This is a genomic window from Pseudomonas sp. RL_105y_Pfl2_101 (genome assembly GCF_963970585.1).
GTDB lineage: Bacteria > Pseudomonadota > Gammaproteobacteria > Pseudomonadales > Pseudomonadaceae > Aquipseudomonas.
The window spans coordinates 113,064-170,734 of sequence record NZ_CAXAPG010000008.1 but is presented as its reverse complement, the minus strand read 5'-3'; the positions used below and the strand labels follow the sequence as shown (position 1 = coordinate 170,734).

49 protein-coding genes (2 of these 49 cut by a window edge) are annotated in these 57,671 nt (G+C 61.1%); 33 read left to right on the top strand and 16 right to left on the bottom strand.

What is annotated here, in order from left to right:
• The 8 genes from ribH to AACY31_RS12245 all read left to right on the top strand — a co-directional run.
• Positions 1-362 carry the 3' portion of a 6,7-dimethyl-8-ribityllumazine synthase gene (gene ribH, locus AACY31_RS12280; RefSeq protein ID WP_003206025.1) on the top strand. 115 nt of this gene lie to the left of the window's left edge, so the window shows 362 of its 477 coding nt (coding positions 116-477); its start codon lies off the left edge, out of view; the stop codon is at positions 360-362.
• Positions 359-859, top strand: a complete 501-nt coding sequence (nusB, locus tag AACY31_RS12275) for a transcription antitermination factor NusB (protein ID WP_003185935.1) — start codon at positions 359-361, stop codon at positions 857-859. Before ribH ends, nusB begins: the two co-directional genes overlap by 4 nt.
• A 20-nt stretch (positions 860-879) precedes the next feature.
• On the top strand, positions 880-1,845 hold the full coding sequence (gene thiL / locus AACY31_RS12270) for a thiamine-phosphate kinase (RefSeq protein ID WP_339481528.1): 966 nt from the start codon (positions 880-882) through the stop codon (positions 1,843-1,845).
• Entirely contained in the window at positions 1,842-2,345 is a 504-nt protein-coding gene (locus AACY31_RS12265; protein ID WP_339491708.1) for a phosphatidylglycerophosphatase A family protein, read from the top strand. The genes thiL and AACY31_RS12265 overlap by 4 nt, the downstream gene beginning before the upstream one ends.
• A gap of 11 nt (positions 2,346-2,356) precedes the next feature.
• Complete coding sequence (locus tag AACY31_RS12260) at positions 2,357-3,115, top strand: substrate-binding periplasmic protein (RefSeq protein ID WP_339491707.1); 759 nt, start codon at positions 2,357-2,359, stop codon at positions 3,113-3,115.
• Positions 3,116-3,224: 109 nt separating this feature from the next.
• Positions 3,225-3,842, top strand: coding sequence for a GTP cyclohydrolase II (ribA, locus tag AACY31_RS12255; RefSeq protein WP_339491706.1), 618 nt, complete (start codon positions 3,225-3,227; stop codon positions 3,840-3,842).
• The gene (locus tag AACY31_RS12250) at positions 3,839-4,258 is read left to right on the top strand and encodes an MFS transporter (protein WP_339481534.1); all 420 of its coding nucleotides are present in this window, start codon (positions 3,839-3,841) and stop codon (positions 4,256-4,258) included. The genes ribA and AACY31_RS12250 overlap by 4 nt, the downstream gene beginning before the upstream one ends.
• Complete coding sequence (locus AACY31_RS12245) at positions 4,258-5,043, top strand: cobalamin-binding protein (protein ID WP_445261538.1); 786 nt, start codon at positions 4,258-4,260, stop codon at positions 5,041-5,043. Before AACY31_RS12250 ends, AACY31_RS12245 begins: the two co-directional genes overlap by 1 nt.
• 52 nt (positions 5,044-5,095) lie before the next feature.
• Here AACY31_RS12245 and AACY31_RS12240 read toward each other — a convergent pair whose 3' ends face one another.
• The 5 genes from AACY31_RS12240 to AACY31_RS12220 all read right to left on the bottom strand — a co-directional run bounded on the left by AACY31_RS12240 (position 5,096) and on the right by AACY31_RS12220 (position 11,640).
• On the bottom strand, positions 5,096-6,976 hold the full coding sequence (locus AACY31_RS12240) for a TonB-dependent receptor domain-containing protein (RefSeq protein WP_339504527.1): 1,881 nt from the start codon (positions 6,974-6,976) through the stop codon (positions 5,096-5,098).
• A gap of 138 nt (positions 6,977-7,114) precedes the next feature.
• Positions 7,115-9,013: a 1-deoxy-D-xylulose-5-phosphate synthase gene (gene dxs, locus AACY31_RS12235; protein ID WP_339504526.1), complete on the bottom strand. Its 1,899-nt coding sequence runs from the start codon at positions 9,011-9,013 to the stop codon at positions 7,115-7,117.
• A 115-nt stretch (positions 9,014-9,128) separates the two neighbouring features.
• A complete protein-coding gene (ispA, locus tag AACY31_RS12230) occupies positions 9,129-10,016 on the bottom strand; it encodes a (2E,6E)-farnesyl diphosphate synthase (RefSeq protein ID WP_339481539.1) in 888 nt (295 codons plus the stop codon).
• Positions 10,013-10,255 (bottom strand): exodeoxyribonuclease VII small subunit, encoded by a 243-nt coding sequence (locus tag AACY31_RS12225; protein WP_003185917.1) that lies wholly within the window; start codon positions 10,253-10,255, stop codon positions 10,013-10,015. Before AACY31_RS12225 ends, ispA begins: the two co-directional genes overlap by 4 nt.
• Positions 10,256-10,503: 248 nt before the next feature.
• Positions 10,504-11,640, bottom strand: coding sequence for a Fic family protein (locus tag AACY31_RS12220; RefSeq protein ID WP_024617555.1), 1,137 nt, complete (start codon positions 11,638-11,640; stop codon positions 10,504-10,506).
• A 300-nt stretch (positions 11,641-11,940) separates the two neighbouring features.
• Here AACY31_RS12220 and AACY31_RS12215 point away from each other — a divergent pair, with 300 nt between their 5' ends.
• From AACY31_RS12215 to AACY31_RS12155, 13 genes are all read left to right on the top strand, one after another.
• On the top strand, positions 11,941-12,699 hold the full coding sequence (locus AACY31_RS12215) for a YfaP family protein (protein ID WP_339491728.1): 759 nt from the start codon (positions 11,941-11,943) through the stop codon (positions 12,697-12,699).
• 30 nt (positions 12,700-12,729) lie between these two features.
• Complete coding sequence (locus AACY31_RS12210; protein ID WP_339481542.1) at positions 12,730-14,439, top strand: DUF2138 domain-containing protein; 1,710 nt, start codon at positions 12,730-12,732, stop codon at positions 14,437-14,439.
• A complete protein-coding gene (locus AACY31_RS12205; protein WP_445261537.1) occupies positions 14,424-15,083 on the top strand; it encodes a DUF1175 domain-containing protein in 660 nt (219 codons plus the stop codon). Before AACY31_RS12210 ends, AACY31_RS12205 begins: the two co-directional genes overlap by 16 nt.
• Positions 15,080-19,648 carry an alpha-2-macroglobulin family protein gene (locus tag AACY31_RS12200; RefSeq protein WP_339504536.1) on the top strand — a complete coding sequence of 1,523 codons (4,569 nt, stop codon included), beginning with the start codon at positions 15,080-15,082 and terminating at the stop codon, positions 19,646-19,648. The genes AACY31_RS12205 and AACY31_RS12200 overlap by 4 nt, the downstream gene beginning before the upstream one ends.
• Before the next feature lies 1 nt (position 19,649).
• Positions 19,650-21,269 carry a DUF2300 domain-containing protein gene (locus AACY31_RS12195; RefSeq protein WP_339481543.1) on the top strand — a complete coding sequence of 540 codons (1,620 nt, stop codon included), beginning with the start codon at positions 19,650-19,652 and terminating at the stop codon, positions 21,267-21,269.
• 3 nt (positions 21,270-21,272) lie between these two features.
• Positions 21,273-22,097 carry a YfaP family protein gene (locus AACY31_RS12190; RefSeq protein WP_339481545.1) on the top strand — a complete coding sequence of 275 codons (825 nt, stop codon included), beginning with the start codon at positions 21,273-21,275 and terminating at the stop codon, positions 22,095-22,097.
• Between the two features lie 345 nt (positions 22,098-22,442).
• Positions 22,443-23,021 carry a YjfI family protein gene (locus AACY31_RS12185; protein WP_339481547.1) on the top strand — a complete coding sequence of 193 codons (579 nt, stop codon included), beginning with the start codon at positions 22,443-22,445 and terminating at the stop codon, positions 23,019-23,021.
• 22 nt (positions 23,022-23,043) lie between these two features.
• On the top strand, positions 23,044-23,742 hold the full coding sequence (locus AACY31_RS12180) for a PspA/IM30 family protein (RefSeq protein WP_339481548.1): 699 nt from the start codon (positions 23,044-23,046) through the stop codon (positions 23,740-23,742).
• A 315-nt stretch (positions 23,743-24,057) separates the two neighbouring features.
• Entirely contained in the window at positions 24,058-25,092 is a 1,035-nt protein-coding gene (locus AACY31_RS12175; protein ID WP_339481549.1) for an ion channel, read from the top strand.
• Positions 25,079-25,738 (top strand): DUF2491 family protein, encoded by a 660-nt coding sequence (locus tag AACY31_RS12170; RefSeq protein ID WP_339481550.1) that lies wholly within the window; start codon positions 25,079-25,081, stop codon positions 25,736-25,738. The genes AACY31_RS12175 and AACY31_RS12170 overlap by 14 nt, the downstream gene beginning before the upstream one ends.
• A gap of 15 nt (positions 25,739-25,753) precedes the next feature.
• Positions 25,754-26,182, top strand: coding sequence for a DUF350 domain-containing protein (locus AACY31_RS12165; protein WP_339481552.1), 429 nt, complete (start codon positions 25,754-25,756; stop codon positions 26,180-26,182).
• A 19-nt stretch (positions 26,183-26,201) separates the two neighbouring features.
• Positions 26,202-26,903: a DUF1190 domain-containing protein gene (locus AACY31_RS12160; protein WP_339481554.1), complete on the top strand. Its 702-nt coding sequence runs from the start codon at positions 26,202-26,204 to the stop codon at positions 26,901-26,903.
• Between the two features lie 12 nt (positions 26,904-26,915).
• On the top strand, positions 26,916-28,073 hold the full coding sequence (locus AACY31_RS12155) for a glutathionylspermidine synthase family protein (protein ID WP_339481555.1): 1,158 nt from the start codon (positions 26,916-26,918) through the stop codon (positions 28,071-28,073).
• A 138-nt stretch (positions 28,074-28,211) separates the two neighbouring features.
• On the opposite strand, the gene AACY31_RS12150 is transcribed toward AACY31_RS12155, so the two are convergent.
• From AACY31_RS12150 to AACY31_RS12125, 6 genes are all read right to left on the bottom strand, one after another.
• Positions 28,212-29,144 (bottom strand): phosphatidate cytidylyltransferase, encoded by a 933-nt coding sequence (locus AACY31_RS12150; protein ID WP_339481557.1) that lies wholly within the window; start codon positions 29,142-29,144, stop codon positions 28,212-28,214.
• Between the two features lies 1 nt (position 29,145).
• Complete coding sequence (locus AACY31_RS12145; RefSeq protein ID WP_339481559.1) at positions 29,146-29,766, bottom strand: lysophospholipid acyltransferase family protein; 621 nt, start codon at positions 29,764-29,766, stop codon at positions 29,146-29,148.
• Positions 29,767-29,931: 165 nt separating this feature from the next.
• The gene (locus AACY31_RS12140) at positions 29,932-30,387 is read right to left on the bottom strand and encodes a hypothetical protein (RefSeq protein ID WP_339481560.1); all 456 of its coding nucleotides are present in this window, start codon (positions 30,385-30,387) and stop codon (positions 29,932-29,934) included.
• Positions 30,377-31,720: a phosphatase PAP2/dual specificity phosphatase family protein gene (locus AACY31_RS12135; protein ID WP_339481561.1), complete on the bottom strand. Its 1,344-nt coding sequence runs from the start codon at positions 31,718-31,720 to the stop codon at positions 30,377-30,379. Before AACY31_RS12135 ends, AACY31_RS12140 begins: the two co-directional genes overlap by 11 nt.
• Positions 31,720-33,477: a bifunctional alpha/beta hydrolase/class I SAM-dependent methyltransferase gene (locus AACY31_RS12130; protein ID WP_339504523.1), complete on the bottom strand. Its 1,758-nt coding sequence runs from the start codon at positions 33,475-33,477 to the stop codon at positions 31,720-31,722. The genes AACY31_RS12135 and AACY31_RS12130 overlap by 1 nt, the downstream gene beginning before the upstream one ends.
• An 11-nt stretch (positions 33,478-33,488) precedes the next feature.
• On the bottom strand, positions 33,489-34,112 hold the full coding sequence (locus tag AACY31_RS12125) for a CDP-alcohol phosphatidyltransferase family protein (protein ID WP_339481563.1): 624 nt from the start codon (positions 34,110-34,112) through the stop codon (positions 33,489-33,491).
• A 344-nt stretch (positions 34,113-34,456) separates the two neighbouring features.
• Here AACY31_RS12125 and AACY31_RS12120 point away from each other — a divergent pair, with 344 nt between their 5' ends.
• From AACY31_RS12120 to AACY31_RS12065, 12 genes are all read left to right on the top strand, one after another.
• Complete coding sequence (locus AACY31_RS12120; protein WP_339504522.1) at positions 34,457-34,915, top strand: GNAT family N-acetyltransferase; 459 nt, start codon at positions 34,457-34,459, stop codon at positions 34,913-34,915.
• A 280-nt stretch (positions 34,916-35,195) separates the two neighbouring features.
• A complete protein-coding gene (locus tag AACY31_RS12115; RefSeq protein ID WP_339481567.1) occupies positions 35,196-36,449 on the top strand; it encodes a cystathionine gamma-synthase family protein in 1,254 nt (417 codons plus the stop codon).
• A gap of 134 nt (positions 36,450-36,583) precedes the next feature.
• Complete coding sequence (locus AACY31_RS12110) at positions 36,584-38,014, top strand: amino acid permease (protein ID WP_339481569.1); 1,431 nt, start codon at positions 36,584-36,586, stop codon at positions 38,012-38,014.
• 56 nt (positions 38,015-38,070) lie between these two features.
• Positions 38,071-38,955 carry a LysR substrate-binding domain-containing protein gene (locus AACY31_RS12105; RefSeq protein WP_339481571.1) on the top strand — a complete coding sequence of 295 codons (885 nt, stop codon included), beginning with the start codon at positions 38,071-38,073 and terminating at the stop codon, positions 38,953-38,955.
• Positions 38,956-38,986: 31 nt separating this feature from the next.
• A complete protein-coding gene (gene thrC / locus AACY31_RS12100) occupies positions 38,987-40,351 on the top strand; it encodes a threonine synthase (RefSeq protein WP_339481573.1) in 1,365 nt (454 codons plus the stop codon).
• A gap of 11 nt (positions 40,352-40,362) precedes the next feature.
• Entirely contained in the window at positions 40,363-40,800 is a 438-nt protein-coding gene (locus AACY31_RS12095) for an Lrp/AsnC family transcriptional regulator (protein WP_212798796.1), read from the top strand.
• A 1,091-nt stretch (positions 40,801-41,891) separates the two neighbouring features.
• Positions 41,892-42,950 (top strand): homoserine dehydrogenase, encoded by a 1,059-nt coding sequence (locus AACY31_RS12090; protein WP_339481574.1) that lies wholly within the window; start codon positions 41,892-41,894, stop codon positions 42,948-42,950.
• A complete protein-coding gene (locus AACY31_RS12085) occupies positions 42,947-44,359 on the top strand; it encodes an aldehyde dehydrogenase family protein (protein ID WP_339481576.1) in 1,413 nt (470 codons plus the stop codon). The genes AACY31_RS12090 and AACY31_RS12085 overlap by 4 nt, the downstream gene beginning before the upstream one ends.
• 223 nt (positions 44,360-44,582) lie before the next feature.
• Positions 44,583-45,704 (top strand): protein adenylyltransferase Fic, encoded by a 1,122-nt coding sequence (fic, locus tag AACY31_RS12080; RefSeq protein ID WP_339491695.1) that lies wholly within the window; start codon positions 44,583-44,585, stop codon positions 45,702-45,704.
• Between the two features lie 600 nt (positions 45,705-46,304).
• The gene (locus AACY31_RS12075; protein WP_339481579.1) at positions 46,305-47,579 is read left to right on the top strand and encodes a glycoside hydrolase family 68 protein; all 1,275 of its coding nucleotides are present in this window, start codon (positions 46,305-46,307) and stop codon (positions 47,577-47,579) included.
• A gap of 733 nt (positions 47,580-48,312) precedes the next feature.
• Positions 48,313-48,672, top strand: coding sequence for a DUF6124 family protein (locus AACY31_RS12070; RefSeq protein ID WP_339504521.1), 360 nt, complete (start codon positions 48,313-48,315; stop codon positions 48,670-48,672).
• A 261-nt stretch (positions 48,673-48,933) separates the two neighbouring features.
• Complete coding sequence (locus tag AACY31_RS12065) at positions 48,934-49,452, top strand: GNAT family N-acetyltransferase (RefSeq protein WP_339504519.1); 519 nt, start codon at positions 48,934-48,936, stop codon at positions 49,450-49,452.
• A 226-nt stretch (positions 49,453-49,678) separates the two neighbouring features.
• Here the strand turns inward: AACY31_RS12065 and AACY31_RS12060 are convergent, their stop codons facing one another.
• The 5 genes from AACY31_RS12060 to AACY31_RS12040 all read right to left on the bottom strand — a co-directional run.
• A complete protein-coding gene (locus AACY31_RS12060; protein WP_339504517.1) occupies positions 49,679-50,590 on the bottom strand; it encodes a restriction endonuclease in 912 nt (303 codons plus the stop codon).
• 181 nt (positions 50,591-50,771) lie between these two features.
• Positions 50,772-51,473: a M48 family metallopeptidase gene (locus tag AACY31_RS12055; protein WP_339504516.1), complete on the bottom strand. Its 702-nt coding sequence runs from the start codon at positions 51,471-51,473 to the stop codon at positions 50,772-50,774.
• Positions 51,470-54,796, bottom strand: a complete 3,327-nt coding sequence (locus AACY31_RS12050) for a type I restriction endonuclease subunit R (RefSeq protein WP_339504515.1) — start codon at positions 54,794-54,796, stop codon at positions 51,470-51,472. The genes AACY31_RS12055 and AACY31_RS12050 overlap by 4 nt, the downstream gene beginning before the upstream one ends.
• Positions 54,797-54,882: 86 nt before the next feature.
• Positions 54,883-56,544, bottom strand: coding sequence for an ATP-binding protein (locus AACY31_RS12045; protein WP_339504514.1), 1,662 nt, complete (start codon positions 56,542-56,544; stop codon positions 54,883-54,885).
• A 1-nt stretch (position 56,545) separates the two neighbouring features.
• A protein-coding gene (locus AACY31_RS12040; protein ID WP_339504513.1) for a restriction endonuclease subunit S crosses the window boundary here: on the bottom strand, positions 56,546-57,671 show its 3' portion. 122 nt of this gene lie beyond the right edge of the window; only the last 1,126 of its 1,248 coding nucleotides appear in the window; its start codon lies off the right edge, out of view; it ends in the stop codon at positions 56,546-56,548.

Below are 57,671 nucleotides of genomic sequence, written 5' to 3'. Positions count from 1 at the left end.
CCCTGGTTCGCCATGGCGTGAGCGAAAGCGACATCACCATCATCCGTGCCCCTGGCGCCTTCGAAATTCCGCTGGTTGCGCAAAAAGTCGCTCAAAAGGGCGAATATGCGGCGATCATCGCCCTGGGCGCGGTCATTCGTGGCGGTACTCCGCACTTCGAATACGTGGCCGGCGAATGCACCAAGGGCCTGGCCCAAGTGTCCATGGAATTCGGCGTGCCAGTTGCTTTCGGCGTACTGACCGTTGACTCCATCGAGCAAGCCATCGAACGTTCCGGCACCAAGGCCGGTAACAAAGGTGCCGAAGCTGCCCTGTCCGCCCTGGAAATGGTAAGCCTGCTGGCGCAGTTGGAGGCCAAGTGATTAGCGACGAAAGCGATCGTTTCAACCCGCGCGATCCAAAGCCTGCGGATGCCGGCAAGCCGTCGAAAAGCGTCAAGCGCCGCGAAGCCCGTCAGCTCGCGACCCAGGCGCTGTACCAATGGCACATGGCCAAGCAATCGCTGAACGAGATCGAAGCACAGTTTCGGGTCGACAACGATTTCAGTGATGTGGACGGTGCTTACTTCCGCGAGATCCTGCACGGGGTCCCGCAGTTCAAGACTGAAATCGACACCGCACTCACGCCTTGCCTGGACCTGACCATCGAAGAGCTGGATCCGGTTGAACTGGCGGTGCTGCGCCTGTCCACCTGGGAGCTGCTCAAGCGCGTCGACGTGCCGTACCGCGTAGTGATCAACGAAGGGATCGAGCTGGCGAAAGTCTTCGGTTCCACCGATGGCCACAAGTTCGTCAACGGTGTGCTCGACAAGCTCGCCCCGCGTCTGCGTGAAGCGGAAGTGAAGGCGTTCAAGCGCTGATTGGTGAGACAGGACACTTAATGGGTGAGTTTGAGTTGATCCGTAACTACTTCGCCGCCGCGCCTTGCGCGCAGGGCCGCGAGGGCGTTGCGCTGGGGATCGGCGACGACTGCGCCTTGCTGGCCGTTCCTCCCGGGGAACAGCTGGCGGTGTCCACCGACACGCTTGTGGCCGGTGTGCATTTTCCAGACCCTTGCGACCCGTTCCTGCTCGGCCAGCGCTCGCTGGCCGTGGCGGTCAGTGACCTGGCCGCTATGGGCGCCAACCCTTTGGCCTTTACCCTTGCCCTGACCTTGCCGGCGGTGACCACCGATTGGCTGCAAGCCTATGCCTGCGGTTTGAACCAGATGGCCCAGGCCTGTGGCGTGGCGCTGGTGGGGGGGGACACCACGCGTGGCCCCCTGAGCCTGACCATGGCCGTGTTCGGCCGCGTGCCCTCCGGCCAGGCCCTGACCCGTGGCGGCGCACGCCCCGGCGACCTGCTGTGTGTCGGCGGTGAGCTGGGCAATGCCGCCGGCGCATTGCCGCTGGTGCTCGGCCAGCGCAGCGCCGAACCTGCGATTGCCGAACCGTTGCTGGCCCATTATTGGTCGCCACGTCCGCAGATCGATCTGGGCTTGGCGTTGCGGGGCAAGGCCAGCGCGGCGATGGATATTTCCGATGGCCTGCTGGCCGATTGCGGGCACATCGCCCTGGCGTCTGGGGTGGCTTTGCAGGTTGAACGGGACCGACTGCCATTGTCCAACACTCTGGTAGCGTTTCTTGGCGAGACGGATGCGGCGCAGGTCGCCCTGAGCGGCGGTGACGATTACGTGCTGTTGTTCGCCGTGCCACCGAGCCGACTGTCGGCGTTGCAGGTCGCAGGCTGGCCGATCCACGTGATCGGCAGCGTACTGGCCGGGCAAGGCGTCACGCTGGTCGACAGCGTCGGGCACAACATCACCCCGCCAGTGCGGGGCTATCAACATTTTCGGGAGACACCGTGACAGATCATCCCAACCAGGTTCCGGCAGAGTTCGTTCCACCTTCGGTCTGGCGCAATCCCTGGCATTTCCTGGCATTTGGCTTCGGTTCGGGGACTTTGCCTAAAGCCCCGGGCACCTGGGGCTCGCTGGTTGCGCTACCCTTCATACCGTTGTGGCAGATGTTGCCGGACTGGGGCTATTGGCTGATGCTGGGCATCACCATGCTGTTTGGCTTCTGGCTGTGTGGCAAAGTGGCGGACGACCTTCGGGTGCACGATCATGAAGGTATCGTCTGGGACGAAATGGTCGGCATGTGGATCACCCTGTGGCTGGTACCGGAAGGCTGGTATTGGTTGCTGGTGGGTTTTCTGGCGTTCCGTTTCTTCGATATCCTCAAGCCTTGGCCGATCCGCTGGATCGACCAGCATGTACATGGCGGTGTCGGTATCATGCTCGATGATGTGTTGGCCGGGGTTTTCGCCTGGCTGACAATGCAAGGATTGGTGTGGTGTTTCACCTGAGGGAGTCAGGCATGGGCGTAAGCCGCGCACTACTGCTGTTGCTGTGTTTAGGAGCCTGTGTGGGGGCAAGGGGGGGCGAGTCAACGCCGCTGCCTGACAAGATCCGTGCGGCCAGCGAAGAGTGGGTCGATTACACCCAGACCGATGGCCAGGGCATGGGCTGGGACATTTTGCGCGCGGTATTCGAGCCTGAAGGCGTCAAGCTGGAGATCCGCAGCGTGCCCTACACCCGCTCGATCGGGTTGGTGCAACGTGGGGAGGTGGACGCACAGGTCGGCGCCTATCGCGATGAAACCGAAGGGCTGCTTTACCCGCATTGGTACTACGATGTCGATCACATCTATGCCCTGGGGCTGGCCTCCAAGCCGTCACCGACGCTGGCGACGATTGGCAGCTATCGACTGGTGTGGATGCGCGGGTACGAATATAACAACTACCTGCCCAACATCCGGCGTTTCAATGAAATTCACCGCGCCGTGGGTATCTTGCCGATGCTGGCCCATGATCGTGCCGATTTTTATATCGATGCGTCGATGGAAATCCGGGATGTGCTCGCCAAGGCCGACGATCCCAAGCAATTCAAACTTTCGCCGCTGATCAATTTGCCGCTGTACCTGGGCTTCGCCAACAACGAAAATGGGCGTGTGTTGCGTGCGCTGTTCGACCGGCGCATGGAAGTACTGGTGAAGAGCGGCGCGTTGAAACCGATTTTCGAGCGCTGGAAGCAACCCTATCCTTTCGACGAGCACGGCAAGCCACCGAAGCCTTGATCAAACTTATCGATGATCATTAGCGCTAATTGAGCCTAAGCGTCTGTCGGGTCGTGCTGTTACAATGCCTGCCTCTGCGAAACTTCAGTACTAGATCAGGAGCACACCGGTGCCTGTCGTTTTTGTTGCCGCTTCCAAGCTGCCAACGCCCTTTGCGCAATTCACCATGCATGGTTTTCTCGATGAAGCCACCGGCCGTGAGCACGTCGTGCTGAGCCTGGGTGATTTCGCCGACGGTACGCCGGTACTGGGCCGCCTGCATTCCGAATGCCTGACGGGCGATGCCCTGTTCAGCCAACGCTGCGATTGCGGTTCGCAACTCGAGGCCGCGTTGCAGGCCATTGCCCGTGAAGGCCGTGGTGTGTTGCTGTACCTGCGCCAGGAAGGACGTGGCATCGGCTTGTTGAACAAGATCCGCGCCTATGAACTGCAAGATGGCGGCGCCGATACCGTAGAGGCCAACGAACGCCTGGGCTTTGCGGCCGACCTGCGTGACTACAGCATTTGCTTGCCGATGCTCGAACACCTGGGTATCAAGTCCCTGCGGCTGATGACCAATAATCCGCGCAAGGTCAAGGCATTGACCGACATGGGCATCGTGGTGGCCGAGCGTGTGCCGCTGCACACCGGTCACAACCCCCACAACAAACTCTACCTGGCGACCAAGGCCAGCAAGCTCGACCACATGATGGGTAACGAGCACCAAGGCGAGGTTGACCGGGCGTGACGCGCGGTCAAGTCCGGCGGCGGCTGTCCGTCAGTTGGTGGAAATACCTGGCCCTGGCCTTGCTGCCACTGTTTGTGATCAATGCGGTGTTCGGCGAGGGCGAAGCGATTCTCCCGGTGCTGGCGATGCCGTTGTTCATAGCCGGCGTGGCGTCGATGTTTGTCAGCCTGCGATTCTTCGGGTCGTATAAACAGGCCCTGATCGCCACTCAGAAAGCCCTCGATACACCCGAAGAACCCCAGGCCTGGATCGATCTGGCGGCCCGTCGCCGCGCCGCTTTCCTGGTGGCTGGGCTACCGGCCTGGGTCGGTGCCCTGGCGGTGTTCGTGGGCCTGGAAGCGGTGCCGTTGATGCTGCTGGCTTTGTCGACCGCCGTGTTGTTCTACCTGTACCGCATCCCGCGCCAACTCGGCTGATGAGCCGCTGGCTGGCGGTCTTGCTGCTGGCCGTCAGCGCCTCGACGATGGCGGCTTCGCGGGTTGTCAGCCTCGCGCCGTCGTTGTCGGAAATCGTCGTTGAACTGGGCTCTGCCGACCTCTTGGTGGGCGTGCTGGATGGCGGTGATCGTCCCCCAATCCTTAAAAACCTGCCTTCCGTAGGGCGTTACGGCCAACTGGACATGGAGCGCTTGCTCAGCCTCAAGCCCGACCTGCTCCTGCTCTGGCCGGGCAGTGTCGGCCCGGCCCAGCGCGAGCAGCTCAAGGGCTTGGGCATCCCCATTTATGCCGCTGAGCCCCGTAGCTTCGACCACCTCATCACACAAATTGAAAACATTGCCATGCAGCTCGGCCGTCCGGAACGGGGTGCCCAACAGGCGGCGCAGTTGCGTGTGCGACTTGAGGCGTTACGCCAGCGCTATCGACGGGACCCGCCGTTGCCGGTGTTCTACCAAGTCTGGGACCGGCCGCTGTACACCGTCGGGGGCGGGCAGATCATCAGTGATGCGCTGGCGGTGTGCGGGGCTTACAACGTCTTTGCCGACCTGAGCGTGCCAGCTCCGCAGGTGAGCGTGGAAGCGGTGTTGCAACGCAATCCGCAGGTCATCCTCGCCACGGAACAGGCGCAACTCGACGCCTGGAAAACCTGGCCGGTGGCACAGGGGCGATTGTTGCTGGTCAATGACAAGGGGTTGGAGCGGCCCAGTGGGCAGATGGTCGAGGCGACGGCCCGGTTGTGTGAGTTGATTGCGCCAGACCGGTAGACCGCGGTGCCTGATTCGCGAGCAGGCCAGTCCAGGCGCTACAGATTCTGGATCAGAGAGAGGGCGTCCAAGTCACCCCAAGCAACCACGCCCGACCTTCTTCCCGATACCCATACTGCTGACCCTCATGGCTATACAGTGCCCGGCTGTAAGCCTTGTCCAACAGGTTATCCACCTTCATCTCCAGCTTAACCTCCCGGGTCAGCGCCCAATTGCCGCGCAACCCGAGCAGGGCATAGCCGCCCAGGGGGTTGCGATTGTTTTCATCGTCGTAGCTGCCACACACCGCTTGCCAGGTGACGCCCAGGCCCAAGCGGTCGAATTGCCGGTCCAGGTCCAGGCTCAAGGTCCGCCGGGCGCGGCGCGCCAGGGTGTGGCCGCTGTCGCGGTCGCGTGGGTCGATGATGGCCAGGCCCAGGTTGCCCTGCCAGCCGAACACATCCTGCTGGTAGGCCGTCTCAAAACCGTTGATCCGCGCCGAGGCAACGTTCTGCGGGCGTGAGTTGCTGCCAAAGATGATCGCGTCTTCCAGGTCCGTTCGGTACAGCGAGGTCTCCAGGCGGGCGCTCTCGCTCAGTTGGCTGCGCCATTGCAGTTCGTAGCTTTTTGCCGTCTCGGGTTTCAGGTCGGGGTTGCTGAAGTCCGGGTAGTACAGGTCGTTGAAGGTCGGCGCGCGGAAGCTTTCGCTGTAGGTCAGCAACAGGTCGTTGTCCGGATTGATCGGCAGGGTGAGGGTGCCGCTCCAACTGTTCTGGCCGCCAAACTGCTGATTCTGGTCGCGACGCAGGCCCAGTTCGGTGGAGAACGTTTCGGCCTGGAAGCGGTGCTGGATGAACGCGGCACGATTCCAGCGGCTGTCTTCGTCGAACGGCGTACTGCTGTTGATCCGGTCCTGATACCCGTCGCCACCGACGATCAGACTGTTGCGCTCGTCCAGCGTCACGTCGTTCTGCCAGGTCACGGAATCGCGGTAGGTGTTAAACACGTCGCGGACGTCGCTGAGCTTGTCGAAGGTTTTTTCACGGTTCTCGCTGTGGCCAAGTTCCAGGCGTGACTTCCAGGCTTCGTTTATTCGCCCGTCCACATAGGCGCTGAAGCTACTCACCGCAAACTCGCTGTAGGGTTGCTGGGGCAAGGATTTGAAGGTGGCCGGGTCAAAGCGGCCGAACGGGTTGTCGTATTCGCTTTTGCCGCGGTTATCCAGCAGGTTCAGGCCGACTTCCAGGTCATCGCTGGCCGCATGGCTCAAGCTCAGGCTGAAAGACTGGTTGCGGTTGGCATCGTCGTCGCGGTCGCTGGCGTAGGACTCGTGGGTCCGATTGCTTGCGGCGCTTTCGTCGAGGCTGGCGCCGAGGTTGAAGCGGGTCTGGTCGTCGCCGCCGGACAGGCTCAGGCTGCGTTCCCGGGTCTGATGGCTGCCGACACCCACATGCAGGCGCGGTTGCAGGCCTTGCTCGTTGCCGCGACGGGTGAAAATCTGAATGATGCCACCCACCGCATCGGCACCGTAGATCACCGAGCGCGAACCGCGCAGTACTTCCACGCGCTCGATCTGGTTGATGTTCAGGCGCTGCAGGTTGCTGTCGCCGGAGCTGGCACTGGCGATGCGCTGGCCGTCCACCAGCACTAGGCTCTGGGCCGATTTAGTGCCGCGAATGTAAATCCCCGGCAGGCTGCCGCGCCCACCCAGCGGTGCCACCTGCACGCCTGGCACGCGGCTGAGCAAGTCAGTGACACTGGCCGCCTGCAAGCGATCGATGTCGTCGCGGGTGAACACGGTATTGGCGGCGCTGCTGTCGTTGCGGGCCTCGATCTGGCGGTTGGCGCTGATCACGATGTCGGGCAACTTCAGGGCCTGGTCGCGCTCGAAGGTGTCGGCCAGCAGGTCGGGGGCGGGTAGCAGGGAGAGGGCGAGGGCGAGGCGCAGTTTCATGGGGGTCCAATCATGCTTGATTCACACATAACCGGTGTGGGCGAGCTTGCTCGCGATAGCAGTGTGTCAGCCAATGGAATATTGACGGATCTACCGCTATCGCGAGCAAGCTCCCACAGGGGCTTGTGTTGGCTGAACTTACAGCCCCAACAGCTGCAACCGCTGGCGCACCGCCGCTTCGATCCCCACTTCGTCCAGCCCGCATTCGGCCAGCATCTGCGCCGGCTTGGCGTGTTCGACGTAGAGGTCCGGCAAGCCCTGGTGCAGCACGGACTTGAGTATGCTCTCTCGCGCCAGGAATTCGCTGACCGCCGCGCCGGCACCGCCCATGATGGCGTTTTCCTCAATGGTCACCAGCAGGTCATGACTGTTGGCCATTTCGCGCACCAAGGCTTCGTCCAGGGGTTTGACGAAACGCATGTCCACCACGGTGGCGTCCAGGGTATCGGCGACTTTCAAGGCCTCGGCCAGTTGCACGCCGAACACCAGCAGGGCGGTTTGTTTGCCCTGGCGGCGGATCACGCCCTTGCCGATCTCGATGGGTTCGAGGTCGGTCGAGATCGTCGCGTTCGGGCCGCTACCACGCGGGTAGCGCACCGCTGCCGGGCCATTGAACAGGTGGCCGGTGGTGAGCATCTTGCGCAGCTCGTTTTCATCACTCGGGGTCATCACCAGCATGCCGGGGATGCAGCGCAGGAAAGACAGGTCGAAGCTGCCGGCGTGGGTCGGGCCGTCTTCGCCCACCAGGCCGGCGCGGTCGATGGCGAACAGCACGTCGAGGTTCTGTACGGCCACGTCATGAATCAGTTGGTCGTAGGCCCGTTGCAAGAACGTCGAATAGATCGCCACCACCGGCTTGGCGCCTTCACAGGCCATACCGGCGGCGAGGGTCACAGCGTGCTGCTCGGCAATTGCCACGTCGAAATAGCGTTGCGGGTAGCGTTCGCTGAAGGCCACCAGGTCCGAGCCTTCCTTCATTGCCGGGGTGATGCCCACCAGGCGTGGGTCGGCGGCGGCCATGTCGCACAGCCATTGGCCGAAGACGCCGGAGTACTTCGGTCCACCGGCCTTTTTCGGTGCGGCCGCCGGAGCGTCCAGGGGTTCGAGCTTGGTGATGGCGTGGTAGCCGATCGGGTCGACTTCCGCCGGGGCGAAGCCTTTGCCTTTTTTGGTGACCACGTGCAGGAACTGCGGGCCCTTGAGATCGCGCATGTTGCGCAGGGTGGCGATCAGCGTGGGCAGGTCGTGGCCGTCGATCGGGCCGATGTAGTTCCAGCCCAGTTCTTCGAACAGCGTGCCAGGGACCAGCATGCCCTTGGCGTATTCTTCGGTGCGGCGGGCGATTTCCCAGGCCCCGGGCAGGCGCGACAGCACTTTCTTGCTGCCTTCGCGCATGCTGGCGTAGGTGCGGCTGGAGAGGATCTTTGCCAGGTAGTTGGACAACCCGCCGACATTGCGCGAGATCGACATGTCGTTGTCGTTGAGGATCACCAGCATGTTGGCGTCGACTTCCGGCGCGTGGTTCAGCGCCTCGAAGGCCATGCCCGCCGTCAGTGCGCCGTCGCCGATCACGGCAATGGCCTTGCGCTCGCTGTTTTGCAGGCGGGCGGCAATCGCCATGCCCAGGGCGGCGCTGATGGAGGTGCTGGAGTGGCCGACGCCAAAGGTGTCGTATTCGCTCTCGGAGCGACGCGGGAAGGCGGCGATACCGTCCTTCTGACGCAGCGTGCCCATGCGCTCGCGACGGCCGGTGAGGATCTTGTGCGGGTAGGCCTGGTGCCCAACGTCCCAGACCAGCCGGTCGTCCGGGGTGTCGAACACGTAATGCAACGCGATCGTCAGTTCGATGACGCCCAGGCCCGCGCCGAAGTGCCCACCGGTCTGGCCGACCGTGTAGAGCAACTCCAGGCGCAACTCATCGGCCAGGGTTTCCAGCTCGGCTTCACCCAGGCGACGCAGGCCGGCCGGCGTGTTGGCGCGGTCCAGCAGGGGCGTGGTCGGGCGCTTGCGGGGAATCTCTTGAAACGTCGTGGGCATCAGGCGAATCGTTATAGGTATAGAAAGAGGCGGCAGTTTACCTTATGGATCGCAAGCTGCCCACGCGTTGGCCGGAACTTGGCCGATACGCACTTATGAAAGGGGTGAGCTTGTATCAGTTGCGTCGTTCGACGATATATCGCGCCAAGTCGCGCAACGGTTCGGCCGCCGCGTCAAAGGGTCGCAGCGCGGCCAGGGCCTGGTCGCGCAACTCCAGTGCATAGGCCTTGGCGGCGTCGAGGCCGAGCAGGGCCGGGTAGGTCGGCTTGTCGCGGGCGATGTCGGCGCCCTGGCGTTTGCCCAGGGTCTGGGTATCGCTTTCGACGTCGAGGATGTCGTCCTGCACCTGGAACGCCAGGCCGATAGCCCGGGCGTAGGTCTGCAAGGCTTGCAACTGGGCGGGCGTGGCGCGGCCGCTGGCCAGGGCACCGAGCCGGACGCTGGCCTCGATCAAGGCGCCGGTCTTGTGCCGGTGCATGTATTCCAGGGCGCTCTGGTCCAGCTTCAGGCCCACTGAGCCCAAATCGATGGCCTGGCCGCCGACCATTCCGGCAGGGCCTGCCGCCAGCGCCAGGGCGCTGACCATGTCCAGGCGAACCTGGGCCGGGCAATCGCTCAGGGCCGGGTCCAGCAGGGCGCTGAAGGCCAGGCTCTGCAAGCCGTCGCCGGCCAGGATCGCGCAGGCTTCGTCGAATTGCTTGTGGGTGGTGGGCTGGCCGCGACGCAGGTCGTCGTCGTCCATGGCCGGTAAATCGTCGTGCACCAGCGAATACGCATGGATCAGTTCCACCGCACAGGCGGCGCCGTTGGCCTGCTCGGCCCGGCCGCCCAAGGCTTCGCACGCGGCGTAGGCCAACAGCGGCCGCACACGCTTGCCGCCGTTCATCACGCTGTAGCGCATGGCTTCGTACAGGCGCGCCAGTTCCGGGCTCGGGGCGCTGAACAAGCTATCCAATGCAGCGTTGACCCGGGCCTGGCTGCTGGCCTGATAGGCGCCGATCATTCAGGCTGTTCCGCGTCGAAAGGCTCTTCGGTCAGCTCACCGTCACGTTCGAGCAGCAATTGCACTTTCTGCTCGGCCTGGGCCAGCGCCGCCTGGCAATCGCGAGTCAAGCCGATACCCTGCTCGAAGGCGGTCAGCGAGTCTTCCAGCGACAGTTCGCCGTTCTCCAGGCGTTCGACCAGCGTTTGCAGGTCGGCCAGAGATTGTTCGAAATCCAGTGCAGCTTTTTTACGGGCCATGGCGGCTATTCCGGTTGACTGTTAAACCGGCGCGACACTAGCAGACATGGGGGGTTCGGGCAAATCAGGACCGCCGGGCGTCACCCCGATCAGCAAGGATGTCGGAACCTGTGGCGAGGGGATTTATCCCCGCTGGGTTGCGAAGCAGCCCTAAAAGCTGACACCTCGGAGTGTCAGCTGGATTGAGTCCTCAGCTTTGGGGTCGCTTCGCAACCCAGCGGGGATAAATCCCCTCGCCACAAATGATCTCAATCAGCGGGATAGTTGATTCGGTAACGGGTGCTGCGCCCGCCGCCGGGCATCCGCTCCAGGCAACCTTTCTCCAGCAGTTCCGCCAGGTGTCGCGTTGCTGTCGCCTTGGAGACCTTGGCCACGGCTTGATATTGAGCGGCGCTGATCCCCTGCCCGAAGCCTTTTTCGCCGCCATCGAGCAACCGGTTCAGCACTTTGGACTGTTCAGGCGTGAGTGCCGAAGCGCGATGGGCCTGCCAGAATCGGGTCTTGCCCAGCACGCTTTCGATCTGTGTCATCGCTTTATGCAGGCTGCGCAACAGTGTCTGCAGGAACCAAGTCAGCCAGCCGGTGATATCCAGCGTGGCTTTCTGGCTGTTTTCCAGGATTCGGTAATAACCGGCGCGGTCGTCCAGGATGCTCACGGACATGGCGTAGAAACGGATCGCCTGAGCCTCACCCTGGGCCAATGCCAAATCGGTCAGGGTGCGGGTCAGGCGACCATTGCCATCGTCGAATGGATGCAGGGTAACAAACCAGAAATGAGCAATGCCGGCACGCAGTAGCGGATCGAGGCTGGCCTGATGGCGACTGGCTTCGAACCAGTCGACGAACGTTTGCAATTGCTGTTCAAGGCCCTGGCGAGGCGGCGCCTCGAAGTGAACGATAGGTCGGTCCAGCCTGCCCGAAACCACTTGCATCGGTTCGTCACCGCGCAGCGCGCCTACGCGGATCTGTCGATAGGCAAGATCGCTTGTTTGATCAGGAAACAACCACTCGTGCCATTCCAGCAAGCGTTCGACCGTCAGGGGCTGGTTGAAGTGCCGGGTCGCGTCCAGCAACAGGTTCGCCAAGCCTTCGCTGCGTTGGCTGACCGGCGTGTCGTCGACGTGCTCGAGGCCCAGGCGGCGAGCGAGGGACGAGCGCACCGAGCCGACATTCAATTGTTCTCCTTCGATAGCCGAAGAGGTCACGATGTTTTGCAGCAAGGCATCCAGTTCGTTCTGGGCACTGAGCGAAGCCGTGACCGCGCCCGTCATGCCGAGCAATTGACCTTGTGTCTGCACGCATTCGCGTAGCAGGGGTGCCAATGCTTCAGCTTGCCAGCGGAAGTCGGGCCAGTCGGGCTGTTGCCAGATCCAATGGGGTGTCATGCGCCTGTCCAAAGATGAATGAGCCGAATAATAGCGCTATTCGGCTCATCTTGTGAGCCGAATAAGCCCTCTATTCGGCTCGCGCCCCCCCTCAGTACGTGATTTCCCACACAGAATCGCGCGTTCCCCGATTGTGAAAAAACCGTCAAATCGATACTCTTCGCGCCATCTACGGCCCCCTTGCGACGGGGCCTTCAGACGAAACCCGAATAATGACAAGCAGCGCTGAGGATTGGCGCCGGGTTGCGTCATGCATGGCAGGAGGCATACGTGCGTTTTCTTTCTTTATTGATCGTGCTAATGGCCGCGCCGTTGGCGTGGGCGCAGCCTTCTGCCGAGATGTCGGAGCCAGTGGGCGGCTGGCGTTATAGCGGCTTGCTCGACCGCACCGAAAACCCGCAAGTCGCCTATCCCACACCGCCCATCGACCGGGGCGTGCAGCGCAACCGTACGATGATCGAGGGCCGGCTCAAGGCCATGGGCACGGCTCGCCAGCCCCACAGCCTGGCGGTCAACGGCAATCCACTGAATCTCTATACCGACGACGAGGGGCGTTTCGCCCGGCCGTATGCGTTCGGCGCCGGCTCCAACAGCGTCGAGGTACGCAGTTCTGAAGGCCAGTCCCTCAAGCGCGTGCAATTCTATGAAGCCAACAACCTGCGCACCCCGGCGCAGATCCGCGTGGTGCTGGGCTGGGACGATCCGAAAGCCGAACTCGATCTGCATATCGTCACGCCCGACGGCCAACATGCGTTCTTCGGCCAGCCGGCGCTGAGCAACGGCGGCGGTCTCGATCCGGATGGCGTCGATGGCCCCGGCCCTGAAATGTTCACCATGACCGCGCCGATGCACGGCACTTACCTGGTTTACGTGAACTATTGGGGCAACTACGGCAACGGCGGCTACAACTTCGATGAGGCCAGCAACCAGAACGAGGTGATCGCCTCGCAGATCAACCTGGTGCTCAACGAAAACACGGTCGATGAAAAACGCGAGACCTTTGTCGTGCCCCTGCGCGCCATTGGCGATCTGTTGCTGGTAAAGACTTTCAACTACTAACGCTCCACGGATGAACAGGCCCTTGTGAATATGAGCGACAACACTGCTTCCTCGACCACGCCGACACCTGTCGCCAAACCTGTACGCCGCTGGCCGGTGATACTGATCGGGCTGTGCCTGGTCGCAGGTGTCGCCGCCGGGTTGGGCTGGTTTATGAACAAGCCCAAGGCGCCGCCCATGGAGTTGGCGTTGGAAAAACTCGGCGTGAGCCGTCCCGACGGCTTGCTCGAGGCCCACTCCCTGAGCCAGTTGCCCAAGGACCTGTTGGCAGTCCCATTCCTCAAGGCCACGCTCACCGAGGACTTCGTCTTCTATTACGAGGCCCATGCTGACCGTCTCGGGCTGATCGGCAGCCTGCGCCGGATCATCTACGAGCACGAGCTCAAGCTGCAGGACAGCCTGATCGAAGAACTTTTCGACCAGCCGGCCGATGTCGCGCTGTGGCGCGGTGCGGACGGTCGCCTCAAGGATTTCCTGCTGGTGATGGATCGCGGTGGTCTGGCCAAGGTCCTGGAACCGTTGGCGAAAGTCGCCTTGGACGACACCCAGTTGAGCAAGCTCGGTGACCTGAAGGTTGGCGGCGATGAAGTTGGGCTCTACCAGCTCAGTTATAACGCCAGTAAATCCCTGGTCTTCGCCTCCCATGGCGACAAGCTGGTCGTGCTCTCCAACCCGACCAAACTCTACGACCCAGGCAATGGCCCTACCGATGAACCCGGCATGGTCTCGACCCAGGCCCTCGAAGCACTGCTGGCCGGTGAAAAACTGTTCCCCGAAGCCTTCGGCCTGCCGCCCAAGGCGCCAGAGGTCAAGCAGCGCATCTCGGTCAACGCCAGCGTGCTCGCCATGGGCTACCAGCGTTTCATCCCGAACTTCGCCGGCTTGCGTTTCGACATGGACGACAACGGCTGGCACAGCTTCCTGGCGATGGACGAGCAGGAAAACCAGCCGGACTTCGACGTCAAGCCGATCTGGCAAGCCATGCCCATGGGCGCCAGTGCCTGTGTGGCCTTGCCCCTGGCCGCCGAGCAGCACAAACCCTTGCTGGTAAAACTGGGTGCCGACGAAAAAACCGCCCAGGCCATGGTCGACCATGTGGCCGGCGCCGCGGGTCTGTGCTGGTACGCCGATTCGCGCCTGTACACCCCGCTGCTGGTGGCGAGCCTGAATGACGACGACGGCAAGCTCGACGCCGACCTGGGCAACCTGTTCGGTTCGATGGTCGGCGCCTATGAAAACAACGTCGCCGACCATGCATTCCCGGTTGTCGAGAAACAAGCAGGCTCGACGCACCAGTGGCTGCGTCAGGTCAGCTCCAATTTCGGCCCCTACCTGGCCAAGGACGCTGAGCAACCCGAGGCGATTACCGGCAAGGCGTTCCTGCGGGTGAGCCTGGCGCGCCACGGTTCGACCTTGCTGTTCTCCCTTGATGACAAACTGGTGGACAAGGCCCTCGGTACCCTCGACAAACGCTTCCCCCCCATGGCCGACGTGGTGCCCAAGGACCTGCTGATGCCGGTCTACTTCGGCCCGGAGTCCATGGCGCAGTTGATGCAGCGCGAAACCCTCGACAGCTTGCCCCAGGACATGGAACCGGTGTTCTACAACGCCGCGCAAACCTACCTGATCCCGAAACTGCGCACCCTTGGCGGCTACGGCAAATACGCCCTGACCTTGCCTGAAGGCAGCGAGCCGGACGGCCACTGGCAGTGGCTGCCGCTGGAATGGAAAGCGCTGTGACAGCACTGATCCGCAACCCCGCATTGATGCTGCTGCTGGCATTACTGCTCGGCGGGCCTGCGTTTGCCGGCGAGGCGCCGGCATTGGATGTGCAGCAATCCAAGGTCTTTCGCGCCTGGTTCGTGCGCATCGCCCAGGAACAGCTGAGCAAAGGCCCGAGCCCGCGCTGGTATCAGCAGGACTGCGCCGGGCTGGTGCGCTTTGCCGCCAACGAAGCGCTGAAGGTCCACGATGAAAAATGGCTGCGCAGCAATGGTCTGTCCAATCGCTACCTGCCGCCGGAACTGCCGCTCAGCGATGCGCAACGGCGCCTCGCCCAGCAGTGGCAGCAGGGCGGCGGCAAGGTCGGGCCCTACGTCAACGCGATCAAGCTGATCCAGTTCAATAGCCGTCTGGTGGGCCGGGATGTCACCCAGGCCCGCCCCGGCGACCTGATGTTCTTCGATCAGGGTGACGACCAGCACCTGATGATCTGGATGGGCCGCTACATCGCCTATCACACCGGCACCACAACCCCTACCGACAACGGCATGCGCTCCGCAAGCCTGCAACAACTTATGAACTGGAAGGACACCCGATGGATACCCGACGCAGCCAACCCCAACTTCATCGGCGTCTATCGACTCAACTTTCTCTCCCAATGACCGGTGCCCGCATGCTGCGCTTGTGTTCAAAATTGCCCCTGCTGTTTGCCTTGTTGCTGGCACCTGTCGTAAATGCCGAAGATACGGTGGAACCCAGCGGCTACACGCCGGTGTCCGGTGAAAGCTTCTTCCTGCTGGCCGACAGCAGCTTTGCCAGCGACGAACAGGCCATGGTCCGCCTCGAAGCGCCGGGCCGCGACTACCGTCGGTTCCGCATGGAGCCCTATGGGGGCGCCGATATCCGCGTCTATCGCATCGACAAACCGCTGGATTTCCTCAAGCGCCAGAAGAACCTGCACCGCGTGGTCAGCGATGGCCAGTTCAAGGGCGAAGGCCTGTCCAACACCCTCGCGTACCTGTGGGACAACTGGTATCGAAAATCCCGTCGCGTGATGCAGCGGGCGTTCTCCTACGAGTCGCGCCAGCAGGTCACCGAAGAAGTGCCGGAACTGAAGATTGGCAATGCCCTGGTCGCGCCAACACCGTACGACGCTCCAGCGCAATTTTCCTTGATCCCCGGTTTGCCGGTGGTCAGCCAGTTCCGCTACCCGTTGTGGCAGGCCAAGCCGATCCAGCCGCCGGCCGGGGTCAACCTGGCGGGTTCGTCCAGTCAGTTTGTCAACGTCGCGCCGGGCAACGTCTATGTGCCGTTGGGCCAGTTGAAGCCAGGCCTGTACCTGGTGGAAGCGCTGATCGGCAAATACCGCGCAACGACCATGGTCTTCGTCTCCAACACCGTGGCCGTGAGCAAGATTGCCGGCGATGAATTGCTGGTCTGGGCGGCACGCAAGCATGAAGGGCGTTCGGTGCCCAAGGTCAACGTGCTGTGGACCGACGGCCTGGGCGTAATGAGCAGCGGTGCCACCGATGAAGACGGCCTGCTGCGTCTCAAGCACGTCAGCCCGGAGCGTTCGTTCGTCATCGGTGAAGACGAGGAGGGCGGGGTATTCGTCTCGGAGAACTTCTACTACGACAGCGAAATCTACGACACCAAGCTCTATGCGTTCACCGACCGGCCGCTGTACCGGCCGGGGGATTGGGTCTCGCTGAAAATCGTCGGTCGTGAGTTCAAGAATGCCCGTGATTCGGTGCAACCGACTGCCGCCGACGTCAATGTCAGCGTGCTGGACGCCACCGGCACCGAACTGCAAACCCTGGCCCTGAAGTTCGATTCCAAAGCCGGCACCCAAGGCCGTTTCCAATTGCCGGAGAACGCCGTGGCCGGCGGCTATGAACTGCGCTTCAGCTACAAGGACCAGCTCTACAGCAGCGCCTTCCGTGTCGCCGAATACATCAAGCCGCACTTCGAGATCGCCCTGAACCTGGCCAAGCAGGATTACCGCACCGGCGAGCCGGTCAAGGGTAACCTTGTGCTGCTGTACCCGGACGGCAAACCTGTGGTGAATGCCACGGTGAGCCTAAGTCTGCGCGCCCAGCAACTGTCGATGGTCGATAACGAGCTGCAATACCTGGGGCAATTCCCGGTCGAGCTGACCAGCAGCGAAGTGACCACCGATGCCAAGGGCAACGCGACCCTCGACCTGCCGGCCGCCGACAAGCCGAGCCGCTACACGCTCACCGTGTTCGCCAGCGATGGCGCGGCGTATCGGGTCAAGACCACCAAGGAAATCCTCATCGACCGTGGCGCGGCGAATTTCCGCCTGAGTGCTCCCCAACGGTTCAGCGCCGCCGGCCAGAAGGTGTCGTTCAGCTACGCCAATGAAGGCGGCAACGAACAAGCCAAAGCCGTGACGCCAGGCAGCTACGCCTGGGTGCGCCTGGAAGACCAGAGCACCGGAGAAGGCAAGCTGGCCGCCAAGGACAAGGGCTTCAGCCTGACCTTCGAGCGTCCCGGCACCTACAACCTGACGCTCAAGGATGACCACGGCCGGGCCATTGGCGCCGCCGCCCATGCGGTGACCGGTGAAGGCATCAAGGCCGTGCCGGGCACTGTCGAGATTGTCTTCGACAAGCCTGAATACAAGACCGGTGACGAAGCGCTGGCGCTGATCACCTTCCCGGAGCCGGTCAGCGATGCGCTGCTGTCGCTTGAGCGGGACAAAGTCGAGGCCACGGCGCTGCTGTCCAAGGGCGGCGACTGGCTGAAGCTGGAAAAGCTCAGCGACACCCAATACCGCGCGCGCATTGTCGTGAAGGATAACTTTGCGCCCAACCTGACCTTCTCGGTGCTGTACACCAAGGGCGGCCAGTACAGCTTCCAGAACGCTGGCATCAAGGTGATCACACCGCAGATCGATGTTGCTGTCGTCACCGACAAAGCCACCTACCGCCCGGGCGACACGGTGACCGTGGACCTGAGCACCCAGTTCGCCGGCAAGGCGATCCCGGCGCACCTGACGGTCAGCGTGGTGGACGAAATGATCTACGCCCTGCAACCGGAAGTGGCCCCGACCATCGATCAGTTCTTCTATCACCCGCGTCGCAACAACGTGCGCACCAGTGCCAGCCTGTCGTTCATCAGCTACGACGTGGCGCTGCCAGGCAGCCCTGGCGCGCCGGGCAAGGCCAATCGTAGTGAACGCGGGGTCAAGGTGCTGGAACGGCCGCGCCGTGAAGACGTCGACACCGCTGCCTGGCAGCCGGAGCTGGTCAGCGATGCCAGCGGCAAGGCCCGCTTCACCTTCAAGATGCCGGACTCCCTGACCCGCTGGCGCATCACGGCCAAGGCGATTGCCGACGACGGCCAGGTGGGCCAGAAGAAGCAGTTCATCGCCTCGGAAAAACCGCTGTACCTGAAGTGGAGCGGCCCGACCCGTTTCCGCACGGGCGACAAGCCGCAACTGGGCCTGTTCGCCTTCAGCCAGTCTGAAAAACCGCTGAAGAGCGAGCTGCTGATCCGCTACGCCGGCGCTGAGCAGCGCATGGTGGTGGACCTGAAAAACGGCATCAACTACGTGGCGTTGCCGGCCTTGGAACTGAGCAGCGGCGACTTGAACGTGCAGTTGCAATTGAACGGCGAAACCCAGGACGCCCTGGCCCTGCGCTTGAACGCCAGCGGCAACGGCTGGCAAGTCACCCAGAACCAGCGCCTTGATGTGACGAGCGGCGACACCCCGCTGACCCTGCCGGCCGACGCCAGCGATATTCGCTTGCGTCTGGATGACAGCCCGCAAGCGTTGTTTCGTTCGGCCCTGGATGACCTGCTGAGCTACCCATACGGTGGCGTCGAGCAGACCGCCAGTCGTCTGTTGCCGTTGAGCATTGCCTATCCGACCCTGGCATCGAACCCGAAGATCCGCGACCGCTTACGGCTGATCATGCAAAACAGCCGCTTGCGCTTGGTGCAGATGGCCGGCCCCTCGGCGAGCTTCACCTGGTGGGGCCAGGACGGTGAGCCGGATGCCTTCCTCACCGCCTATGCCTATTACGCCGACTGGCACGCCAGCAAGGCCTTGGACCTGAGCCTGCCGCCGGAGCACTGGCAGCGGGTGCTAGAGGTCTACGCCAAGCAGGCCGGTGATACGCCACTGCTGCAACGGGCGCTGATCCTGTCGTTCGCCAAGCAGATGCAGCTGCCGGTGAACACCTTGCTCAGCGGTTTGATGGATGATCTGGCGAAAGCCAGTGAAGGCAGCACCGAGAGCGTGCTGGACAGCGGCGAAGACAGCCTGGTCATGTATGCGCCGGATTCTGCCCTTGGCCTGGCCAGCGCCCGTGTCCTGACCGCATCCCTGGCGAAACAGGCCAAGGTGCCGTTGCCGGCGGCCTTCAGCCTTCAAGCCGATGCAGCGCAACAGCAGCTGGAACTCAGCTCGCAGCCGTTCGTCGAGGCCCTGGTGTTGTCGTTGCAGAGCTTTGATCAGGCTCGCGCCACTGCATTGCTGGAGCGCGTGTTGCCGCAGCAGTCCACCCTGGAGCGGGCCCTGGCTTTGACCTGGTTGCAGCGCAGCATCGAACAGGCGGCGCCGGCCGTAGCCCTGGCGCCGGGCGAAGGCTGGGCAGCCAAGCAGGGCGCGACCGGTGAAACCTACTGGCAGTGGCAGGGCGCGCAGCTTCCAACGATGTTGACCCTGACTGGCGCCCAGGAGCGTCCATTGCAAGCGGCACTGAGTTTCCAGAGCCAGCAACCGCCGGTAGCGCCGATGGCCGTGTCCATCACCCGTCGTCTGTCGCGTCTGGTGCCGGGTGACGAGGCTTTCACCTTCAAGCTCGAAGCCGTGGGCAACAAACCATTGTCCAGCGACAGCCTTTACCTGGATGAAGTGATCATCAACAGCAAGGCCCCGACGCCGCTGCGCTACGGCATGCTTGAAGTGCCGCTGCCGCCAGGCGCCGACGTGGAACGCACCACCTGGGGCATCCAGTTGCAGGGCAAGGCCGGCAGCGAGCCGACTTCCCTGGAAAAAGCACGCTTCGAGCCGGGGCAGATGGCTTATGCGGTGCCGGTGGATGCCCTCAGTGGCGAGCTGCGCCTGCGGCACTTGGTACGCTTCTCCCAGAAGGGCCAGTTCACCTTGCCACCGGTGCGTTTCACCCAGGTCTATGCGCCGCAACATCAGGCGCGGGAACAGAAACCGGCGCTCGGTCAGGTCACGGTCAACTGATATGCGTTGGCGGCTGGTTGGGTGGCTGTTGTGCTTGATCCCTGCGCTGGCAACAGCGCAGGACGAGCCGTTACGCCTGGCCTTCGACGGTCAATTGCTGCAAGTGAGCCAGACCCGGGTGCTGGATCGCCAGCCGCTGCCCGACACCTTGCAGGCGCCACTGGGCAGTCTGTGGAAGCTGTTTGTCTACGCCTGGCTGGTGGACACCGACGCTCGCGAGCCGGTCTATGAGTGCCGCGGCGAATCGAAGGAAGAAGTCTATTGCTGCAACGCCGGGCAGCGCATCGGTCGTGACCAGGCACTGGTGAAGTCCTGCGGCCTGTACTTCGAGCCGCAGCGGCTCGGGCTGTCGGCCTCGACCTGGCGCGATTACTGGCAGGCCCGTCAGGCGCCGGCCTGGTTGTTGGATCTGCCGGCCTTGCAACCCCAGACGCCAGTGCCCGTCGGGCAATTGCTCAAGGCCCTGGCCACGCTGCCGGCCCAGGACCAGGCCCGGCGGGTGCTGCTGGATGTAGTGCTCAGCGCGGCGGACGGGCGGCTGGTCGGCGAGTTGGGCAGTCGCCTGCGGGTCAAGACCTGGAGCTGGCTGGGTGACCAGGGGCCTTCCTCCCGACAGGGCGGTTTCGCCGGTTGGTTAGCCGATGGCACCCCGGTGTGGGCGGGTGGTCGCGGTACCAGCCAACAGGTCCTGAAGGTCTACGGCGAAGGTTTGGCGACGGCATTGCCGTCTCGCTGGCCGGCGCAAACCGGGCGTTGCGTGGAAGTCGGCCTGTTTGCCCGTTATCCGTTGCAACGGGTGATGACCGATGACCGGCCTGCCACGCCGGGTCAACTGCGCGGTGATTACCGCGTCGAGTTCACGAATGGCAACCAACTGGATATCCACAGCGATGGCGAGCTGTTCCTGATGTCCGGCAAGCTGGTGGCGCGCCTGGATCGGGAGGAATACGTCGCCCGGGTCTTGCAGCGCGAAGCCAAGGCCGAGCCTGCCGAAGCGGCCAAGGCATTGGCTGTGGCGATCCGCACCTATTTGCTGCAGAACGCCCAACGCAGCGGTGATTGCCTGAGCATCGACGACAGCAGTCATCGTCAGCGTGTCGCGCCACGCCCGGCGACACCGCAAACCCGCGCCATTGCCGCCTGGACCAGCGACCTGGTCCTGGCCGGCGCCGATGTCACCTACCACTCCGACCAGTCTGGCCCGGACAAACTGTCCTGGGCGCAAGCAGTGGAACAAGCCAACGCCGGCCAACGCTACGACGCCATCCTGCTGCATGCCTACCCACGTGCCAGCCTCAGCCGCTGGGACAACCCGGTGGCATCCTGCGAAGCGCTGCCCGCCGCCCAGAACTGGTTGCTGAAGCAGCGCCGGGGCTGGCGTGAACGGCTGGAAAGAGAAGTGGGCTACAACGAAATCAGCACTTTCGCCGTCTGCCGCGTTGCCTTTGGCCGGCCTTATGTCGACCGCGAGCGCCAGCGCATCTATGTGCGCGGCGTGCGGTCGCTGCAGGATCGTCTCGACCTGACGCATGAATATTTGCACCTGGCCTTCGAAGCTCATCCCAACGGCCAGGACGAAACCTATATCGAAGGGCTTGCCCGTCACCTCTTGCTGGAATAGACCATGACACTCCGTTATCCACAGGTCTTGCTGTTGCTCTGCGCCCTGACCGCGTTGCCACCGGCCGTGGCCGCCGACGCCCTCAAGCTCGACACGCCGATCGGCGGCTGGCGCAGCGGTGCGCCGGGCGGTGAAGGCGAAAGTTTCAGCCAGACCGTCAACTACCCGGCTTCGTCGGTCAACACGCCTGCGGGTCAAGCCAGTACCGCGCGCATTACTGGACAGATCAAAGGTGCGCCCAAAGGCAGCAACGCGCCAGGCCAACTGATCGTCAACGGTGTCAGCCTGCCGCTCAAGCTGGATGAGGAAGGTCGCTTCGACCGGCCATTCTCGTTCCCCAACGGCAGCAACAGCGTTGAAGTACGCAGTGCCGATGGCCAGCAGCGCCACCGCACACAATTTCTCAACACCAGCGGCGGCGCCACACCGGCCAAGCTGCGGGTGTTGCTGACCTGGGACAGCGACGGCACGGACCTGGACTTGCACTTGGTCACGCCCGATGGCGCCCACATCTGGTATGGCGACCGTGCAGTCGCCAACGGCGGCGCCCTCGACGTCGACGTCACCACCGGCTACGGCCCGGAAATCTTCGCCATGCCCGCGCCGATCAAAGGCCAGTACCTGGTGTACGTGAACTACTACGGTGGCGGTTATCGCAGTGAAGAAGGCAGCGAGGGCGGTGGCGAGCAGGCACAGCAAGCGCTGACCACCGCGAAAGTCACCGTGATCACCGAAGAAGGCACGCCGAACGAGAAGATGGAAACCTTCGTCGTGCCGATGAGGGCGGTGGGCGAGCTGACGTTGGTTAAAAGCTTCAGCTATCCGTAAGCAACCCTTGCTCCCGCTGGGCTTGTGTAGGCGCTGCCGCAGGCTGCGATCTTTTGATCTTTCGCTTGAGACTCAAGTGTCTGGGGAAAAATCGCAGCCTCGTTGCACTCGACAGCGCCTACGGTGTGTTTCTTGGGAGTATTTGTGACAAAAAATCTCACGCGTGAGCTATTGTGAGGTCCAGAAGTTACCTGTAGTGTTTCTCACGCGTGAGTTTTTCACAGTGGGGTCAGTACCATGCCAACCAGCTCTCCATCAGATCCGCCAGACGGGTCTGTGACCGATTCAGCGAGCCGCACGGGAGAGCGCGCCAAACCCTCCGCGAAAAAACCGTCGAGCTTCTACATGAAGCAGATGCGCGCGGGCCTGAGTGCCGCCGGGTATGTGAAACACGAGACTTGGGTGCTTCCCGAAAACCGAAGCCTGCTCAAGCAAATGGAGAAACAGCTACGCCAACCGATTCTGGCTGGCTCATTCATGTCGGAGGATTACATGAGCGCAGGTAACAACTGGAACATCGATCGCCTCTACAGCGCCCTTCAGGCCCTGGAAGTGGTCGCGAACGACATCACTCTCTCTCTCGTTCAAGGCTCCGAGTCCAGCATCAAGCTGGAAATGAATGACTTCGGTGGCTTGCCGATCTACATCGCAGTGGTGGGCGACCAGATCATCGTCGATACCGTCCTGGTGGACGTCGAGTCGATCAACGACGTCGCGGCATTCAATGACGCCGTGCTGCGCAGCCGGGAGATGTTCCCGCTGTCTTCCATCGGCATCGAGACCATGCCCAACGGACAGGTCGTCTACAACATGTTCGGTGCGTTGGCCTCCGACTCTAGCCTGACCAACGTCGTCACCGAGGTCAAAACCCTCGTCGACAACGTCCAGCGCGCCAGCGAAGCCTTCGAACGCTTTTTCATTTAATTCGCCGAATAGGAGCCATCCAATGACTCAGTCCATCTGGAGCAAGTTGTTCACCGCACTGCGTGGCGGTGCCAACGAAGTCGGCGAATCGATCGTCGACCAACAGGCCCTGCGTATCCTTGACCAGGAAATTCGCGATGCCGACAGCGCGCTGGCCAACGCCAAGCGTGAGCTGGTCACCATCATGGCCAAGCACAAGCTGGCGACTGATCGCGTCGGCGAATACAACGCCAAGATCAACGACCTGGAAGCCAAGGCCCTGGCCGCGATCCAGGCCAACCGCGAAGACCTGGCACTGGAAGTGGCCGAAGCTATTTCGACCCTGACCAACGAACTGGACGCCGAGCAGAAGCACGCGACCGAATTCGGCGGTTACGCGGACAACATGCGCAAAGACATCACCAAGGCCGAAAGCCGGATCAAAAGCCTGCGTCAGCAAGTGGACATGGCCAAGGCCCGTGAAAGCGTGCAGAAGGCCCAGGTCAGTGCTTCGATCGCCAGCGGCGGCGCCAATGGCAAGCTGGAAACCGCCGTCGGTACGCTCAACCGCCTGCAGGCCAAGCAACAGCAACGTGCCGCTGAGCTGCAAGCCCAGGACGAACTGGCCGAGGCTTCGACCGGCTCCGACCTGGAGCGCAAACTGCGCGACGCCGGCATCACGTCGAACGAAGGCAGCGCCAATTCGATCCTGGAGCGCCTGAAGAAAAAATCGGCTGAGTGATCGGTACGCGCACACCGAACCCGTGCTCCCGCTGAACGTGTAAGCGCTGGCGAAGCCTGCGATCTTTTGATCTTTCGCTTGAAATTCAAGTGTCTGGGGAAAGATCGCAGCCTCGCTGCGCTCGACAACTCCTACACAGCGCTTACGACCCAGCGGGAGCACCCGTGTCCGACACGCCACGGATTTAATTGTGGTACAGGTACTTTTATCCAAACCCCGCAACAGGTTTAATGCTATCCGGCCACTACGCTCGAGCCCTCAGGCGCCAGAGCGATGATCCCGCCAGGAACCAAACCCCACAGAGTCAGGGACGAAATGTCGATTTTCCTATTGTTGCGCACGTACGCGGCGTCCTTTTTCCATCGGTTCGGCTGGGCGGGCCTGAGCATCGCGTTGGGCGTGCACCTGGCCACGGCCTGGATCGGCCTGGTGCTGCTGGGCGAGCAACACCTCATCAGCGCCGCCACGTTTATCTACTTCTATCTCACCACCACGCTCACCGTCGGCTATGGCGATCTGTTGCCACAGACATCCGCTGGGCGAATTTTCGTGGCGACCTGGATCATGCTCGGGGGCATTGCCCTGTTGACGACGGTCATCGGCAAAACCACCAGCAGCGTCATCGATGTATGGAGAAAAGGCATGAAGGGCAAAGGCGATTTCACCGGCAAGGTCGGCCACACGGTTCTCATTGGCTGGGAGGGCGCCCCCAGCGAACGGGTCATTGAGTTGCTGCTGCAGGACGAAACCTCCAATGACAACCTGATCGTCATCTGCGATTGCGATCTCGAAGAAAACCCCATGCCCGGCAAGGCATCGTTCATCAAGGGCGACAGCCTGTCCGCCGTCGCGCTGTTGCAGCGTGCTGGCGTGCCTGGCGCCGAGCGTGTGCTGGTGCGAACCCATTCCGACGACCTGACCCTGGCCACAGTGCTGGCGGTCAATCAATTGGGGCCGGTCGGGCATGTGGTCGCGCACTTCAATGACAGCGAAATCGCCGCCCTGGCCAGCGCTTACGCTCCCAGCCTGGAATGCACCTCCAGCATGGCCATCGAAATGCTGGTGCGCGCCTCCCAGGACCCGGGCTCGTCAGTGGTCATCAATGAATTACTCTGCGTCGGTCAAGGCGCCACCCAGTACCTGATGAAGCTGCCCGAGGCATTTGAAGCAACGTTCGGCGACCTGTACGCACGGATGAAAGAACAGCACAACGCTACGCTGATCGGCTACCGCGCCAAAGGTGCCCAACAACCGTCGATCAACCCGCCCGGCGCTACGCGCGTCGTGGGCGGCGAACTCTTCTACATCGCCTCCGCGCGTCTCAAGGAAATTTCCCATGGGGTGGTTTAAACGGTTGATGGGGCTTGAAGCCCCGAACGCGAACACCGCCAGCCATGGCGCGCCCATCACCGGGCCCCTGGGCCTGGCCTCCGGCAAGCAGATCATGTTCGACGCCACGCTCAAGTTGTTGCTCGACGGCAACAGCGCCGTGGTCATCCCGGGTTCCCAACAGATCTGGAGCCTGGGCGTCGTCGACCTCGGGCAGTCGAACTGGCTGTCGCGCTGCTACATGAACGATGAAGACTACTGGCTGCAAGTGCACACCAGCGGCGATATCGCCGGGCAGGTCGAGTCGGTGATCCTGTTCAACTACCTCAGCTACGTCACGATCAACAGTGAAGCGCAATTGCGGCGTCTGGCTGGCCCTGAAAGCCTGATCGGCCTGCCGACCTACACCCACAACGGCGTCGAGTACACCCGCGAATGGGGCACCGAGGCTGGCCAGACAGAATTGGTGGCGTTGAGCGAGCGCGTGAGCAATCCGGATGAGTCCTACAGCGTCGAGCACCGTTCGATGCTGTACGCCCGCGACACCGGTCTGACGGATCGCCGGGAGTTCCTGCTGTTCTCCGTCGAAGAGGACGCAGAAGGCGCCGTCGCCCTGAGCACTTCGCTGGGCATTTCGCTGTACATCACTGACCTGAACACTTTTTGAATAAGGAAGAAGTCCATGCTTGAAGCACTCTCCATTTCCCTGAACAAAGCCGCCGTGCTTGGCTTTGTCATGTACATTCTTGGCGCCGCCGTGCTGTTCGCGCTGTTCCAGTTCATCTACACCCGCGTCACGCCGCACAAAGAGTTCGAACTGATTCGCTCGGGCAACGTGGCGGCGGCCATCGCCCTGGGCGGCGCTGTCATCGGTTTCGCCATCCCGGCCAGCAACGTGATTGCCTACTCGATCAGCATGCTGGACTTCGTTGTCTGGGCGGTGATCGCCGCTGTCGTCCAGTTGTTGGCGTTCCTGGTGACCAGCCTGGTGCTCAAGGGCGCTTCCGCGCGCATCAAGAACGGTGAAATCGCCGCCGGTATCTACATCGCTGCCGTGGCCATCAGCGTCGGCATGTTGAACGCCGCGTGCATGACGCCTTCCTCGAACTGATTGCGCCACGGAGAACCCGATGAAACGAAGCAAGTACGTTCAGCTTTCGCTGGCCGCGTCGGTCGCCCTGGCGATATCCGGCTGCGGGCCAACGGAAAAAACCTACAAGTTGCAGAAGAAGTACAACTTCCAATCCGTCCAGCAATGTGTCGATGAAAAACTGCCGGTGGACATTTGCGCCGACGCCTACATGACCGCCATGGCCGAGCATCGTCGCGTTGCGCCGACGTACGTCAGCCAGGCTGATTGCGATGCCGACTTTGTCCCCGATTGGTGCCAGCAGGACTCGTCCGGTCAGTTCATCCCCAAGCTGGGCGGTTTTGAGCTGAGCGCCGATGGCGAGGTCACGCAATCCCAGGTCGACGCCGCCCGGGCGCAACTGCCGGCTTCGGAAGCGAACGTCGGTGGTTCAGGCTTCGGCAACCTGCTGACCGGCATGCTGATCGGCAATATGTTGAGCGGCAACCGCAACAGCTATTACTCGGAGCCGGTCTACCGTTACCGCGACGATCGCGGTGGCTATGGCTCCTCGACGCTCAGCCAGCGGGTTGCCAGGGGCTCGACCTTTACCAAGTCCAAGCAGGCGCGGTACGGCAGCTACACCGACTCCATCAAGAGCAGCAAGCCGATGTCCGTCTCGTCCTCCACCTCTCGCGGTGGTTTCGGCAGCAAGGCCAGCGCCCGCAGCGGTTGGGGCGGTTCGAGCAGCTTCGGCGGCTGAGGAACGAGGGCCATGAAGAAGATCCATTGCGCAGAACGGCATGACTGGAAACAGACCGCCGAGCAGCTCGGCTTTCTGTTCCACACCATCGACGGCGAACCCTATTGGGACGAAAGCGCGTACTACCAGTTCACCCTCAAGCAGATCGAGGAGGATCTGGAAGACCCGACCACCGAGATCCATGAGATGTGCATGGACCTCGTGGCCCGCGTGGTCCAGAGCGAAGAGTTGCTGGAACGCCTGAGCATTCCCGCGCCGTTCTTTGACCTGGTGCGCACTTCATGGCTCGAAGGCCACCCGCACCTGTATGGGCGCATGGATTTCTCCTACAACGGCAGCGGCCCCGCCAAGCTGTTGGAACTCAACTACGACACGCCGACCAGCCTCTACGAGGCGGCGGCGTTCCAGTGGGGCTGGCTGGAGCAATGCATCGAGCGTGGTGTGCTACCGGCCCATGCCGACCAGTTCAACAGCATCGACACCAAGTTGCATCAGGCCTTTGCCCAGTTGCAGCTCAAAGAGCCGTTTTATTTCGCCTCGATGAAAGGCTCGGTGGAAGACAAGGGCACCACAGACTACTTGCGCTTGATTGCGGAAAAAGTCGGCATTGAATCGCGGCACATCGATCTCGAAGACATCGGCCTCAACAGTGATGGGCGTTTTGTCGACCTGGAGGAGCGCTGGATTCCTCACCTGTTCAAGCTGCATGCCTGGGAGTTCATCTTCCACGAGCCATTTGGCGCCGCGATTGCCGAGTGTGATACGCAGTTTTTCGAGCCGGCCTGGAAGTCGATCATCTCGAACAAGGGCATCCTGCCGCTGTTGTGGGCGTTCAACCAAGGCCACCCGAACCTGCTCGCGGCCCATCTGGATACCGACACGAGCAAAGCGGTGCCCAAGGGCTGGGTGCGCAAGCCGTTCTTTTCCCGCGAAGGCGCCAACATCGAGCTGCAGACCGCTGATGGCCTGATCGTGAAGGAAGACGGCCCGTACACCGACGCACCGTTCATCCTCCAGGAGTTCGCGCCGCTGCCGAAGTTCGACGACAGCTACACGCTGATCGGTTCCTGGGTCATCGGCGACCAGGCTGCCGGCATTGGCGTGCGGGAAGACAACAGCCTGATTACCAAGGATTCAAGCCGGTTTCTGCCGCACCTGATCCTCGATTGATTCTCCCTCCACACCCAAACCCCTGTGGGAGCGAGCCTGCTCGCGATAGCGGTAGATCAGCCAGCATGGATGTTGACTGACATGTCCCTATCGCGAGCAGGCTCGCTCCCACAGTTTAGGTGTTCGCCACAGGCTTTCTCAGGTCCACCAGTACCGCACCAAATGAAAGAAGATCGGCGCCGCGAAACACACCGAGTCCAACCGGTCGAGCATGCCGCCGTGGCCTTCGATCATGTGGCCCCAGTCCTTGACGCCGCGGTCGCGTTTGATCGCCGACATGACGATGCCGCCAGCAAACCCCAGCAAGTTGATCAGCAAGGCGATGAGGAACGACTGCCAGGGATTGAACGGCGTGATCCACCACAGCGCGCCACCGATCAGCGAGGCCAGGAAAATGCCGCCGACAAACCCCTCCACGGTCTTGGAGGGCGACAGGTTCGGCGCGATCTTGTGTTTGCCGAACAGCTTGCCGCAAACGTACTGCAACACATCCGAGAGCTGCACCACGATCACCAGGTACGCGATCAGCAACAGGTTGCGCCCTTCGAAACCGGCGATGTCCAGTGTCAGCAGGGCCGGGACGAAGGAGATGCAGAATACCGCGATCATCAGCCCCCACTGGACCTTGGACGCGCGCTCCAGGAAGTGCGTACTGTCGCCGCCCAGGGACGCCAGGATCGGTAGCAGCAGGAACACATACACCGGGATAAAGATCGAAAACAGCCCGTACCAGTCGTAGTAGATCAACAGGTATTGCAGCGGCAGCGCCAGGTAGAACGCCGCCACCAGGGCTGGGTAATCACTGCGACGGGTCGGTGTCAGGGTCAGGAATTCCCGCAGGGCGTAGAACGACACCGCGTAGAACAACAGGATCACCGCCGCGTTGCCGAGCCAGAACGCGATGCCGATCACCAGCACCATGATCCACCAGGCATTGATCCGCGCATTGAGGTTGTCGATGACGGAGTTCGGCGCGCCTTTGGTCCGCAGCCTGAGAATGAAACCGATCAACGAAGCCAGCACTAGAATCGCGCCGATCCCGCTAAACAACATCAGGGTATATCGATCCATGTCAGACGTGCTCCGGGGCCAGTGCTAGCAGCGCGGCGCGGCTGCGTTCGAGAAATTGCTCTTTGCTTTCACCTTCTTCGATGCACAGCGGCGCGCCGAAACTGGTGGTGCATAACAGCGGCAGAGGCAGCATTCGACCTTTGGGCATGACGCGGTTGAGGTTGGCGATCCACACCGGGATCACCTCGACCTCAGGGTGTTTTTTCATCAAGTGATAGATCCCGCTCTTGAAGGGCAACAGGCCTTCCTCCGGATTGCGCGTGCCTTCCGGGAAAATGATCAGCGAATCGCCGTTTTCCAGTGCATCGAGCATCGGCTGCAATGGGCTGTAGGATGGATCCTTGCGCTCGCGGTCCACCAGCACGCCGTTGAACACCCGGTTGATGATGTAGCGACGCACCGGGCTGGTTTGCCAATAGTCGGCCCCCGCGACCGGGCGGGTGAGCTTGCGCAGCGCCGGCGGCAGCGAGGCCCAGAGCAACACGAAGTCACCGTGGCTGCTGTGGTTGGCGAAGTAGATCCGCTGCACCGGCGTCGGCGCGCAGCCGAGCCACAGGCTGCGAGCGCCCGTGACCATGCGAGCGGCGGAGGTGATGAGGTTGGCGACCACGGGTTCGAACATGAGGATTCCTTGTCCTGAGAAACATAAGCATGACGGTGGCGAGGGAGCTTGCTCCCGCTGGGCTCTTGTAGGAGCTGTCGAGCGAAGCGAGGCTGCGATCTTTCCACAGCCCATTGAGTCGAGAGCAAAAGATCAAGATCAAAAGATCGCAGGCTTCGCCAGCTCCTACATACCTGAAGCTAACCAGGGACTGGCCAGGATGAAGCCCAGCGTCAAGACAACTTGTACGGCCAGCAACCGCGATTGCCGACGCAGCAGCAACAACGCGCCGTGCCGGCGTTCGGTCCAGAGACGGCCTGCACGTTCGGCCGGTTGCAGGCCCAGCGAAGTGAGGGCTTGGTCCAGGGAGTAGGTGCGCTCGGCCAGGGATTGGCTACTGTCAGCCATGCGCTGAAACAGATCGGCATCAAATGCCACGCGTAACGCCCAGTATTTTTCCAGCGCACCGAGGACGATCAGTGCGACGCTCAGCAGCAGCAACCACGGATCAATGACGCCCACCAGCCACTGCCCCAACCCCAACAGCGCCGCCAGCAGTGTCAGCCCGGTGGACAACTGATCCAACGAATGACCCCGGCGCAACAGGCTCGCCACGGTGTGAAGCTCCATATCAGTGATCATGGACATTCCCCTGTGCTGTGGATAACTGTTCCAGCGCCCGACGGTGCGCCGCGTGCAAGACGATACGCGGTCGAGCGCGCTGGATTTGCACGATCGCCGCATCAACGCTCGCTGCCCGGCCGCTGTGCAGCAACCAGGCAACCACCGCCGTGGCGCTGCGCGAATAACCCAGGGCGCAGCAGACCAGCACCGGCCCGTGCTGGCGCAGGTTCTCGATGGCCTCTGCCGCGTTCAGGCATTGCTCGGCGGTCGGTGCTGTCAGATCAAGCACCGGCAATGAACGATAGGCGACGCCCGTGCTGTCCATGGACAATTCCGCGCAGAGGTCGAGTACCCCGGTAAACGCGCTGTCCTTGAGCTCCAACGGCGTAGGGATGCGCCCCAGCCAGACGTTATCCGCTACCTGGTCCGGCTGCGGATGCTTGCGCGTCCAGCCGCGTGAATTGATCCACGCCGCCGCCAGGTAAGGGGCCAGCAACCAACGCGCCGCCGGACTCAAGCGGCCATCGGCACGCTTCTGGAAACCGTCGGCACCGAAGATCAGGTAATTGAGCGCCACCATGAGCATCGCCACCGCCGGCCAGATCAGCCAGAGCCACGTGCCGCCCAAGGCAAACACCGGGATGAACAACATCGCCGCGCCCAAGCCATAACGCAGCGCCAATCGTCGGCGAGCAGGATCCGTCGCCAGACGCGCCCTCAGCAGCGGACTCGGTCGGTCCAGCGGCCACAACCAGACACACAACCAACCGGCCAATGCACCGGTGGGCAAGTCAATGAAGTGATGTTGATAAGTGGTCAGCACCGACAGGCCGATCAATGCGAACCAACCGTGCATCGCCCAGCGCCAGAAACCCTGCAGGTGCCGCTGATAACAGACCCACAGCACCACCAGCAACGCGATATGCAGCGACGGCGCCTGGTTGAACGGCTTGTCGAACCCCGCCAACACCTCGAACAACCAACCGAACACCCCATCCATTTCCGGCCGGGGAAAGGTAAAGCGCAACGGCCAGAGCAAAAAGCAACTGACCGCAATCGCCTGGGCGGTGAGCAGGCGCAAGGCGTGGCGCTTGAGCTCTTTGCGGCTGCTGGGCAACAGTAAGGACAGGCCGTACAGCAGATCAATCGACCAGTAAGGCACGATGGTCCAGGCCATGAACGGCATGTGGCGTTCCCAGGCGAACACCAGCGTGCCAACGTCGTCACGCTGGGACGTGACCCAGGTGGCGAAGCCGTAAGTGGTGAAGAACAGCGGCGCCAGCAATAGCAGCCACAGCACCGCCGGTTTCAGCAGTGCGGGTTCGCGGGGCGGCGCGATGATGGCGCTCATTAGTGCACTCGCAGGGCCAGCGAAACGCTGAAAATGCCCCATTCATCGACCCGCAGGGTGATTTTGCGAAAGCCCGCCGCCTCAACCAATTGATCCATCTCCGCCTGGGTGCGTCGACGCATCACCCAGGCCTGACCGGCACGGTGGCTGGTGAGGGCGCGGGCGATCAGTTCCAGTTGCGGGTGCCACGGCTGGCCGGTGTAGACCAGGAAACCGCCAGGCTCCACGGCTTCAGCCAGGCCGGCGAGGGAGCCGCCGACCAGTTGGTTGTCGGCAAACAGCTCGTACAGGCCCGACACCACGGCGAGGGTTGGTTTCGGTTCCAGCGCCGCCAGATCCGCGCGGTCGAAGGCATCACCTTTGACGAATCGGGCGATGTCGCCCAAGCCTTTTTCCACGATCAGTGCACTGCCGTCGCGCACGTTGATGTCGCTGTAGTCGCGCAGCAGGATCGACTCGGGCAACGGGCTGACGCCTTGCAGCGCTTCGAGAATGTAGCGGCCATGGCCGGCGGCGATGTCGACAATGCGCACCTCGCGGTCTTGCGCGCGCAACTCGGCCATCGCCAGGCGCAGCAGCTCCTCGACGTGCACCTTACGCTGGCGAATGCCGCGCCAGCCGATGGAGTTCAGGTAGTTCTGGTCAATCATCCTGCCCAGCGCCGAGGTGCCGGTGGGGCGGTTGCGGTAGACGTAATCCAGGGTACTGCCGGAGTCGAACCCGGTGTCGAAGCCCAGCTTCACCCCAGCCGACAATTTGCTGCCAAAGCGCATGCTGGCGCGGGTCATGCGCCAATAGAAGTCGCGCAGCGAGTTGTGCGGCAGCGGTGTGGCCAGGGTTTCGGCTTCGGCGCAGGTCGCGCCCAGGCGGTCGGCGTCCAGCAGGGAAGGGCGGTCCAGCGGTCGGGCAACGTTCTGCAGGATGAAGCGGCGGGCACTGGCAATGGCCGGCGCACGGTTTTTCTCGCCGAGGGTGTCGTGGAAGAACCCCGGCAGGATGTGCTTCTCCTTGTGCAGGCTGCCCAGGCGCTCGAAGAACTGCTCCTGGGGTTTGCGGTGCACGACAAAGTCCGAGCCGGAGATCAACAACTGCGTCGGCACCTGGATCGCCTGGGCGTCGGCCACCACGCGGTCGGCGGCTTCGTACAGGCCCAGCAGCACGTTCACCGAAATGGCCTTGGTGATCAACGGATCGCTGTCGTAGGACGCCACCCGTTCCGGGTCATGGCTGAGGAATTTTGCCTTGACGTAGCTGTTGACGAAGAAATTGCCACGCAACTTGCGCATCAGCGCCAGGCCCGGACGGGCGAACGGCACGTAGAGCTTGACCTTGAACGCCGGCGACGCCAGCACCAGCGAGCGAATGCGCGGCGCGTAGTCGTGGACCCAGGTGGACGCGATCACCGCGCCGACACTTTGTGCGACCACGGCGATGTTCGCTTCGTCGATCTGATGCGCCGCGCCGATGTGGTCGCAGAAGGTCTGCACATCCCGCGCACTGGTGGCAAAGCTCGGGCTGTCGCCCCGCTCGCCAGGCGACTGGCCATGGCCGCGGGCGTCCCAGGCAAAGAAGTCGAACCCGGGCAGGTCCAGTTCATCCACCAGGTGCGCAATGCGCCCGGAGTGTTCATGACCACGATGAAACAACAACACCGCCTGGCGGGGCTCACCCGCCGCTGCGTCGATAGCCGGCCAGTGCCGGTAGAACAACTCCACGCCGTCAAAGGTAGTGAACGTCAGTTCCTGGGCTTCACGCATTGCAAGTTCCTTTATGCTGAGGGAGCGTTTTCCTTCACTTGGCCCAGGCCATGACGGACCCGATTGACCAAGGTATAAACCAGCAGGGCGGCAACCACCGCCATCACACTATCTACCCAGACCGCCCCGAGCCAACCCAGGGCAATACCGGTCGCCAACACGCCTAACACAAAGGCGCGATCACTTTTGCCCATTGGCCCGTCATACCGCCGCGAGGCCCCCACCATTGCCCCGAGCACGCCGGCGTATTCGCTGAACAACGCCAACAGCGTGACCAACAACACGAGCAACAGACTGGTATCGGCAAACAACGCGAAAGGCAGGATCAGGGCAGCGTCGGCGATGATATCGCATAGCTCATTAAGGTAGGCACCCAGATGCGATTGCTGACCAAATTCCCGCGCCAACATGCCGTCCACGGCATTCAACGCCATGCGCAGGAACATCCAGATCGGCACCAGGACGAAGATCCACGGATGGTTGGCAAACCAGGCGATGACCGCGCCGACCAATACCGAAACGATGCCAGCGAGCACCGTGACCTGGTTGGCGGTGACACCGTTATTGTAGAGACGTTGAACCATGGGGCGCAGCAGGTTTTGAAAGGCGGGCTTGAGTTGGTAGATAGAGGGCATCGGGTGAGATCTCGGCCGGTTGCGGGGCTGGGTTTATACAGGTGCGAGATTACGATAGGTTGAGGGCTTGCAGGCGGGTATTTCTCGGGAATGCGCGCGGGTAGGCATCATAAAATCAATGACCTGTACAAGAAATAGCCAATGTGGAGCGAGCAAGCTCGCCCCCATAGGTTTTGTGTTTCAACGAATAGAAATCGTGATGCCATAAGAGCAGTCGGTGAGGTTTCAATCAAAGGATCAAGCGACGAAACTTCTGTGGGCGCGAGCCTGCTCGCGATGGCGATGCGGCAAACACATAGATCTTCAGCTTTGCCACCCAGACAAATAAACAAGGAGTGTTTCAAATGCTGCAAATGGATTGGCTCACTAACCACATGGATAAATGCGACCAGATGGCCGAGTGGCTCCATCGGGAATTCAGTTATGAATTCGCTCAGCAATCCCTCGCCAGTTGGCAGCAGGAATTCGCTGCGGGGCAGCACGATGGCCGCTGGAAGTGCCTGATTGCCATGGAACACGACCAGTTGCTCGGCGGCGCTTCACTTGCCAGCCACGACCTACCTGACCGGCCAGAGCTGGGCCCATGGCTGGCGTGTGTGTTCATCACCTCAGAGGCTCGACGCAGAGGGCTTGCCGCGCAGTTGATCGAAGGCATCTGCCGTCATGCGCGAGAGGCTGGAATCATCACCTTGTTCCTGCACACCCACAGCCAACGTGATTATTACGCCAAGCTGGGTTGGGACGTGTTGGAGCGTTTTGAGGCTTGGGGGAAAGAGCAGTGGCTGATGGCACGGTGTTTATAGGGTGGCGCCTTCTTTCGTCGATAGCAGAGCGTTGGCCGGGCATTAGGAAGATGGGAGTGTCAGTCACCCTCAATGGCAACTGACCCACCGCCATCGCGAGCAAGCTCGCTCCCACAGGTTCATCAGTGACTTACACGTCGCGGCTTCACCCCCAGCCATTAAAAAAACCACCCCTTTGGCACCGATAACATCGTTTCTCGGGCGCGCGGCTTTTCCCTATATTGGCCCTCAGATTCGGTGGATGGCTCAACGTCCACCCCCTCAGTGTGAGTAGCCTCAAATGAACAATAAACCTGACAGCACAGGGCTTGATAATGCCGGCGCGGGAACCCGGGCGGTTTGGGGTGGGGAGCAAGTCAGGCACCCCTACAACGCCACGCAAACCCCTATCGTGGCCAGTGCCGCGTACGGTTACGACGACATCGACGTCTGGTACGACGTCGCCTTGGGCAAGGCCCCCGGCTTTATCTACAGCCGCATGAGCAACCCGACCGTCGAGACCCTCGAAGCCAAGATCCGCGAGCTGGAAATGGCCGAGTCCGCCGTGGCCTTCAGCAGCGGCATGGCGGCGATCAGCAGTGTGCTCTACACCTTTCTGGCCCATGGCGATCGCGTGGTGTCGACCAAGGACAGTTACGGCGGCACCAACAAGATCTTTGAAGAGTTCCTGCCGCGCACCGGCGTGGCGGTGACCTTGTGCGAGACTTTCGATCACGACGACCTCGAACGTGAAATCGCCAAGGGCTGCCAGGTGCTGTACCTGGAAACCCCCACCAACCCCACCCTGAAAATCCTCGACATCCCGCGCCTGGTGGCAGCGGCCAAGCGTGTCGGCGCCGTGGTCGTGGCGGACAACACTTTCGCCACACCGCTGAACCAGAGCCCGCTGGCCTTGGGGGTGGACGTGGTGATTCATAGCGCGACCAAGTTCCTCAGCGGTCATGGCGACGTGCTCGGTGGCCTGGTGTGTGGCAGCGAAGCCTTGATGGCTCAGGTGCGGCATTATCGGGAAATCAACGGCGCGAGCCTCGACCCGTTCTCGGCCTACCTGATCATCCGTGGCATGAAAACCCTGGCACTGCGCATGCGCCAGCAGCAACACAGCGCCCGGGCCCTGGCCGAATTCCTCTGCACCGAACCGCTGGTGGAGGCGGTCAATTACCCGGGCTTGCCCAGCCACCCGAACCACGCCGTGGCCTGCGCGCAGATGTCCGGCTTCGGCGCCATCGTCAGTTTTGTCCTGGTCGGCGGCATGGACACGGTCAAGCTGCTCCTGCCACGCCTGCGCTTTGCCCATTGCGCGGGCAACCTGGGCGCGGTGGAAACCATCTACGGCCCGGCCCGCACCACCAGCCATGTCGAGAACACCTTGGAAGAGCGTCTGGCCCTGGGTATCTCTGAAGGCTTGGTCCGGGTTTCGGTCGGCATCGAAGACACGGACGATCTATTGGATGATCTGAAACAAGCTTTCGCCTTCGTCAAAAAGACCCTCAATCCGCACCTCAATGAAGTCCACATCGAGACCGCAAACTGAAGTTTGAAAGTTGGTACCCCATAACAAGGCTGTGAATGGGGCGTTCATGAATAGGAATAATAATAAAAGCTCAGCGGCGCCTGTCTGACTCGCGTAGACATAGATGCGCGCCCTGACATTTCATGAGAACAACCATGTCCATAACAGAACAACAAACGAGTACGCGGGCCGGCTTCAAGCAGGAAATGCAGACGCGCCATATCGTCATGCTGGCCTTGGGCGGCGTGATCGGTACCGGGCTGTTCCTGACCTCCGGCTACACCGTTAACCAGGCTGGCCCGTTGGGGGCGGTGATCGCCTACATCATTGGCGCACTCATGGTCTACATGGTGATGATGTGCCTGGGTGAGCTGGCGGTGCAGATGCCCGAAACCGGTTCGTTCAGCACCTACGCCACGCGCTTTCTCGGGCCCGGCACCGGCTACACCGTGGCCTGGTTGTATTGGCTGACGTGGACGGTGGCCATCGGTTCCGAATTCACCGCCGCCGGTATCCTCATGACCCGATGGTTTCCCGACACGCCGGTGTGGATCTGGAGCGCGCTGTTCGCCGGCGTGGTGTTCCTCACCAACGTGGTGTCGGTGCGTTTGTTCGCCGAGACCGAGTTCTGGCTGTCGTTGATCAAAGTGCTGACCGTGGTGGTGTTCCTGCTGATCGGCGGTGGCGCGATTCTCGGCCTGTTGAACATTGATCAGGCCCACAGCATCGGCTTGAGCAACTTCACCCGCGAGGGGCTGTTTCCTACTGGCTTCATGCCGATTGCGATGACGCTGCTGGCGGTGTCCTTCGCGTTCTCCGGTACTGAACTGATCGGCATCGCCGCCGGCGAAACCAAGGACCCGCAACGCAATGTGCCACGGGCCATTCGCACTACAGTGCTGCGTCTGGCAGTGTTTTTCGTCGGGACCATTTTTGTCCTGGCGACCCTGTTGCCCCGCGAGCAGGCCGGTCTGGTCGAAAGCCCCTTCGTCACGGTATTCACCTACATCGGCATTCCGTACTCCGCCGACATCATGAACTTCGTGATCATCACCGCCCTGTTGTCGGCGGCCAACTCCGGCTTGTACGCCGCCTCGCGCATGCTCTGGACCCTCAGCGACCAAGGCCACTTGCCCAAGCAGTTTTCGGCCCTGACCCGCATGGGCACGCCGCTCAACGCGATCATCGTCAGCATGGCCGGCGGCGCCGCCTCGTTGCTCAGCAGCGTGTTTGCCGCCGATACCATCTACCTGGCGCTGGTGTCGATTTCCGGCCTGGCCGTGGTGGTGGTGTGGATGAGCATCGCCGCGAGCCAGATCGCCTTCCGCCGTCACTATGTGGCCAACGGCGGCGACATTCGCAAACTCAAGTTCCGCGTTCGCGGTTATCCGTGGGTGCCGCTGGGGGCGCTGGTGTGCTGCAGCCTGGCGTGCATCGGGATCGCCTTCGACCCTGAACAACGAGTGGCGCTGTACTTCGGCTTGCCGTTCATCGCCTGGTGTTACTTCGTGTATTACATTACCCGCAAAAGCCGCGAGCGACGCTTGGCGGTTGCCCTCGTGGCACAACCGTCCGACGCGTACTAGCTCGTCGACACGGCGGGCAAACGTGCTCGGTGCCGGGGGTCAACGAGGTCCAGATCATGAAACAAAAAACGCTGCCCCCCTTGAACTGGCTGCGGGCGTTCGAAGTGTCGGCCCGCTGCCTGAATTTCACCCACGCCGCCGACGAATTGTTTTTGACCCAGGGCGCGGTCAGCCAGCAGATCCGCCAATTGGAAAACCACCTGGGGGTGGCGCTGTTCAAGCGCTTACCCCGCGGCCTGGGCCTGACAGAGGAAGGCCAGGCCTACCTGCCGGTGGTGCATGACGCAATCACGCGACTGGCGGTAGGCACCAACGAGATCTTTGGCCAGCACAAGCGCCGGCCAATCAAGGTGCGCGGTAGCCTGGCGTTTTTCGTGCACTGGCTGGCGCCAAAACTGGTGGGCTTTCGCCAGGCGCATCCGCACGTCGACATCCGCTACATCAGCAATATCTGGGTCAAGGAACTGGACGGCGAAGACGACATGGAAATCCGCTGGGGCCACGGTCAATGGCCGGGCCTGGTGTCCCAGCGCCTGACCTGGGACACCTTGTTTCCGGTGTGCTCGCCCGCCTTGATGGCGACGCTGAAAGTGCCGGCGGACGTGGCCAAGCATCCATTGCTGCACGTGTTGGGCTACGAAGAGGGCTGGGGGTACTGGCTGAAAATGGTCGGTGCCGACTCGGTGGATTCCTCGACCGGCATGCAATTCGACACGCTGGTCTGCACTTTGCGCATGGCCGAACTGGGGCAGGGCATCGCCCTGGCGCGGTCGTCGATGGTGAGTGACATGCTCGGCGACGGGCGCCTGGTCGAACCCTTTGCCCAGCGCATCGAAGCCAGCGAATCGTTTTACCTGGTGCGCAGTTCCGGGGCCGAACAGCACCCGGACGCGGCGCGGTTTTCCACCTGGCTGGTGGAGCAGGCGCATCGTTTCAAGTGAGCCGTTTTTAGAAGACTATCCGGAGCTGACCATGCGCTATGTGAGTACCCGCAATTCAACCGTGCAGGTCGATTTCGAACGCGTCGTACTGTCGGCCATCGCCGAGGACGGCGGGCTGTTCGTCCCGGTTGAACTGCCGCAATTCGAACCCCAGGACATCGCCAATTGGTCGACATTGTCCTATGACGAACTGGCCTATCGGGTAATGCGTCCGTTCGTGGGCGAGGCGATCCCCGAGGCCGATTTCAAACGGGTGCTCAAGGAGGCCGGCAGCCAGTTCAGTCATCGTTCTTTGGCGCCGTTGCATCAGGTGGATCGCAACGAATGGGTCCTGGAATTGTTTCATGGGCCAACCCGCTCCTCGAAGGATTTTGCCGCGCAGTTGCAGGCGCGGTTGGTGCAGTACTTCCTGCGTAAGCGCGGGCGTCGCGCCGTGGTGATGGGTGTCACCAACGGCGACACCGGCCTGGCGGCCATCGAGGCCTTCAAGCACTGCGACGAGACCGATGTGCTGGTGATTTATCCCCAGGCCGGCGTACCGCGAGACCAGCTTCAAGACCTGCAAGCGACGGCGCATCCGCGGGTCCATCAAGTGGCCGTCGATGGCAGTTTTGATGAATGCCAGACCTTGGTCACCCAACTGTTCCGACAGCATGAGGCGATCAGTTTCAACTCCAGCAACTGGGTCAGCGTCATGGCGCAGTTGGTGTTTTATTTCCATGCCGTGCTGCAGTTGGGCGGCGGTCAGCGGCCCATCGGTTTCAGCGTGCCGGCGGCGAGTTTTGCCGAAGTCTATGCCGGCTACATCGCGCAGAAGATGGGTTTGCCGATCACGCAGATGATCGTCGCCACCAACCAGAATGACGCGTTGCATCAGTTCTTTTTGAAGAACCACTACTCGCGGTTGCGCGCCAGCAAGACCCTGTCGCCGGCCATGGATTTGTCGATCTTTTCCAACCTGGAACGGTTTCTCTGGGAGCTTTACGGGCATGACGATCAAGCCGTGAGCGCACTGATGCACACCTTTGAAACCCACGGCGAAATGACCATCGCCAACGAGTTCTGGTTGCAGGCGCGGATGATCATCGACTCGTACGCGGTCAGCGATGAGCAGACGCTGGAGGAAATCACTTCGCTGTATCGCGACACCGGTTACGTCATCGACCCACACACCGCCACCGGCGTGCTCGCGGCACGCTTGTACCGGCGCAGCCTGGTGGCGCCGATGGTGACCTTGGGCGAGATATCTCCGGCCAAATCGGCGGTATTGCTCGGCGAGTTGGGGATCCACATTGCGGCGCAACAACGCCCGGTTTCCGAGCATGGCCCGGCGCAGATTCTTCGCATCCAGCCGGACGACCTCGGTGCCCTCCATCAACTGCTCGGCGCCCTGTAACAGGAGGCCCCATGAAGCGAATTCTCGACCCCCTCGACGAACGTATCATCGCCGAACTGCGCCTCAACGCCCGCGCCGCCCACGCCGAGCTGGCGGCCAAGGTCAACCTCTCGCGCAACGCCGTACGCCAACGCATCGAGCGCCTCGAACGCGACGGCGCGATCCAGGGGTATACGGTGCGCACCGGGGAGGGCGGGCAAGCATCGTCGAACATCAACGCCGTGATCTTCGTCTACCGCTACGATCGCATGCGTGGTGCCGAGGTACTGCAGGCCCTGCAAGCCATGCCCGAAGTGCAGCAGTGCGATGTGATGAGCGGTGAGTTTGACCTGATGCTGCGGGTCGGCGCGGCGAACCCGGAGCGGGTGCATAAGGTGTGGAAAGAAATCTCCGCGTTGCCGGGGGTGGAGAACACCGTGACGTCGTTTGTGTTGTCGTCGGTGGTCTAGGCACGCAATCTGTCCAAACAGTGGCCCCTGTGGCGAGGGCGCTTGTGTGGCGAGGGAGTAAGCTCCCTCGCCACAAGAGCCGGCGCAGGTGCATGCCCTGACACCAATGAACCAAACACTGAAAAACACCTGTGGGAGCGAGCCTGCTCGCGACAGCGGTACACCAGCCACCGCCGATGTGCCTGACCTGGCCCTATCGCGAGCAGGCTCGCTCCCACAGGGATTTGTGCCCGGCCAGTGGAACAAGCACGCTTACTGTTGCTGATGTTCGCAAATGCCCCAGCCGCCACAAACCCTGTGGCGAGGGAGCTTGCTCCCGCTGGGCTGCGAAGCAGCCCCAACCTGGTCACCCTCAACCAACCTGACCCACCGCGCTGCATGATTTGGGGGTGCTGTGCAGCCCAACGGGAGCAAGCTCCCTCGCCACAAGAGCCGGCGCAGGTGCGTGCCCTGACACCAATGAACCAAACACTGAAAAACACCTGTGGGAGCGAGCCTGCTCGCGATAGCGGTACACCAGCCACCGTCGATGTGCCTGACCTGGCCCTATCGCGAGCAGGCTCGCTCCCACAGGGATTTGTGCCCGGCCAGTGGAACAAGCACGCTTACTGTTGCTGATGTTCGCAAATGCCTCAGCCGCCACAAACCCTGTGGCGAGGGAGCTTGCTCCCGCTGGGCTGCGCAGCAGCCCCAACCTAGTCACCCTCAATCAACCTGACCCACCGCGCCGCATGGTTTTGGGTCTGCTTCGCAGCCCAGCGGGAGCAAGCTCCCTCGCCACACAAGCCGGCGGCGGTGCGTGCCCTAACACCAATGAACCAAACACTGAAAAACACCTGTGGGAGCGAGCCTGCTCGCGATAGCGGTACACCAGCCACCGTCGATGTGCCTGACCTGGCCCTATCGCGAGCAGGCTCGCTCCCACAGTGGTCTGTGCTCGGTCAGTCGATCTTTCTCCATCGCTACCGCTTTGCCCGCCCCTTGGTCAAAACGCCCAAAAAATAGAGCAAATTGGCATATTTCACTGCCCACGCCGCCCCCCTAACCTAGATCCCAACAACCTCATCACCCGGATCAAGGACATAACAAAAATGACTGAATACAAACTGGCACTGGTCGGCTTCGGTGGTGTGAACCGGGCATTGGCGCAACTGATTGCCGAGCGTAACGACCGCTGGAAATCCGAACTCGGCTTCACCCTGAAAATCGTCGGCGTCACCGACCTGTTCCTCGGTTCGGTGATGGACCGCCACGGCCTCGACGCCGCATTGCTAGCCAAACTGCCCACCGTCAAAGGCGCCATGGCTCAACTGCCCGGCGGCACCGTCGACGCCCTCAACGAAGCCGTGATCAAAGACTGCGGCGCCGACATCATCGCCGAAGCCACCTTCACCAATCCGGTGGACGGCGAGCCCGCCACCTCGTTCTGTCGCTGGGCGTTGGAGCGCGGCAAACACGTGGTCACCACCAACAAAGGCCCTATCGCCCTGCACGGCGCCGAACTCAAAGCCCTGGCCCAGCGCAACAACGTCGCCTTCGAGTACGAAGGCTCGGTCATGAGCGGCACCCCCGTCATTCGCCTCGCCAAACAGTCCCTGGCCGGCAGCTCGATCACAGGTTTCGAAGGCATTCTCAATGGCACCTCCAACTTCGTCCTCACCTGCATGGAGGGCGGCCTCGGATTCGCCGAAGCCGTCAGCCAGGCCCAAACCCTGGGCTACGCCGAAGCCGACCCAACGGCAGACATCGCAGGCTTTGACGTGCGCCTCAAGGTAGTCATCCTCGCCAACGAACTGCTGGACGCCAAACTCACCGTCAACGACGTTACCTGCAACGGCATTGCCGCCCTCAGCCTCGATGACATCGAAAAAGCCCGCCACGACGGCGCACGCTGGAAACTTATCGGCGCCGCCACCCGCCAGGTCGACGGCTCCATCAGCGCCAGCGTCGAACCGCGCCTGCTGAGCAACGACCACCCGCTGGCGAGCATCAGCGGCGCCACCAACGCCGTGTCCTTCACCAGCGAACTGCTCGGCGCCGTCACCGTCGCCGGCCCGGGCGCAGGCCGCATCGAAACCGCCTTCGCGCTGCTGTCAGACATCATCCACATCCACCAATCGGCAACCCGCAAACAGGAGCACAACCTGTGAACGTATCGCGCCTGGCCCTGGCGGTTGTCGAACCGCACATCGAAGTCCTCAACCCGTTTGACGGCAGCACCGTCGGCACCGTCGTCGACGTGTGCGCCTCAGAAGTCCCACAACTGCTCGAGACCGGACGCAGCGGCGCACGAGCCTGCGCCGCACTCCCACGTCATCGCCGCGCCAGCATCCTCGAACAAGCGGCACTGAACATCGAACGCGACACCAAAGCCTTCGCCCGACTGATCGTCGACGAAGCCGGCAAGACCCTCAAGCAGGCGGAAAAAGAAGTCAAACGCTGCGTCAACACCCTCAAGCTCTCTGCCGAAGAAGCCAAACGCAACGCCGGCGAAATCGTACCGTTTGACGCCTACGAAGGCGCCGAGTCGCGCCAAGGCTGGTTCACCCGCGAACCCCTGGGCTTGATCGTCGCGATCACCCCCTACAACGACCCGCTGAACCTGGTCGCCCACAAACTCGGCCCCGCCATCGCCGGCGGCAACGCGGTGATCCTCAAACCGTCCGAGCTGGCGCCGTTGTCGGCGCTCAAACTGGTCTCGTACCTGGTCGCCGCCGGCCTGCCACAAACCGTGGTCACCGTCGCCACCGGCGGCGCGGAACTGGGCAAAGCGCTGGTCGCCGCCCGCGACGTGCGGATGATCTCCTTCACCGGCGGCTTCGTCACTGGCGAACAAATCGCCCGCAGCGCCGGCCTGAAAAAACTCGCCATGGACCTCGGCGGAAACGCCCCCGTCATCGTCATGGGCGACTGCAACCTCGACGCCGCCGTCGACAGCTGCGTCTCCGGCGCCTTCTGGGCCGCCGGGCAAAACTGCATCGGCACCCAGCGCCTGCTCATCCACGCACCGATCTACGCAGCGTTCCGTGAGCGCTTCGTCAACCAGGCCCAAGCCCTGGTCGTCGGCAACCCACTGCTCGCCAACACCGACATCGGCCCGATGATCACCCAACAAGCCGCGCAAAACGCCGAACAGGTCGTCAACGAAGCCCTGCAACAAGGCGCCACCTTACTCTGCGGCCACCGCCGCCAAGGCACCTGCTACGCCGCCACCGTCCTGGAAAACGTCGATCATTCCAGCCGACTGTGGTGCAACGAAGCGTTTGCGCCGGTGGTGGTATTGCAGCCGTTCGAGACGTTCGATGAAGCCATCGCGTTGGCTAACGAACCTGAATACGCCCTACACGCTGGGATTTTCACCAACGACCTCAACACCGCGATGAGCGCTGCACGACGGATCGAGGCGGGGGGCGTGATGATCAATGATTCGTCGGATTTCCGTTTTGATGCGATGCCGTTTGGCGGTTCCAAGTATGGGAGTTTGGGCAGGGAAGGGGTGCGGTTCGCGTATGAGGAAATGACCCAGCCGAAGGTGGTTTGTCTGAACACGTTGGGGTGAGGGGCGAGTCAGTCCGAAGGAGTCGCGTTACCTGTCATGTCGCTAAAAATTCATTTTGACGACACGTTCCCTCCTCATGTCGCCGGCAGCGACATGAGGAGGGAACGTGTCGCAGAAATCGAAAAACAGCGACACGTTATCCCCTCGTGTTTACACTGACGACGCAAGAGGGTGCCAGACTGAACGCCCTCGCCCTTTAATCCAAAGGACCAGGATCGCTCCCATGACTGCAGCCCCTCACGTCTGGCAAGCCGATAAGCCCTATAACCAATTACCGCCTCTGCCTCCGGCAACCGAATTGGAAACCCGTGCAGTACTCAAGCGCTGTATCGAGGCGCGCACGGCCTTGGCTGAGTTGAAGCAAGCCGCCGAACTGATCCCCAACCAAACGGTGCTGATCAACACCATCCCCTTGCTGGAAGCCAAGGACAGTTCCGAAATCGAAAGCATCGTCACCACCACGGACTTGCTCTTTCAGCATGCCCAAGAGGGGGACGGCCATGCCGATCCTGCGACCAAGGAAGCGCTGCGTTATCGCAAAGCCCTACACCACGGCTTCCTGTCGCTTGCCGAGCGACCCTTATCCACGGGCACCGCAGTCGAAATCTGCCGCACGCTAAAGGGCGTGAACATGGACATTCGACGCGTACCGGGCACCCAGTTGGCCAACGACCGTACCGGCGAGATCATCTACACCCCACCGGACGGCGAAGATCATCTGCGTGATTTGCTCGCTAACTGGGAGCGCTTCCTGCACAACGAGACGGATCTGGACCCGCTGGTGCGTATGGCCGTCGGGCACTACCAGTTCGAGGCTATTCACCCGTTCACCGATGGCAATGGCCGTACCGGGCGGGTGCTTAATACGCTGTTCCTGATTCAGGAGGGGCTGCTGAATCTGCCGATCCTCTATCTCAGCCGTTACATCATTGCCCACCGAGCCGACTACTACCGTCTCCTGCTCGACGTCACGCGCGACCAGGCATGGGAGCCCTGGCTGCTCTACATGCTTAGCGCCGTGGAAGAAAGCGCCCGCTGGACCTGCGCCAAAATCGCCGCCATCCGCAGCCTGTCCGAACACACCACCCAATTCGTTCGTGAGCAACTGCCGAAAATCTATTCCCGTGAATTGGTGGATGTGATCTTCGAACAACCGTATTGCCGCATCCATAACCTCGTCGAGAAACAAATTGCCGGGCGCCAGGCTGCCTCTCGCTACCTCAAAGATCTCGTCGACATCGGCGTTCTCCAAGAAGCGCAGGTCGGCAAGGAAAAGCTCTTTATCCACCCAAAACTGATGCAGTTGTTGGCTCGGGATAATAATGAGTTCAAGCCTTATGCCTGACCTTCTCATGCCGAAGGTGGTTTGTTTGAATACGTGGGTCGGCTGATGCGTCCTTGGCCGCGTCGGTAGTTCCTCGTCAAAGCAACTGACCCACCGCCATAGCAGGCACTTCGCATCCCCCCTGTGGGAGCAAGGCTTGCCTGCGATAGCGGCACACCAGTCAACATCCATCCCGCCGACTCACCACCTCACGAATAGCTCACGACAACCCGCTTTCTCTCATGTCGCCGACGGCGACAAATCAAAGCTTTTTGTTCGACTCCCCACTTTGCATTGGCCTTTGCGCAGAACGCGCAGGCTCAGTTGACCAATCCCTCTATGCACTGCTTCCACCCATTGCCCAGTTACGCACGCTTTCCACCGAGCTACGTTCAAAGCGCCGACCGTGCAGTCAACGTCGTCAATCTCCCCATGAACTAACTTCTTCAAACGTTCCTGGCTGAAACGTATCAGTTCAGAGAAAATATCAAATTATGCACAAATGCATTTTTATGCTTGACCCGCATGCATAACCCCCTATAAGGTGGCTTCACTGTATGCACATACAGTATTTCTAAAGCGTCATTTATTTGAATCCATTCATGGACGAGGTCTTACCTTATGAAAACCACCACTGAAAAATTCGGTGTAACCCCCCATCAACCCAGCCTTTGGACCCGCGCTGATGCGTTGAAAGTCCGGGCAGATGACCCCACCACCACTCAGCCGCTGGTCAGCGCGGACTTCCCGGTACTGAACAACGACGTGTTTATCTGGGACACCATGCCCCTGCGCGACTTGGACGGTAACGTGACGTCCGTCGATGGCTGGTCGGTGATCTTCACCCTGACGGCCGATCGTCATCCAAACGACCCGCAGTACCTCGACGAGGACGGTAACTACGACATCCTCCGCGATTGGAACGATCGTCACGGGCGGGCAAAGATGTACTACTGGTATTCTCGTACCGGCAAGAACTGGGAATTCGGTGGCCGTGTGATGGCCGAAGGCGTTTCGCCGACCGCTCGCGAATGGGCCGGTACGCCGATCCTGTTGAACGACCGAGGTGAAGTGGACCTGTATTACACCGCCGTCACCCCGGGCGCGACCATCGTCAAGGTGCGCGGGCGGGTGGTGACCACTGAGCATGGTGTCAGCATGGTCGGCTTCGAGAAGGTCAAGCCGCTGTTCGAGGCTGACGGCAATATGTACCAGACCGAAGCACAAAACGCGTTCTGGGGTTTCCGCGACCCATGGCCTTTCCGCGACCCGAATGATGGCAAGCTGTACATGCTGTTCGAGGGTAACGTGGCCGGTGAGCGCGGCTCGCACAAAGTAGGCGAGGCAGAAATCGGCGATGTGCCGCCGGGTTATGAAGAGGTCGGCAACTCGCGCTTCCAGACCGCCTGTGTCGGCATCGCCGTAGCCCGCGACGCGGACGGTGACGACTGGGAAATGCTGCCGCCACTGCTGACCGCCGTGGGGGTAAACGACCAGACCGAGCGCCCGCACTTCGTGTTCCAGGATGGCAAGTACTACCTGTTCACGATTAGCCATACCTTCACCTATGCCGACGGTGTAACCGGGCCGGACGGGGTGTACGGTTTCGTCGCGGACTCGCTGTTCGGCCCTTACGTGCCGCTGAACGGTTCCGGCCTGGTGCTGGGCAACCCGTCCTCGCAGCCATTCCAGACCTACTCGCACTATGTCATGCCAAACGGCCTGGTGACCTCCTTCATCGACAGCGTACCGACCGACGAAACCGGCACGCAGATTCGTGTCGGTGGCACCGAGGCGCCAACGGTGGGCATGAAAATAAAAGGGCTGCAGACGTTCGTGGTGGGCGAGTACGACTACGGTTACATCCCGCCGATGCTCGACGTCACCCTCAAGTAACAGCAACACCGGGGTTTCAGGCAGCGGGTTTGCGGTCGATGACAAAACCGTCGTGGATATGATCGAGATATCCCGCCTGATTCATTGCGACATTGCTCGCAAGCCCCATTGAACAACGCGTCGTAACCCTCTTCGCGACTGGCTGCAAGGATGCAGCCGGTCGCGAATGCATTTCCGCACTGCGCACTTGGAACGATGAGCTCTCTTAAGTAGTGCAGCAGCCCGCCGTACATTCCCCAACCGCAGCGTCGCGCCTTGCTAAATGACGCTGACGCACCGCATTCACGAGCAAACTCGCTCCGCCCATTCCTATGTTTGAAATGCCTGACGCAAGCTCCTCTGTGGGAGCGAGCCTGCTCGCGATAGCGGTGTGTCAGCCAACATCCGGCCAGCTGTTTATCGTGACTCTACGAGACTAGCCGCGACCGACATCGCCTTGCGCCATTGCCTACAACTACGCCAGAATCCGCCGGCTTGTGCGTCTTGGAGGGCGTCGGTAGTTTGAGTCTTGTCACTGAGCATCAGTGATCGGGTTTAGTCGCCCGTCTCAACCTAAGGCGTACCAAGTCCCGTCGGGCAGGCTGTGCTGTTCCTGTATTGATGGTGGCTGTGCGCAGGGCGCCCCCGGGCGCGCCGGGATTCTTAGGTTCACCGGTCGACTAACCTGCGCACAGCTGCCGCCCTCTCGTTTAGTCGCGAGGTGGTTGCAGCATCACTTAAGGAACCTAAGTCGATGGCAAAAATTACACCGAACCCTCCGACCGCAGATGAGCATGTATCTCGCGCTCAGTCTGCTCGTAACAACAAGCTTGATGACGCTGCCAACCGGGCGTTGGATTACTACCTGAAGCCTACGCCGAAGGACGAAACGTCTGACAAGCCCAACACTATTTTCCGTATCGCACCGGATGTTGATTCGGAATGTCTGCTTGCCAGTCTTAGTGAAAACCTGGCTTCGGCGAATGCCATGATCAGTGATTTGGCGTTTGATCTTGAGGGCTCGCGCCGGCATGTGGCGTTGGGGATTTTGCAGGTGATTGAGGTGAGTGAGCTGTTGGCGAATCGGGCATTGGATATTGTTGAGGTGAGGTAGCAAGGGGCCGCGCTTACCCCGGGTATGAAAAAAAGGTCTTGCTAAGCAGGACCTTTTTTCGGCTCGGGAGGTACCAGATTTTTGATGGGTATGAAAAACTGATGGGGCTGTTGTAATAGCCTTTGGGGTGACTAGGGTTTTAGGCGTTTGAAAAATTTCGCTCCAGCGTGCTTGAGGCAAATGCGTCAAGCCTTTCGCATAGGAAGGTTTCACCACGAGCTGATATATTAATTAATGACCGGTCAATAACAAGGAACGTTTATGCTTTTTGAAGCGCTATACCTACAGCATCATGAAACTTCAGAATGGTTGAAAGAATTCCCTGCTGCGCACGATAGTTTTAACAAGGCTTATCAAGCTTTTTTACCGAAGTTTAAAGGGGAGATTCTGGTTGAGCGCAGGGTGAATGGTGTTGACCACATTCTGAACATGGATTTTGCGCAGAATCCCATCGTACTCCTTGGACTGATTCGGAAGTTCAATCATCCCGGGGTGACAATTTCGGGGTTGTATGTGTTTCCCGAATATCGTGGTAAAGGCTATGCAAGATTTATTGTCGATCAGATTCAGATGCAGACTCCTAACGGATATCTACAGGTGGCTGTCGAAAAATCCAAGCTGAAAAAACTTCAGCCGTTTTATGAGTCAATGGGGTTCAAAATCGCGAAGGGCTATACAACCGATCCCAATGGCGTCCGGCTGTATGATTTTTTCTGGTCAAGGAGGCCTATTCAAATACTGAGGTCTGGCGAGGATATTGCCATCAAACCTCTCGCGTAACGGTTTCGCTTGATTGTTCTTCGACGTATAAGAAATGGTGGCCACGGACGGAGAAAAATCAGCAATGTTAAGCATTAAAGGAGGCTCAAACCTCTGAGGCCAGTTCTGGGGGTGACCACAGTAAATTTGGGCTGCCCGAACGGAAAAATGGACACGCTCCATTAAACGTTAATGCGTTCAAGTAGAGGAAAACTGTCCGCTTGTTGTTGGGGCCTTGAAGTGCAGGTCAGTCCTCCAAGAAGTAATCGCTATCCAGCTGCTTCACTTCGTAAACCTGTTTGACGTTACAACCTAAATTGTTTTCGACCATCAGCCGCGCCAGCTCCAGCCCATCGATCAAAACCACTTTGATATCCAGGCTCATGGCGGCCTCGCGGGCTCCGTTGGAGAAGTCCGAAGTGGTAATGAACACGCCCTTACGGGCACGTTGGCGGGTGAGGGCGCCAATGAACTTGTCGATTTCCGGGCGATGTACGGTGTTGGTCCATCGCTTGGCTTGCAGGTAGATGACGTCCAGGCCGAGCTTGTCTTCCTTGATGATGCCGTCGATGCCGTCGTCGTTGGTTTGTTGCGTCGCGCGCCCTGCTTCCTTGCGTGAACCGCCGTAGCCCATGGCGATCATCAGATCGACTACCAGTTGCTCAAAAAAAGTTGGTGAAGCTGCACGCACCAGGGCCAGCAGTTCATCCGCCAATGATTGCGTCAGCGCCTGGTGTGCTGCGGCCAGTTGCTCGTCGGGAGTAGCTTGTTCGACCGGTTCGCTCTGCAAGGCTAACGCTGGGTCATCGGCGGGACTGGTCGTATGGAACGCGGCGAATTCAGGGTATTGCTTGAGCCACCTAACGGTAATACGTGCCGGCCCGCTGTTCAGCGCTTCTCGACCGCGTTCGGTGATTTGCACCAGTCCCTTTGCCGGAATGCTCAGCAGCCCCGCCTTGTTCAGATAGGTGCGAGCCCAACCGACTCGATTGTTAATGACCGTTTGCTTGCCGGAAGGCAGACGTTCGCTGCGCTCCTCCTCGCTGAGCTGAAACTCGTTGGTGATGCGCTCGCGAAGTTCGTTCAGTGTCAGCGGAGTACCATCGGCCACGGTGGCCAGGATCGGTCGCATGACGCTCTGAAAATCCGGGATGGGCATGAGTAACTTCCTGTTTAGTTGCCGAGGCCTATTAAAGCAGGTGCGGATCCTGGTTGTCGTGTGCCTAGACCTTCACCCTAAATATTGACTGGTGCGGCTGGGCCGGAGACTTACTGATATCGAGCGTGACGCGATCGATCTTAAGCCGGGAGTTCTAAAGGTCATGAGCAGGAGAAGAGTTTCAGACCCCTTCAACTTCGATCCCATGTTCTGCCAACCATGTCTTGCGCTGTGCGTAGTCAGGCATGACGCGCTCCAGACGGAGCCAAAATTCTGGGGTGTGATGTGACTCTTGCAAGTGCACCATCTCATGCACCACCACATATTCCGCAATGGGTTTGGGCAGCAGGATTGTTTTCCAGTGAAAGTAGAGCTGTGCACCTTTGCCGCAGGAGCCCCAGCGATAGCCTAGATCCTGCACACGCACACCGCAGGGGATCAGGCCCATGCGGGCTTGGTGGTTCTTGACGCGTAAGGCCAGCCAACTGCGGGCATGTTCGCTGTACCAACGGATGAAATGTTCTCGGGCTCGTGGCAGTTCGCTACGCAGCAGGCGGAAGCGACCGGCAGAAAGTTTCAGTGGCACATTCTGCTCATCAACCAGTTTGAGGCGATAACTTCGCCCCAAATACAGAAAACCCTCTCCGTCGACGTATTCCTTGGTGGGGATTGAGCGCTGCAGGCGTTCCTTTTCGGCAAGACGCGAGTAAATCCAGAAGCTTTTTTCCGCTACGAATTGCCGCAGCGCTTGCTCCTCAACCTCTGGCGGGGCAGACAGGATAAGTGCGCCGTCACGCTCGACAGTGATCTGTAGCGTCTTGCGCCGCGCGCTGCGGCGTAGCGTCAGTTGCAGGTCGTTTACGGTGAAGGTTTGATTGCTCACAGCTGCATCAACCGTTCATGGCTAGCTCTCGCTTGATCCATCAGGCGGTCAGACAGCACCCCGGCCGTATCGCTATTCACCAAGGGCGGACGCAGTCGCATCAGGTAATCGAATAGCTGCCCGGCCAGCTCCTCCTGCGCCGCTCGCTTGCGCGGGCTCCAGATATCGCGGTGGCTTTGGAGTTCGCCCACCAACAGATCGACCAGTTCCACTGTCACATCCTTCAAACGCAGCAGCTCGGCGGGCTGCGGATTGGCGTCGGCACACACCACATCCAGCAGGGTGCGCAGGAAGGGGGCATAGTGTTCGGGCAAATCCAGGGGGCTGTAGTCATCTCTCATTTGACCGCTGCGCAGCTCGTTGATGATCTTCTGCATCTGCTCAACCAACTGATCCCACTGCTCGCCCAGCGACTTGAGCAGCTCGTTCAGGCGTTCGGACAGTTTGCGATAGAGCACCGGATCTTCATCAGTATGCTTGCGCACATGCGAGCGAATGGCATGCTCCATCTCTGAGGCCTTGGCGCGGTCGTTGACGCTACGCGACAACTGCTTCTCGAAGTCTGCATCGGTGAGCTGAATCGGCGGAATCTTCGGGTCAATGCCCAGCGAAATAACGTGATCGTCGATCAGCTTGCGCACCTTGGCGCCGACATCTTTGCCCAGTTGCGGCAGGTCCTTGTAACGCCCGCGCGCACGTGCATGGATATAGGCCAGGCGCTTGGCATCCTTGACGAAGGGCAGGGCCTCGGGGCGTGGCAGCACGGTGTCCAATGAGTTGAGGAACGCTTTGAGTTTTACCGAAAATTCGGCGCGCACCTTTTCCGACTCCAGTGCGGCAATGCAGGTTTCGGCATCTTCCAGCGACTCGATGCCCTGGCGACGCAGCACATCCACCACGCGAAGATGACGATCGCTCAGCACCGGCACCTCGTCCTTGATGCTGCTCAGCGCACCTTCGATATCCTCGTCGGCATAGGCTGCCAGGGCTTCGCGCAGGTGGTTGGCGACCCCGTAGTAGTCGACCACGATGCCGCAGCGCTTGCCGAAACCAGTACGGTTGACCCGCGCAATGGCTTGCAGCAGCTCGGCTTCCTTGATTGGCCGGTCAAGGTACATGACCCCTTCGATGGGGGCGTCAAAGCCGGTGAGCAACATGGACTTAACGATCAGGAAAGCCAGCGGGTCGGCCTTGCCCGGCTGCTCATGATTCAGGGGCTTCTTGAAGCGTTGGATCAGCAGCTCGTGCTTGCTGCCATCCGTCCAGGTTTTCCACTCGGCCGGATCGTTATTCGAGCCAGAAATAATCGGTGCGAATTCCAGGCTGCGTAGCCTGTCGCGATAGCGCCACGCCTGCACGCGCGCCTGCAGCTTGGGTGGACGCTGACACAGTGCTTCATCGTCGAGGTCTTTGTCGGCTGCTGGCAACGCTTCGGCCTCGGCCAGCAACTGATCGCGGGCGGCCTGCAGCGCGTGGAAATAGCGGATGGCCGCAATCCGGCTATAGGCTACAACCTGCGCCTTGTAGCCATTGGGCAGGATGTTGGTGACGTAATGTCTGAGGATGTCGCGCGCCTTATCAGCGATCAGCGCGGGGGCATCAAAGATGTGGCCTTTGGTGGCGTATTTTTTCTTGATCAGCTCCAGCTCGTCCTGACTGTGCTCGCGGAACAAATCCTCGAACAGTTCATCCAGACTCGCCCCATCTTTCAATGCGCCCTGGGCAGTGCGCCCTTCGTAAAGCACCGGCACTGTTGCGCCATCTGCCTCAGCTTCTTTGATGGTGTATTTGTCGATGAACGCGCCGAAAATTTCGTGGGTGCGTTTCTTATCGCCCATGATGATCGGCGTACCGGTAAAGCCGATGCGCACGCAGTTGGGCAGGCCCGCCAGCAGGTTCGCCTGCAGGTCGCCGGCCTGGGTGCGGTGCGCCTCATCGATCAATACCAGAATGCTCTCGTCGTGGTTGAGCACCTCGAATGGTTTGCTGACCAGATAAGGCGCGCGCTTTTCGGCGGCTTTGAGGGGGGCAGTAGCTTGCGCAGGGATCGGCGCCTCCCCATCTTCCTCCTGTTCGGGATTGCGATACTTCTGGATGGTGGCGAATACCAAGCCGGGGCCCTGGCGACGTGCCAAGGCTTTAACACCCTCGATATTGGAAGCCACCTCCGGCAGTTCACCGCTCAGCGTGGCGGTGGCGGCGAGCTGGTTTTGCAGGTCTTTACGGTCAGTGACCACGATGATTTTGAAGCGGCGCAGCTGTGTATCTGTGCGCATCTTGCGCACCAGAAATACCATGGTCAGGCTCTTGCCTGAGCCTTGAGTGTGCCAAACGATGCCGCCGCGCTGGTCGCTCTCGCCGTGCTCAAGGCGAGTTTGCCCGCGCTTCATGCGGATCACCGTGCGGTTCACCGCGCGGTACTGCTGGTAGCGGCAGACCGTCTTGATAGTCTGCCCGCCAACCTGCATGAACAGCATGAAATGCCGGATCAGATCGAGCAGGTGGGCCGGCGTCAGCATGCCTGCCACCAGGCGCTCCTGCTCGGACAGTTTGGCTTTGCCCAGTTGCTCGGCTACTGACTGCTCGCTGCCGCTACCTTCCGGGCCAACCACGGTTTTCCATTGGGAGAAATGCCCGAAGCCGGCCCCAATGCAGCCCACCCGTGCTTCGTCGTAGCTACTGGCGACCAACAGTTGCACGCTAGCGAACAGTGTTTCGTTGCCCTCGTTGTCCTCGACCTCGAAGGCCGCCTTGCGCTGGTTGCTGTAACGACGTAATTGATCGACAGCTTCGGTCAGCGGTTCTGGGATGGAGGGGCTCTTGCACTCCACCACCACCAGCGGGATGCCGTTCACCAGCAACACCAGATCCGGGACGATAAATTTCTTGCCGCTGTTATAGCCTGGCGGGCAATCCACTCGGAACTGGTTGATCACACTGAAGTGGTTATTGGCCGGGGTGGCCCAGTCGATGTACTGGATGGTCTGGCCACGCCCGCCTTCCCAGCCCGGGAGGCCGTCGACCGTGATGCCTTTGAGCAGCAGCTCAGTGACTGTCTGGTTGGCTTCCATCAACTTGCCGGCGCCCACGCGGGTAATGGCCGCCACTGCTTCGGCAATGCGCTGCTCATCCAGCCAGGGCTGACCGTCGCACAGGTTGATGGCACGCAAGCGCTCGGCCAGTGCGGCCCGCTGAATCACTTCACTGAAACTGCTGCGGCCAGTGATGGCCGGGTCGTCGAGGCTGCCCTCGGTATGCTTCCAATTCAGCCCCTGTAACTGAGCCACAAAGGGTTTTTCGACGTCATCCAATTCCCAGCCCACGGTTACTCCTTTAATCCAGTTCAGGCGTGTATGGGCTCATACAGGCTCATAGCGGCTCATTCCGGCTCATTTCCGCACATTCCGGCTCATTTCAAGGTGCCAAGGGTGTAGGTTGCCCCTCGATTCTTGCCGCTCTGTGCAATGGCGCCTTTATCTTTCAGCTTTTTCAGCAGCTTGGCCGCTTGGTCAGTTGATATGCGACATAGCCCCATGACCTCGGCACGTTTGATTTGCCCATGCTGCTGCACATAGTTCAGCACCATCTGCTCATGCTGAATCGGAGCGAAGCCTGCCTGGCGGGTATAGCCGGCCTTGTCGCCTACGGCCTGATACAGGCTGGCCGACAGGGTATAGCTGCGACCTCGGGTAGAACCGTGGGCCTCGACCAAGCCGGCTTCGGTAAGGGCTTCCAGGGTGCGTTTGGCACTGGCGGTGTCGCGCTGGATCTGTACGGCCAGTTCGTCGGCCGTGACGCGCTTGGTTTCACGCAGGGCGGCCAGGGCGATCAGGCTGTCGATGGGCAGCTCGGCGTTGGTGGCGCGCTCGTGCTCGACTACCAGGCGGCGGAAGTCCAGGTCGGCCTCGGCTGTGGGTAGGCGCAGTACTACGCTTTGGGCGGTGGTGTAACTGTAGTCCGGGGCTGGCCGGCCGAACTTGAGCATGCCGCGGAAAATTTTGTCCACGCCTCGGCCGGAGCGTTCGACCACGCCGACGCGCTTCATGGCGTCGGCCAGGGCCGGATTGCGCGGGCGCGGTTCGGTCACCAGCAGGTTGGCCAGGGTCACACCATCGACCAGACCACCGGGGTTGCTGACCACCAGGGCATCGTCCTCCAGGCGCACATGCACCGCGCCTCTGCCGTGGTAGTCGCGGTGGACCAAGGCATTGGCTACGGCTTCACGAAAGGCGCCGAGGTCAACCTTGGGCACTGGCACGCGGAACAGGCCCACCTGCAGTTCTTCCTCGGGGTTGTAGGGACGGAAGTTGGTTTCCAGCCAGTCCAGTGCCTTGAGCAATGGGAAGCGGCGAAACTCGTTGAAGCGCACTGCCTGCTGGGCCAGCACCTGGAAAGCGAACTCGTGGGTGGGCACCAGTTGGCGCAGGGAGGTTTCCCTACCGATCAGTAGCAGGCCGGTGAGGGTTGGCACACGCGAGCCATCGGACTGGCGCGCAGTGAGCAGCAGCGCACCGTCGAGGGCTTCGTCGTCCAGTTCCAGCAGCACGCGGTCGCCGCCGTATTGCTGAACCGCCTGGCGCAGGCGCTCACGCTCCAGCGGGTCGAGGTCGGCCAGGGTGGCGCCGGCCACCGGCTGGGCGGAGACATCGAGCAGGCCGAAGTTGCTTGCGCGGCTGTTGCGCTCATGGGGCAGCATGGCTACGCATTCGGGAGTGCCGTCGTGTTTCAAACGGCGGCGCAGATAGACGCCGCTGGTGGTGGCCACCTCGCCCTGGGCTTTGGGCACATGAATGCACGCTACGGTCACGCCATCTACGTCAATCGCTTCAGCCTGTACGTTCAATGACGGCGAGGTACGTGCCGCGACCATGCCGGCCAGGCCTGCCAGCAGACAGTGCTCGGCATGTAAGCCGGTGGGGGTGCCGTCGTCCTCGACGCCCAGCCATAGCTCACCGCCCTCGGCGTTGGCCAGACAGACCAGCGCCTCGATCAGCTCGCGATCGGGGAGCTTGCTGCGGTCGCTCTTGAACTCGACGGTGAGGGACTCGAGGGGTGGCAGGCGCTGAGTCATATCAGGCTCCGAATTGTCCAACAGGCTGTTGGACGATTTGTGCAGTAGCGTTCCATACGGACTCCAGCAGCGGGGTGACACGTACGCGACCGGTCAGCAGGTCATCCATCAAGCCGGTTCTCGATGTTTGTAATTTTGTGAGATCACACATTTCGTTATCTAACCGTGAGTCGTGCGCCCTTGCTACAGCCAAGATGGCTTCTTGCTCCTCCATTGGAGGTAGTGGCACTGGCACACTACAAATGGTTTCTCGATTGATACTGGCCTGATTTGAAGCAAAGGCTCGTGACATGATCCATGCACGGGCAGCCCGATGCTTCAGCCAAAGAAATAGTAGTTGTGGCGAGATCACTGATTGCCTGACTCGTAACCGCATCATGTTGGACTCGTAGACTGTTGCTTCTGATAGCTCAGGGACGATAACGGGCTGGCCAACGCCTTCGCGCGTTGCGAACACGCGAGACACTAGCAAGTCGCTTTGTTGCAAACCGAAAGCATCACACTCGACAGCAGACGCGCGCGCGCGTCGGGCGAGGTTGAAATCAACTGAGCCCTCAGGTGTGAAGGCGGTTTGTCCAACGAGTAATACGCCCGTGCCGATATCGCCAGCGGGCTTATAGATGCCGTTTCTTGGGGGGCCGTCGATCAAGCTGTTGATTGTCTCGTGTTCCCACTCCGTCGGAATCCAACCCAACGGTGACTCCTTGTATAGCTGCGGCGCTTCGCTCTGTGGCGGGCGCAGTTGGCCGTTGGAGTCGATGCCTCGGGTCAGCAGGTCGTGCAGCAGACCCTGCTTGACGGCCTTGAGCTTGTCGATCAACGCCTCGGTTTCGCGTATGGCGGTGTCGAGGATGTCCAGAATTTGGGCAATCTTACGCCGCTCCCCGAATTTTGGTCGGTAAACCTCCAGCTCATAGACATCCCTCCGGTTCAGTCCTGGGATACCCGTAGATGTATCCAGTAGATGAAGCGGCAACCAAGACAATACCCAATACAGCCAACGACGCTCTTCTGGCGGACAGTTCACCCAATACGTTGTATCAATGGGCCAGAAATCATTATCAGACCAAGTGACCTTGCCAACGCTGCCCTTACGACCGACAACAATCCCCGGCCCAGCGATCAGT

Bases quoted from the DNA above. Each gene is read 5' to 3' on its own strand.
- thiL (WP_339481528.1), top strand. From the start codon at position 880: ATGGGTGAGTTTGAGTTGATCCGTAACTACTTCGCCGCCGCGCCTTGC.
- AACY31_RS12260 (WP_339491707.1), top strand. From the start codon at position 2,357: ATGGGCGTAAGCCGCGCACTACTGCTGTTGCTGTGTTTAGGAGCCTGT.
- AACY31_RS12245 (WP_445261538.1), top strand. From the start codon at position 4,258: ATGAGCCGCTGGCTGGCGGTCTTGCTGCTGGCCGTCAGCGCCTCGACG.
- AACY31_RS12240 (WP_339504527.1), bottom strand. From the start codon at position 6,976: ATGAAACTGCGCCTCGCCCTCGCCCTCTCCCTGCTACCCGCCCCCGAC.
- dxs (WP_339504526.1), bottom strand. From the start codon at position 9,013: ATGCCCACGACGTTTCAAGAGATTCCCCGCAAGCGCCCGACCACGCCC.
- ispA (WP_339481539.1), bottom strand. From the start codon at position 10,016: ATGATCGGCGCCTATCAGGCCAGCAGCCAGGCCCGGGTCAACGCTGCA.
- AACY31_RS12225 (WP_003185917.1), bottom strand. From the start codon at position 10,255: ATGGCCCGTAAAAAAGCTGCACTGGATTTCGAACAATCTCTGGCCGAC.
- AACY31_RS12220 (WP_024617555.1), bottom strand. From the start codon at position 11,640: ATGACACCCCATTGGATCTGGCAACAGCCCGACTGGCCCGACTTCCGC.
- AACY31_RS12215 (WP_339491728.1), top strand. From the start codon at position 11,941: ATGGCCGCGCCGTTGGCGTGGGCGCAGCCTTCTGCCGAGATGTCGGAG.
- AACY31_RS12210 (WP_339481542.1), top strand. From the start codon at position 12,730: ATGAGCGACAACACTGCTTCCTCGACCACGCCGACACCTGTCGCCAAA.
- AACY31_RS12205 (WP_445261537.1), top strand. From the start codon at position 14,424: ATGGAAAGCGCTGTGACAGCACTGATCCGCAACCCCGCATTGATGCTG.
- AACY31_RS12200 (WP_339504536.1), top strand. From the start codon at position 15,080: ATGACCGGTGCCCGCATGCTGCGCTTGTGTTCAAAATTGCCCCTGCTG.
- AACY31_RS12195 (WP_339481543.1), top strand. From the start codon at position 19,650: ATGCGTTGGCGGCTGGTTGGGTGGCTGTTGTGCTTGATCCCTGCGCTG.
- AACY31_RS12190 (WP_339481545.1), top strand. From the start codon at position 21,273: ATGACACTCCGTTATCCACAGGTCTTGCTGTTGCTCTGCGCCCTGACC.
- AACY31_RS12185 (WP_339481547.1), top strand. From the start codon at position 22,443: ATGAAGCAGATGCGCGCGGGCCTGAGTGCCGCCGGGTATGTGAAACAC.
- AACY31_RS12180 (WP_339481548.1), top strand. From the start codon at position 23,044: ATGACTCAGTCCATCTGGAGCAAGTTGTTCACCGCACTGCGTGGCGGT.
- AACY31_RS12175 (WP_339481549.1), top strand. From the start codon at position 24,058: ATGTCGATTTTCCTATTGTTGCGCACGTACGCGGCGTCCTTTTTCCAT.
- AACY31_RS12170 (WP_339481550.1), top strand. From the start codon at position 25,079: ATGGGGTGGTTTAAACGGTTGATGGGGCTTGAAGCCCCGAACGCGAAC.
- AACY31_RS12165 (WP_339481552.1), top strand. From the start codon at position 25,754: ATGCTTGAAGCACTCTCCATTTCCCTGAACAAAGCCGCCGTGCTTGGC.
- AACY31_RS12160 (WP_339481554.1), top strand. From the start codon at position 26,202: ATGAAACGAAGCAAGTACGTTCAGCTTTCGCTGGCCGCGTCGGTCGCC.
- AACY31_RS12155 (WP_339481555.1), top strand. From the start codon at position 26,916: ATGAAGAAGATCCATTGCGCAGAACGGCATGACTGGAAACAGACCGCC.
- AACY31_RS12150 (WP_339481557.1), bottom strand. From the start codon at position 29,144: ATGGATCGATATACCCTGATGTTGTTTAGCGGGATCGGCGCGATTCTA.
- AACY31_RS12145 (WP_339481559.1), bottom strand. From the start codon at position 29,766: ATGTTCGAACCCGTGGTCGCCAACCTCATCACCTCCGCCGCTCGCATG.
- AACY31_RS12140 (WP_339481560.1), bottom strand. From the start codon at position 30,387: ATGATCACTGATATGGAGCTTCACACCGTGGCGAGCCTGTTGCGCCGG.
- AACY31_RS12135 (WP_339481561.1), bottom strand. From the start codon at position 31,720: ATGAGCGCCATCATCGCGCCGCCCCGCGAACCCGCACTGCTGAAACCG.
- AACY31_RS12130 (WP_339504523.1), bottom strand. From the start codon at position 33,477: ATGCGTGAAGCCCAGGAACTGACGTTCACTACCTTTGACGGCGTGGAG.
- AACY31_RS12125 (WP_339481563.1), bottom strand. From the start codon at position 34,112: ATGCCCTCTATCTACCAACTCAAGCCCGCCTTTCAAAACCTGCTGCGC.
- AACY31_RS12120 (WP_339504522.1), top strand. From the start codon at position 34,457: ATGCTGCAAATGGATTGGCTCACTAACCACATGGATAAATGCGACCAG.
- AACY31_RS12115 (WP_339481567.1), top strand. From the start codon at position 35,196: ATGAACAATAAACCTGACAGCACAGGGCTTGATAATGCCGGCGCGGGA.
- AACY31_RS12110 (WP_339481569.1), top strand. From the start codon at position 36,584: ATGTCCATAACAGAACAACAAACGAGTACGCGGGCCGGCTTCAAGCAG.
- AACY31_RS12105 (WP_339481571.1), top strand. From the start codon at position 38,071: ATGAAACAAAAAACGCTGCCCCCCTTGAACTGGCTGCGGGCGTTCGAA.
- thrC (WP_339481573.1), top strand. From the start codon at position 38,987: ATGCGCTATGTGAGTACCCGCAATTCAACCGTGCAGGTCGATTTCGAA.
- AACY31_RS12095 (WP_212798796.1), top strand. From the start codon at position 40,363: ATGAAGCGAATTCTCGACCCCCTCGACGAACGTATCATCGCCGAACTG.
- AACY31_RS12090 (WP_339481574.1), top strand. From the start codon at position 41,892: ATGACTGAATACAAACTGGCACTGGTCGGCTTCGGTGGTGTGAACCGG.
- fic (WP_339491695.1), top strand. From the start codon at position 44,583: ATGACTGCAGCCCCTCACGTCTGGCAAGCCGATAAGCCCTATAACCAA.
- AACY31_RS12075 (WP_339481579.1), top strand. From the start codon at position 46,305: ATGAAAACCACCACTGAAAAATTCGGTGTAACCCCCCATCAACCCAGC.
- AACY31_RS12070 (WP_339504521.1), top strand. From the start codon at position 48,313: ATGGCAAAAATTACACCGAACCCTCCGACCGCAGATGAGCATGTATCT.
- AACY31_RS12065 (WP_339504519.1), top strand. From the start codon at position 48,934: ATGCTTTTTGAAGCGCTATACCTACAGCATCATGAAACTTCAGAATGG.
- AACY31_RS12060 (WP_339504517.1), bottom strand. From the start codon at position 50,590: ATGCCCATCCCGGATTTTCAGAGCGTCATGCGACCGATCCTGGCCACC.
- AACY31_RS12045 (WP_339504514.1), bottom strand. From the start codon at position 56,544: ATGACTCAGCGCCTGCCACCCCTCGAGTCCCTCACCGTCGAGTTCAAG.